Consider the following 57,671-nt stretch of genomic DNA (forward strand, 5'->3'; position numbering starts at 1 on the left):
CGCGACGAGATATTGGAAGTACCATTGGGTACTATAGCCCGCGATGCGGAAACAGGCGAAATACTATTTGAGATAACTACCGATGGCGAAACGCAGATATTAACCAGCGGTGGCCGTGGCGGTTTGGGTAATGCTAATTTTAAATCGGCCACACGCCAAACTCCCCGCTTTGCTCAACCCGGCGAAGAAGGACTTGAGGTATGGAATATATTGGAGCTTAAGTTGCTAGCTGATGTAGGTTTGGTAGGTTTCCCAAATGCGGGCAAATCAACCTTACTGTCCGTTGTATCTGCAGCTAAGCCCGAGATAGCTGATTATGCATTTACTACCCTGGTGCCTAACCTGGGTATTGTTGCCTATCGTGATAACAGGTCATTTGTAATGGCTGATATTCCCGGGATTATTGAAGGCGCATCAAAAGGTAAAGGCCTTGGTATACGCTTCCTTAAACACATTGAGCGTAATGCAGTACTTTTGTTTATGGTGCCTGCAGATACGGGTAGAACGATTCAACAAGAGTACGATATCCTTTTAAAAGAACTCAAAGAATACAACCCCGAGTTAATGCACAAGCCTCGCGTATTGGCCGTTACCAAAGCCGATATGCTGGATGATGAATTGATATCCGAGATGAAGCAGCAACTCCCTACAGATGTGCCGTCGGTATTCATTTCATCAGTAGCACAAAAAAATATAGTGGAGTTGAAAGACCTGCTTTGGAAGGAAATAGTTAACCAGCCGGCTAACTAATAACGCGGTCGCGGATCTTTATGGCAGGGTTGCCCTGGTAAATGCTGTAAGCTTCCAGGTTCTTTGTGGCTGTTGAGCCTGCGGTAAGTACAGCGTGAGAAGCTGCTGTTATGCCTTGGTTTACCGTTGCACGTGCACCTATCCACACACCTTCTTCTAATATGATGCTGCCTGTTATCAGGTTAAAGGTGGTCTTTTTGTAATCGTGACTGCCGGTTAATAACAATGCGCCTTGCGACAGGCATACATTAGAGCCCAAGGCTACAGGTACTAAATTATCTATCCAAACATTTTCGCCTATCCAGCAATGGTTGCCTATGGTTAACAGCCACGGGTATTTAATATTAACACCCGGTTTAATAGTAACCCCATCGCCAACCTTGGCGCCAAACCATTTCAACAACATCACTTTCAGGCCGCTGAAAGGAAACGCCATCCGCATAAAAAATATGGCGTTCACGCAATACCAAAGCCCGCGTTTTATAGCAGTGCCGCCCGGGTGGTAAGGGTGATTGTTGTATGTAGACAGATCAGTTTTTTGCATTTGATTTGCTATCGCCAGTCACCCAAAAATACAAGGTTAAGCTTATTAACACGTAAATAATTGCGTTAAAAATAGTATGGTGATCTATAATTTTAGAAGCACTCTTATTCCAATACAAGGCCAGTAATACAAAACGAGTGATGTTTAATGCCTGTATCACTATCAATCCTATAAAACCAAACCATAGTTTGGCTTTTAGCGGTTTGGGATAAGCTATTACAAAAGCCGCAAAAAAACTCATCACCCCCAAACCTAAGCATGAATAAACCATGCGTATAATACCGCGGCCGGCGGTAAGCATTTCGTATTCGTTGGTAATGGCAACAAAGCCAAGGCTGTTTAAAACAAAGGCGCTTGCTTTTAGTAAAAACAGGCGTAATGCTTGTATGTAGTTTAAATTTTCGGCTAGGAAGGGGATATAATGCGGGCCGGGATTGGTAACCGCGAAGAACGCTATATTGAAATAATAGAACACCGCAAACAGGCATACAAATATCAGCACAAAACGTAGCGCGCTATTTTTTTGCAGCATCGTTGTGTTGTTTAAGTAATTCGTCAATTTTAATATCGACTACCAGCCTGAACCAAAAGCCCTGCATAAAATGGAATATAATGCCTGTACGGCCGTCCAAAAAACCTAGCTGGAATATCAGCCTGTAAATAAAATATAGCAAAGGGCGCACATATCGCGGCAGCTTAAACCACAATTGCTTGTACCAGGCTTTCCGTTGGTTAGGCGAACCCCAAAAGTCGGGCTGTTCCGTTTGTGCTTTAAACGTTAGGAGTTGCTGCACTTCCTGTTGTGCTACCAAATCGCTGTAACGGTTGTGCTTGGCTATCCAAAAGCTGATATTGTTTTCCTTCAGGTTTTCTTCCAGTATAATGCCGTTATTCCATACTGTAGTATGGCCGGGCACTACAAAGCGATGATCCATCTGCTCGTTCAGATCAGAATACCCTACCTTATACCTGAACATTTTTAACAGGAAAAACGGGTAATAGCCCCCATGCTTTATCCAGCGGCCTTTAAAGAAGTTTTTTCGGTTAAAATAGATGCCGTCCAAATGTTTGTGATCTTCATCTCTAAAATCAATAAGCAGACGTTTCAGGTCTTCGGTTACTGTATGGTCAGCGTCCAGACCAATAACCCAGGGGGTTTGTATAGCGAAGTTTTTCAGCGCGAAATCCCATTGCATGGGATGATTCTCAAATGGATGTTGTAAAACAGTAGCACCGGATTCTTCGGCTATTTGTAACGTGCCGTCGGTACTGCCCGAATCTAAAATAAATACAGGCGCATTCAATTCGGCAATGGAGTTAAGGAGACGCGGTAAATGCATCTCTTCATTAAAAGTTAAAATAATAAATGAATAAGGCCTATCCATTTAACTTAGCTTTAATGATCATTGATTTCCAGAAATAAGGCACACGCCCGCAGCCTTTAAATGCCACAACCGTAAACCCGGCATCTGTAAGCGCTTTGCTCAATGTTTTACGCGACCACATTTTGATATGCCCGCCATGCCATAACGGGTTCATGTGGCTATCCCATTTGCCTAGAATACCCAACACCAGGTTTTTTAAATAACCATGATAGGGGGTTGTGATGATGATCTCGCCTTTGCTGTTTAAAGTCTGTTTACAGAAATTGATAAACCCGGCCGGATCATACAAATGCTCAATAACTTCGGTTGATATTACCGTATCAAAAGGTACCTGTTGTAGTTCGGTTGGGAGTTTACCGGTTGATAGATCCTGTAGAAAAAAGCGATCGGGATTGGTCTTTCGGGCTATCTCAATGCCTTGAGCAGACGCATCGGTACCATAAGCATTAAAGCCATGTTGTAGCAGTACGTTTGCCAGGTAACCGTTTCCGCAACCAAGGTCAATTATATATTGGTTTTTACTTTTATCAAGCAAGGATAAGATAGGTTGCTGCAAATACTGAAAAGTATGGGCGGGAGCGCTTTCAGTAAACCCATAGTCTTTATAATCAGCCATGCTTTAAAATATCGTTATACATCGCCATATATTGTTGGGTTAGCTTGTCTTCGTCAAAATCGGCACGCACCTGTAGCGGGGCTTTTTTGCGTATTGCCTTTAATTGCCCGGCCTGTATGGCTACGTTGTTGATGATATTGGTTAAAGATACTACATCCAACTCAAATACCCAGCCCAGGGTATGCTCATTTACGTAAGGCGCCAGCCCAACATTTTTGCTGATGGCTACTGCGGTACCAACACTCAGGCTTTCTATAACAACATTACCGAAATTCTCGTCGTGAGATGGTAGTACAAACAAATCATGTTGTTTAAACAATTCAAATTTTTTGGTATGTTGAAAGCCTAACCAAGTAATATGCTGGCTAATATTGTTTTGCTGCGCGATATATTTTAATTGGTTAATGTAAGCCTCATCGCCATCGCCGACGATACTTAAGTGGTAGGGGATGGTAACACCAGGCAAAGCATTCAATAAAGTATCAAGCCCTTTTTTTTCGTCAATTCGTGATAAAAAAAGCAGTTTTAAGGTAGTATGGTCATATTCGGTTTGTACTTCCTCAAAAGCCGGTAATTGCACAAAGTTTGGAATATCATAAAAGCCTTTCGGTTGGATCAGGGTATTCAGCGCCGCTAATTCGCCTGCTGAAGTAGCGTGAATAAAACTCCTGCTAAGCAAAGGCTTGCCAATAAACGTGTGCAGCAGTTGCTTTGATAGCGAATTTTTGTGGCCGAAAGAGTATATGCTTAACGTTCCCCTTGGTGATACGAGTACTTTAACACCACGCACTATTGCAATAAGGCACGATAGTACAGATACCAGGTTCCACCAGGCATGGATATGGATGGCGTCAAATTGTTTAACACGTTTCCACAAAGCGTGAAGTAGTGCTGGTGAAAAGTGAGAGTGGTCTTTGGTTAGCCTTTTAAAGTAGGTAACCGTAACGCTATCAACAGTTACCGGAGTGTTTATAGAGACCGGTAGTTCCATAGGGCCGTTGGCTGTCGTGGTAAAAACTTCCAGTTCATATCCTGCTTTCACCAATTGTTCGCTTAGTTTGGATACCGACATGGTTGGCCCGCCATAAACAAAGGCCGGTTTGTAGGAAGCGTTTATTTGCAGTAGCTTCAAATCCGTCGTAAAAAATTGGTTGCCAAAAACACTTTATGTAGGAGCAACATCGTGATGTAACTCCAGAACACCGAGTTGCCGATAAACTCAAAGCTCAGGCCCCGCCAAAATATTTGAAATAATCCGCTGAATATTAGGGCTGTGCCCAATAAATATCCGCCAAACATTTCTTCTGCTTTTTGCGATATCCATTGCACTACCGATCCATAAACAAACAAAGCTAAAAACACGCCAAAAGCACCGCCCGATAAATAGCCATCAACTATATACGCTGGTTTAGCCGATACTTTTGATCCCCGAAAAACCACGCCGGAATCATACACCCTTTCCATTACCAGTGTCTCTGTTATTGGTTTACTAGGCCAAAACACGCGTGGTACCAAGGCTATTACAGATTGCTCAAGTATTTTGAAACCATAAAAGTCAATTTTATCCGGTGTTGACTGCACAAATAGCGTAAACATGTCTATCTCGCTGATGCGATACACCAGGAAGTTTAGGTTATTGTTGTCGGTTTCATCTTCGTTTAACGTGGCGTCGAGCGCTGCTTTGTAAGCTTCATCGGCACTTGCATCGTCACCCCATGCATTTTCACGGTAAGTATTAGTATAAGTTGGTAGTACCGTAAATAATAATATCAGCGCAGGAATGAATATGGCAGTTACTGTTTTTTTATAGCTGGGATATAAAAAGATGCCTAACACCATTACGCTGATAATAATAGGTTCTTTAAAGCCCGAGGTTAAAGCCTGGTAAAAGTTTGATATATATAACAGCCCGCACACAACCGTATTACCCATTTTTTGCTGGGGAATAGCAAACGCGAGCGCAAGCGTTCCGGAAATAAAGCTTAACGAACTTAACTGGAAATAAAACTGCGAGAAGCCCGGTATTTTTAATGATAGCACCGAAACCGGCAAACAAATAATAGCTACTATAAAAAGTGTATTAGCCAACCTATCTTTATTATAAGTATATACCGATTTGATTGGATAATTCATTCGCGATAATAAACCGCTGACGAAGGCCGCATGGCCTAAAACATAATAGCGCTGACATTGCGATGCCAGCATGATCTTGTCCCCGCCAGCGTAGGTTGACGTAAAAGGTAATTCTATGTCAATATATCCCAGCAAACTCATGAAATAAAATATAGACGAACAGGCCATGTAACCTATAAAGATGACCTGTACTAAAAAAACCGGGCGCATAATTTGCTGCGCAAGGGTAAGGTCTGTAGGCATAGGTTTTATATGCCCGCTGTAGCACACAAAAAATATATAGAACGAACCCAGCCAGGCAATGAAGTATGATAATATCGGCTCTGAGCTCAACGCTGTAGCAAGCAACCAGGGCAAATAAAGTACTAAGTATGCACCTATTGATTTGTTGCCGTTCATTTTCCCGTAGTCTGGTTTAGTTTGCTATCAATAGCTGCCGCGATATTCATAAAATTCCAAGAACGGATTGTTTGTTCGGACGCTTTTCCGAAAGTTAGCAGTTTATTTTTGTCGGCCGTGAGCAATTTAAGGCAAGTTAATAATTCCGCTTTATCGCCGCTTTTAAAAATAAAGCCATTTTCATTATTCACTGTTAAATCTACAGCACAACCGCATTTATCGCTTACTAAAACTGCTTTTCCGCAGGCCATGGCTTCATTTATGGCAAGTCCCCAGGTTTCGCCCGGACCTTTTGATGGTAGGCAAAACAGATCAGCAGCCTGATAAATTGCAGGCATGAAGGTTTGATTTTGAAACGGCATGAAATGAATGTTGGTATAGCCGCCGGCTTGTTGTTTTAATTCAGCCTCTAAAACCCCGTTTCCAACAAAAAGTAAATGAACCATCGGGTCACCCATATCGATAAATGCCTGCAGCAGTATCAAAGGATCTTTCTTTTCTTCAAACTTCCCGGCAAAAACAACGAGCTTGTCATCGGCATTAAGCCCTAGTTGTTCTTTCAAAGTTTCAACTTCAATAGCCATGCTAACAGCAAATCTGTCATTATCAACAGCGTGAGGGGCAAAGCTTAACTGATTTTCTGTTAAGCCATACTTTTCAAAATACGCTTTGTTATTAGCACCATTATAAAAAGCATGATCAACATGGCTGTAAACCCATTTTAATAACAGGTACTTAAATACATTTTTCAAGCCGGACTTTTCGTCCAATAAAGTTGAATCGCCCCTAAAAAACACAGGTACTTTGTTTTTAAAGTGCCGCAGTACTTTTAAATGGCTTTGATAGGCCCAACCATAAACCAATATCGCATCCGGCTGCCAGCTAGCAAGCTCAGTTGTTAAATGCGGATTAATTATGCCATTATAGTGATGTGAACCCGGCTGATTGGCCGTATTGATCTGCCATTGATACTCATAACCCTCCAACAGGTCAATATCCCATTTTATGGTTTTATCAAATCCCGGATCGTGTTTTGAAACAGATGCTTCGCCCCAGGTATAAAAAACTTTTACCTGCAGCCTTTCCGCCAGCAACTTAAATACCGGGGCGTAGTATTGAATTGGATGGGTTACTACAATGGCCAGCTTTTTCATTCAGTTTTATTGACTACAAGGTTAAATAGCTGGCATTGTTTTTCGGTCATGCTTTGTGCAGTGTATTGTTCAAGGCAAGTTTCGTCATATTGCGGTGATGGTAAGGTTCCTGCTAACAGCTGATCAAGAAATGATATGACATCTATTTCTTCAATATGGTTATAGCTGTAAGAATGCAGTGCCCCACATGCTTTTAAAACCGGCAGGGCAGGGCTATGTTCATTGAAAATAGCCAGCATGGGTTTTTCTGTTAGCAGATAAGGGTATATTTTCGACGCCGTATATTTTGGATCATCAGAGCCCGGAATAAACAAAGCATCTGCCTGTAGCAAGGTTGATAAGGTATGATAATAACTTATACGGTCCGTTACTTCTATAACATGATTGGCTATACCAAATTGCTGAGCCAGGGGCAATACGGTTGCCGTACCTGTACCTTTTGCCGCATAACTGGTGCCAATGAAATGGAATTTTAGTTTATTGTAAACTTCGGGAGCATCAGCAAGACGGTGTTTAAATGCGCTAAAAAGTGGCTTAATAGCTTCGTGCAAATCAACACCCCCACGACCTATGTACACCACATTTTTATAGCTGTTATCTAATAATGACGCGAAATCATTTTCATGCTTCCGCGCAATAGCCATGTCTGGCTTAAAACTACCAAATGGGATAGTGGCCGAAGGTATATGTTTGACCTCTGGATACCGGTTTTTAAGATCAGTGATATAACTTTCAGACACGCTGATTAGGCCGTCAACCTGTTTCATAGCAATTGGTTCCAGGTTTTTATGCATGCGGTAGGATAGCCAGTATTTTGGCGGGCGCTGATGTTTGGGCTTATCGCGATAGTATTCCGAATGCCAGGGGTCTTGCATATCTATCACGTATGGCATGCCAAAACGTTTTTTCCAATAAGCCCCTAATATACACACCGGGAATTGCGTGGTCGAGAAATAGATTAAGTCAAACTTTTGAGTGGTCAACAAACTGTTGACGATTTGTTTGTATGACCGATATGACCGGAAAGCGATATTACCGAACCCTAATTTAGATGTTAATCGTTTGTTAAGAACTTTTACGGTATGGATATTTATTCCTGCCGGTAAACTCTCCAAAAGCAAATCGTCTTTCGCATGATCAGAGTCGGCCGGGTCTGCCATTACCACTTCAGCATTCCAACCAAATTGCGCAAAATATGGCAGGCTCATCCGTACCCGCTGCATATCGGCCGCGTTCACCGGTGGGAAATTGGGCGATATGATGAGCACTTTTTTATTCACTTATACCGAACGTTTTACCTACTAATGTCAACAGTTTTTTACTTTCTGTTTCCCAGTTATATTGTCGCCGCGCAAGTTTTATCGATGCCGATTTGCAGTTGTTAAGCAAAGTTTTATCTTGTTTAAATTTCGACAACAGGTCAGCCAATTGCTGTATGTTTTGCTTTTGATACAGATGCCCTATCTGTGGGTTTTGGGTTAGAAAATCTGCCTGTGCTGTGGTATCACTTGCAAGTATGGCCAGCCCTGCCTGTAGATAGGTGAAAATTTTATTGGTCAGGCAAATATCTCGGTTTAGCGGGGTTTTGTTCTCAAGGGCCAAGCCAACATCAAACTGCGCGGCAAACTCAATTACCTTATCAGGATGAATAGGATCATGAATAATTACAGGTGTGCCGGTAATCACCAATTCATCAATGTAGCTCCTGTATTGTGCTTGTATAATTCCCAGTAAATGGAGCTCAAAATGGTCTTTATTTAGCAAATTTATAGCTGCCACAACATCTTCAATCCCCCTGCCCGCACCAGTCGTCTGCGAAAACCAAAACAGTCTGAGCGGGCCTTTATGGGCAGATGCACCGGTATCAATTTTTGATTTAGGGAATACGTTAAGCAGCACCTCCGGTTTTAAGCCGGGATATAAGCTTTGATAAGCATCGGCAATTTGCGGGCTGCTTGCTGTAAAGTAATTAAGCTGGGGGATGTATTTATTTTCAATGTTAATCTTAAACCGCACTTCTGCGTCATTAATATCATTGTTGGTTTCAAAGCGATGAAAATCCTCGGCATCAAATCCGCAAAGCGTTTTATAATATTTGGCGGCTTTTACAGCGGCCGGTAACGCACCAAGGTTATGCGCTATATACAGATCAGCTTTATGCTTTTTTGCTTCGCGAATGAGCGCGTAGGAGGAGCGTGCCAGGGCCCAGTCATTAACTAAGCTGTTATTGATTTTCTTCGCCAGTTTATGTATCAGCCTACTAATATTAAAGCTGGTTGTTGCATACTGCGGATGTCCGCCAACCCGTATAAAATTCCACTTTTTGGTGGGCAATAATTCTTTATCATAAGCGGTGCCCCAGTCATTCCAATAGGCATATAAGACGGTAACCTGGTACCCCGCGACACTTAAGGCATCTGCCTCCTTTACCAAACGTGGATTAAGTGACGGCTGCCCGGAAGAGATCAATACAATACGTTTTCCCGCTTTTTTGATGATGCTTACTTTTTGACGTACAAGGGAAAAAGCTTGTAGATAAAATCTTTATGAAAATCGTACCCGGTATTATGGCAGTAATGCTCGCTTGTTATTTTATTGCCCAGGTTGCGTTCTTTCTTAGTGAGGTCATATTGCTTTGGTAACGCCAGAAAATTGCCTTTGTGGCTGGCATATAGGGCAAACAGCGTTTGTTCCAAGTGCCACGATGAGGTGCACTGTGGCTCGTTTTTGATAATATTTTCGGCAAATGCAAAAAGCTCTTCATCGAAATTATGGAGGAATACTCCTGCATTCACTCTGTCAAGCACCGGTACAGTCAGATACTTCGCAATAATATCAGGCGAAAAGGTATAGGTGTTGCCGTTATCTAAATTATAAGCGCCGTTATGCGTATCGTTAGCCACAATGTCCGATAATTCAACTGGGTCATCAAAAAACAAAACATCCGAATCAAGTTGTAATAAATAGGGCGTAGTCTTCTCTATCAGCATATCAAACAACCTGATGGAGAACAAAAAATGACCACGTAATTGAGCGCAATTATCGTAACCAGCCTTGGTAAGTAAATCAGTAACTTTAGGCGTTTCCGCCGATTTTTTGAATACGGTAATGCCCGGGAATAGTTTCTCTATCACCAAAATATCCTCATCATTTAGGCTTCCGTCCTCATGATAATGAACTTGGATATCACGTGTCCAAAAGCAAAAACTGTAAAGCGTGGCTAATGATTCAAATAGGTTTTTCTTGTTGGCTAGTATAGCCAACGTTAACTTACTGCCTTCGCCGTTAACGGGTATTGGCGACAGGGCCTCGATTTTTTTCTGTAGCAGGTGGCGATAGCGGGTTTTGGCCAGCTTCTCTTTTACACGCGTGTAGTAGTGCGTGTTGCCAAACTGTAATTCGTGTTTTATTTTATTCAGTATCTTTTGGATCATGCTTTACTAAACAAATTAAGGTATTGGGCGGCAATAACATCCACGTTGAATCTTGATTCGGCATGCTGCCTGCATTGTGCACGGTCGATGTTACTTATCTTTGAAACTCGCTCTGCCATTGCGTGCCTATCACTAACAATATAACCGGTAACATTCTCGTCAATTACTTCGGGTACCGATCCTCTTTTAAAGGCTATTACCGGCGTACCGCAGGCCATAGCTTCAATCATCACCATACCAAAAGGTTCGTCCCATTCAATAGGAAAAAGTAAAGCCTTGGCTTGTTGCAGATAGGTGTTCTTTTGGTCGTCATTTAACGGCCCTACATAAGTTATTTGGTCCCCATCCATTAAGGGTTCTATTTCGGTTTTGAAATACTGGAGGTTATCAGTAGTTGTTGGTATGTTGCCCGCAATAATGAGCTTATGCTTAGTTGCTTTTGCTACCGCGATAGCTGTATGTACACCTTTGATTTTATCCAAACGCCCTAAAAACATCAAAGGCGCATCAACATCAACAAATGTATTAACCCGGTACGACGAGAAATCAATCGTATTGTAAACCGTTTCCCATTTGCCTGCTACGTTTCCGGTACCAACACAATAATTGCTGCATGCGGTGAATATTAAGTTACGATTTGGTAGCGCGTTCATGATCCTGATACCTTTTTGAGATACAGGCCGGCCGTAGGTCATTATCTTTTTTACTTTAGCGTTCAGTATAGGTAAGAGATATATTAATCTGCCGAAGTTATGCACAAGGTCAAACCTATTCCGGTTACGGTAAAGGTATTTCCAAACAAATCGCATTTCCTTATTTTTTGCAGACCGTGGGCGATCCAGATCGTTTTCACCAAACGTAATAGTAGTACCGCTGCAATGCGAGTTTGGCCCTGCCAGCAGCGTAACCTCGTGGCCGAGCCTGGTATATTCTTCGGCAAAAAGGTAAACAAGCCTTTCATGTCCCCCGTAAAGTGTAGGTGGTACAGGTATGCCCGGATCCATGATCAGGAGTATTTTCATGGATAAACGCTTTTTATAATGTCAAGCATCCGTTGCGCGCTTTTTTTTAGCGTGAGGTTTTCCATGATATAAGCCCGGGGATGATATTTATTTGCGAGTACATCATGCCAAAAAGTATGTATCAGCGATTCAAAGCCCGTGATATCTTTAAATGACAAGCCACATCTGTCATCAAAAAACGGGATAGATGTAGCGGGTACGTTCTGCGGTTCGCCCCATTTGAAACGGTTGGGATCCAGCCAAAGGCCCTGATCCCATGCAAACACGGGGACGTCCATGGCTAAAGCTTCGCAACAGGCAAAACCCTGACTTTCGTGCTCGCACAAAAATATCATAGCGCGGCTTTGCTTTAATAGTTCTCGGTACTGGGGTTCATTATAGCTGCCATAGGCAATGGTTGCATAAGTTAAACCCATGTTGGTAAGCTTTTCCAGGATAGGAGTTAACAATACCTCGCGGGTCGCATCCCTATCCCACATGACCTTATCGTATAACAGGATATCGTATTTTTTATCAATGCCTGCATCGGGTTGCCATTGGGTTGTATCAATCCCCGCCGGCCATGTGTCGCAATTTTCGGCGCCATAATATGGAACGTATAAATTCTGGGTCCAGGTGGAATGTTGGAGGTATTTCGCTACGGGATATTGCGTGAATAGGTTTGGCCAGTCGGCAGGATGGGTCATCAGGCCTATACCTGCAATAATGGGATTAACCTGTTGATACCCCTCAAGTGAATAAGCGCCATTACCCAGTACCACAACCGGCTCGTTGGGTTTTATTTGATTAAAAGTGAGGTTGATATCGTAATCTACATGTAACCCATCAAAACCCTTGCACAGATTAACAAAAACCTTTTTTATGCCCGATGTACGCTTACCTTTTATCAAGTCGCGAAGCTTAGGAATAATATGCCTGTCGCCGGGTAAAAATCTGTCCTTTGCAGGTTGCTGGCGATAATAAAGGTGTATGCGTTTCACTATTTTAAGCCCAGGGTCGTAGCTATTTTATTTATACTAACCGGAATCGAATGATCGCTAAGAGATCGTTTTTGCCCATTCACTTTTAGTTGTGTGCGCAGATGCTCATCTTTTTGCAACCTGTCTACCTGCTGTAAAAGCTCGTCGGCGGTTTTGTAAGTTGCTATCTCTGTGTTTACGTCGTATAATTCCTCAATACCTTCGGTCCACTCTGTTAAATAACAAGCGCCCAGCATTGGGGCTTCAATATCACGGAGCCGCGAATAGGTATTGGGTTTTTCGGCAGGATAGAAGAAAGAGGGGTATCGGTTTACACCTATTGTTATCATGCTACCCGCTGTAAGTTGGTTATATAGATCGGCGTTTAGCGAAACGTTTACTTTTGATTTTAGTATGGCGCTTAACTCCCCGCTATAGCTTCGTGCTTTCAATTTTTCCCTATATCCAGAAATACCGTATTTGTTGAGCGATTTTAGTTGGAACAGTGCTTTTTGGGCCAGTCCGTAAGAGGGGGTATTTGTAAGTATGTTAACTTCATCAGCTACCCAGCCGTTGCCGTAAATGTCAAGAGGTATTGTTGGGTGCAGTTTTGTTATTTCTTCAAATAACAATTGGCGCTGTAAATCTTTTGAGCCGACGAATGTCACCCGGTCATTCGTTTGGGCTTGAAAAGAACGCAACTCAGGTTTTACCCACATAGGCATGGGCAGATTGATGTGAGAATAGCCCGCTTTTTTATATCGGCTGATGGCTTTATACTCCGGCACCCAATTCAAATCAAACACGCCAAATTGTGTGGGCATTGACGTAAACTCCCGCACGTTATCGCAAAAAAAGTTAACGCAGGGTATGCCTGCCTTTTGTAGTTGCTGTATAGACCGAATGTCGATCTGTTCAGGATATAGGTAACCTAAAAACAGGTCGGCAGGGTTTTTCTTTAGATAAGCGGTTGTTTTCTCCCAGGCCTCTTGCTTCCAGTTTTGATGAGCTTGTTTGCTTTGAGGTACCAGTCCTTTTGCCCAGTCTACATCAGGGCATTCTATCCATTCATGGCCAGCTTCTTCTATGCCGTTTTTTATATAATATTCCCAAAAGCCATAGGCCGGTATTGGATGTTGTGTTTGCGATTGCAGAAAAGATAGAAATATCCTCATTAAATTCTTTGGCTGCCGCGCACTTTTCGTGCACCGAACAGCATGTGAAACACGGGTCTGAATACTGATTTTAGTTTATTTTTAACTGCATTGGGTACTACATAAATAGCCCAAGCCTTTAAATTCACCGCCGGTTTATGGCTATTATTTAAGCGATAGACCTCAGCCCAATAGTGATAGGTATCCGTAAACGAACCATTAAAATGTAGTATAGCAGGTTTTGTTTCGGTAGGTATATTTTCGCCTCCCGTTATTGCTGTGATAGGCTTTGTTGCTTTTACATCGCCATTCAAAATATTGGCGTGTACAGTTCGGTAATACATCAGATCGGCTTTGACACGACCATCATTTTCAAGCAAAGTTTCCCCGTATAGCGCCATCGCGACAGCAAATAAGGGCTCTTCGTTCTCTTTACCCCTCAGGCGAATAAAGCCGTGCTCATCGTAGGTTTTTTTTAATTCGATGGCTTTTTCAAATATCTGCTTTGCTTTATCGTCGTTTTTAAAATAGTATACCGAACCTACAAATTTGGGTAACGCCATTATGCCGAAGCGATCAAGCGTTGCGGCTACATCGCAAAAGAAATTACCGGTGGTAATGTTATTGCCAATAGCTGAAAAACTATTGCTTTTAAACGATTCAAAAACGAAGTCGATGTTTTTATAAACCAGGCAGTCGCAATCAATAAATAGGTTTTCTGTACCTACGCAATGATCAAACAGCAAGAATTTTGAGGTGAATGATTTATCGTTGTCACTTAATTCAATTTGTTTGATGATTACTTTTTTATTGTCGCTATAGGGTGCGTAAAAGTTGGCATTGTCCGTAAGCAACAGGAAGACGATATCATTATCCTTATTCCAAACCAGGAAAGAATTGAGCAGGTTTTGCGCCAATTGCAGATAATATGGTTTGCCAACAGCAACTGTTACTACACTTTTATTGATCATTGTGTATACCGCGCATCATCTTAAGTAATGTTGGATCAGCTTCGCTAATCGCCAGCCGAATAATTTTTTTATTACCTCGATCTTCGGCCCGCCTAAAACAGGTATGTATGAAGTGCCGCCCAGTTGCTTTATCTCATACATTATCTGTTTGTACAGTTGTTTATCAACCAGGTAGCTATCTACTGCTAATTCTGTCGCGCTATGGGCAAGTGATTTCTTTGCTTTTGGGTTATCAGTGGCTGCGGTTAGATACTGTTTCTTTAATAAAAATGATTGAAACTTGCCACGTAGTGCTTTAGCCGTTTTGATACCGGCCAGGTTATTATTACTATTAAATTTACGGTAGTAGTTATAGTTGTTTTTGGTATGAATTATCCCTTCGCTGGCCAGTAACACGCGGCAAAAAAACTCTCCGTCATCATCAGGCGAATAAAACTCAGACCAATTACCTGCCTTTTTGATCACACTAACCGGGCATAACCAGGCATTGGTTTGTATCATTGACCCACGACCTTCTTCGCCACCGTATAGCTTGATTAAAAAGTTAGCAGGGTTATCCGTATCAAATAAAAAAGCTTCCTCGTAAGGTGTAGGCTTGCCTTCATATGGGTTTTCATCAGTATGGAAATGCACCGTGCTACAAACAGCTACTTTGCCTGGGTTGTCAATAAGCAGCTTAACCTGTTCCTCTATTTTATCAGGACTTAGCAGGTCGTCGGCATCTAAAAATTGGATGTATTCGCCTTTTGCCCGTTGTAACCCATAATTTCGGGTAGCGCCCGAGCCACTGTTGGTTTGCGATAAAACAGAAACCAAGCCACTTTCATATTGCCTGGCAACTGCTAATGAATTATCTGTCGATCCATCGTCGATAACAATGATCTCTTTATTCGGCCACGTTTGATCAGTGGCAGATTGAATAGTTTGCGCGACATATTTTTCGGCATTATAAAGGGGAATGATGATGGATACCAATGGCAAATTCACCATCAAATTTGACCTCCCGAAAATATCTCGATCCACCGATCGCGTAAGGATGTCCCGGCCGGCACTTGGTTGTTATTGAACCATGGTTGTTTTATCATGGCCATATATTTTTCATCGTTGCTATCCAGTTCAATTATCCTGTCAATAAGCCCGGTGAAATCAAGCTTATTAAACTGCATCTTCATTTTCAGGTTTTTGCCAAGCGCCTTCAACTTGCGTTGCACCCTGTCCATCGGCGATTTGAAATACATCGGCCTTATGTCGGTAAAGTTCAATTGTGCTTTGCGTTGCAAGAAATTTACGGCTGGTGAATTATTTAAGTTGACGAAATTGGCCGCGTTTACAAAGCTTTTGGTATTGAATATTTCACCAATGTTTGGGTCGCCACAGTAAATAGGGATACTTTGGCAAAGCATGGCATCATACAGCTTTTCGGTTTGATAGCCGGGATAAACATAATTTTCAAAAGCTATGGTAAATTTATATTGCGAAAGGAAGTTATGTTTGGCACCCCATTTACCGGCTTGCGTATTGTTAATGGGCGGCATGTTATTCATGCTTTTGCCAGGTGCATCAACTCTTTTATATTTTGATAATTGCCTGAAAAACTCTTCGCGGTAGGGTACAGGGTAAGAATACAAAAAATTGCAAAACCCGGATTTTGAAGCCAAAACCGCTTCTGCATCAACCCGTTTTTTTACCAGATTGTCGGGGCTTAAATTGTGCCATTGTATGCGTTTATACCTGGGGTTATTAACTTCACCCTCTGCAGGTATACCAAAGGCCCAATCACAAATATCCAGTTGCGGTGCAATGTTTTCGCAAAAATAACCTATCCGGGTATAAGTGCCGGGTGCGGGAATATCATTTCCATATGGGCCGAAAAAGATAAAATCAGGATCCTCGCTTTCTACAAAATCAAACTCGTCGGCTACAACGTTTAAAATTTCGTTTAGTGCTATCTGGTAATTGATGCCGTTTTGGAACTTAATTTTTATCGTTTTTTTCGACATTAAATAAAATTACCCTCTTTTGTTGTGTTATAGTTTTCCAGGTGCTGATATAGGCTTGTGTATAGATCCTGTAATTGCTCGAAGGAAATATTTTTCAATTGATCCGCGTCCGCCAATTCGGCGCTTTTATCCGTATATATTATTTTACCGATGGCAATTTTCAGTTCAGAATAGAGCGAGATATCGGTGCGGTCGCCGGCATAATTATATTTTAGTTTACCTATGGCACCTTCTGCTTTCAGGCGCTCCCCGGCAGTTCTTGAGGTCACGTTGCCCGGGGTGCCTACGGTAAGTGCGTTACAACCCAAATAGTATAAAATATTTGCCTTTAGGTACGAACAGCGTAAGGCATATTCCCAATCCATCATCGTAAACTGCGTATCATACAGGCCCAGGTAGCTTAATGAGCTTCGTCGGATAAGCATTGAAACGTCGCTAAAGCTAAACGAGGCTACCTTACCATGCTTCCATTGGTCGTATTGATTAGCCCGGCTAGCGATATTGATTTTATCAGGCGATAACAGGTGTGTAGAAAGGCAGTTAGATATACAGATATCGATCTGTCCATTATCTAACATTTGAACGGCGCATTTACGAATGGCTGCATAATCATAAACATCATCATCAATAATTTTTTTGATGATAGTGCCTTTTGCCATTAGTAAGGCCTTGTTCCAGCCATGTGCCTGGTTTTGGTCGGGCTCTGATATAAACTGGTGTATTTTACCTTCGGCGAAAAGTTGGTTTAGATATTCTTTAGCGCCATCTGTGCTGTTGCCATCAACAACCACTATCTCCTCATCGGGTAATAAACCGGCTATTAGTTTTTCCAGTGCTATGCGTAAAAATGGCAGGCGGTTGCGGGTGGCTATGATGTAGGATAAGTTATAGTGTTTCATTTATCATATCCCGGTTCGCAAATAGGGCGTCTCCCTGTAATAATTCGCCAGTTGACGATGCATACCCGGGTTGTATTTGCACCAGCATAAAATTATTTTGATAAAGAAAGTTGTAAAGGTCAATAAAAACTGATGACCCTTCGTAAAGCGGTTTAAATGAAAATTCTGTATATATCAACTTCGTCTTTTTCAGCGTATCTGTGGCTGATTTTAATACAAGGTGCTCAGCCCCCTGTACGTCTATTTTAATAAGGTCGATATGGGTTATTTGTTGATCGGCCGTTATACTGTCAAGCGTTAGGGTTTTAACAGTTTTAGCAACAGCCGTTTTTATTTTTAGCGAAGCCAGTTCATCACTCGATTCATGAATTTTTAATAAAGAACTGATCGAATCAAAGTCTTCATTGATATAAAATTGAGTTTCGCCAATGGAATCAGATACTGCCGCATTGATAATAGTGAATGTGTTTTTATCTGTAAAATTTCTCTCCAGTGTAGGAATGAGCGCAGGTATCGGTTCAATAAGCACGCCTTTTGCCACCTTATATTCGCCCAGAAGGTTTAATGAGAAATGCCCGGCATTAGCGCCAATATCAAAAAAAGTAATGGCTTTACTTTTAGGTAACCGGTTCAAAATTTCTAACGGGACGCCATGCTTCGAGTATGGAATTCTCAACAGATCCATCAAAAAAAACTTGCCTTCGCGTTTTAATTTGTCGGGCATTAGGCGCTTTATAAAATTCATCGTTGCTTAATAATTTGAGCTGGTACACCAACTACAGTTGTATTGGGCGGCACATCTTTAGTTACTACAGCGCCTGCACCCACAATAGCGTTGTCGCCAATTGTAATGCCCGGCAATATTACCGCGTGGCTGCCTATCCAAACATTATTGCCTATCACTACCGGTTTCTGTACAATGCTGTCTTTAAAACGTGAAGCGCTGCTATCATGCGTAACGCTGTTTATCGATACATGCGATGCGATAAGGCAGTTATCACCAACGGTAATACCCCCATGGCCCCACATATGCACAAATGCGTTAACAGATACGTTGGCCCCCAGGCCAATATGTTCAGGCCCCTCAAACCTCACCGGGAACTGTATAAAAGTGCCCCTGCCACATTGCTTCAATGTTGTTTTGAAACGGCCAAGTTTGTAGCTGTACCAAAGCTTGTTAAGCTTGATCAACTGGTTATTTATTTTCGAAGTAAGCCAATTAACCATCGTAAACTTTTTGCGGGCAGATGAATGAATGTATTTACCAATGCAGATCCCACATTAATACCTACACCGTTTTGATATAGTTTTAAAAGTAACGCTTGCGACCTGTAAATGTACGAGCTGCTGTTACTCCCTCCAAAATGCAACACAATGGGCGAGTAAACGGCTGGATACCACGGTCTATGCCTCGGCTTACCAGTAGCCGGGTTACGCAACAGGCGTGTGCCTTTAAGCACGTTTAGCTTAGCAGGATGCGAATCGGTTGAAAGATCGGTCATATAGCGGCCATCATCGGGTATTGGTGTTTGGTTATGTGCCATCATGCCTATAGCTATCAGGCCCTCTTCGTTTATCCATTTATTTTTTATGCGATGAAAGCCAAATGAATCATAGTCGGGTATGATGCTTTGCGCCAGTTCATACACCTGCTTGGTTTTTTCGCTGTTACGCAGATAGTATAATCCTCCGTTAAAACGTGGTAATTGTGTTATACCGAATTTTTCTTCAATTACTTTAGCCTGTTGTTCGCCACACCATTCGGCAGCGTTTACCAAGGTGCCTGCAACACTTACGTCCTTGCCTTCACAAGCGTCAAATATTGGCTTAAGGCTGCCGTAGCATAGGCAGTCTGAATCTATAAATAAGGTATGTTCTGTTTGAATGTATTGATTGATAAAGGTTTTTATCCCTATCCCTAATTTAGATTGATCATCATCCGCCTTAACTATGTGTACATGGCTTTGAAGTTTAACCGGAATATCAAAATTTAAGTTAGATATGATGTAAACCGTAATATCATTGTGTATCAGTACAGACTGCGCGCAGTTTAAAGCAAACTTAACATAGTTAAGGCTATTGGTTGCCACGGTTATGACCGAGTAATTTGGATCAAATACTTGTCTCGTCATGCTAAAATGGCCATAAACGTTTTAGGTGAAAAAGCGATGTTTCTATAATATACCTTAAGTAGGAGTGATGGTGCCATTTATAACTGTAATACATGCGTGGCAGTTGAGTAAGTTTATCAAACTCGGCTTTGTTTACAGTATTAAGCGATTCGCTACCTAAATGGGTAACTACAGATGTTGGTACCAGGCAGTTTTTAACATGAAATTTCTCTAATGTGTTTGAGTAATCTGAGTCGCAGTACCAAAACACAAAGTTTTCATCCAGCATGCCTATGGTATCAAATATCTCACGCTTTACAAAAATACACCAGCCTATTAGTACGCCAAAGTAACCTTCTAATGGTGGGCCGCTTTGTTCAAAACCTTCTTTACCATGAAAATTAGGGCAGTAAGGCACAGCGCTTAACATAGCAAGATCAGCGTCCATAGCGTTAACTATTTCAGTAGCCCAATTTTTATGGAAGATAAGGTCATTGTTGCACAAACAAACGTATGGACTGATAGTAGCTTTAATACCGATATTGAGGTATTTATGAAAACCAAATTTCTCCTCGGGGTATATAGTTTTTGAATTGGGGAACTGATACGGTTGCAAACTTTTCTCCGACTCGATCACCACAACGTTAAATTGTATTTTTTCGGGATCTTCGGATGCTAAAAGTGTTTCGATAGTTTGGTTAGTTAACCCCTTCAAATAATTGCTTTTAGCGTAGCTGAGGATTATAATATCGATATTGATCTTTTCGGGCATTAATAGCTAAAATTATAAAAGGGAGCACCTTTTTTAAACAAGTACTTGAACAGAAATTTTATAAAATAGCCCGGCGTTTTGTAAAACAAATAACCTTTGCGGAAACCGACCAGGTATTTAAGCGCCAGTTTGTAAATGGTTTTATTGTTATAGCCATTTGCCGCGCAGGTCTGTATAAAACTATTGAGTGTTTTATATTCTAATGTGCCGGTTTCTGTACTATTTAATTCCAGGCTGGTAAGTGGTAATTGCTTTTCCCATTTTTGGTGAAATTTTAGTGCGGCTTCTATCCAGTCACTATTTACGTTGCCCAGCGAATTATGTGCTATCAACACGTCGTTAACACAATAAATCTGGCTGCCGGCCCGGTGTACCTGCAAACTGATATCCATATCATAAAAATGGAAGCCGGGAAAGTTTTTCTCATCAAAGCTGATCGTAGTGAAAAGGCTTTTTCTCACACAAAACCAAACGCCGTCAAGTAAAATTGCCGGCCTGGCTTTAATACCATTACTGTTGTTTTTTAAACCAACTGCACCCGATTGATTGCCTTGTAGTAAATTTTCGTACAATATACCACTGCCCCACCAGGGACCTGGCATAAACGAACAGTAAGGGCTGCCCGCAACGCCTATGGCGCCCAACTGTTGAGCTGTAAAATGTGCTAATACATTTAGCCCCCAGTTTTGCGTATGATAGCTGATATCGTCATGCATAAAACAAAGTACATCGTATTTGCTTATTGCCACTCCTTTGTTGTAAGCCGCGCAAATGCCGTATTGATTATCAGCGTTATCAATCAAAATTAATTCGTACTCAACCCCAATACTATTTTTAATATTATCCGCCAGTATGGCGTTTAATTCTGCTGTCCGCGAACAGATAATGATAGAGATCATTTAAGTAACGGAGTTAGCAGGTTATAAATACCGGAGGACACTTTATCGCTGTTGTGATTATCGGCGACAAGTTGATGAGCTTTCATTGAAATGCGATTATAAAGCTCATTATTTGTTGATAGTTGATGAATATTATCGCTCAACATGTCAATATCAAGATATGGGGCAAGTAAACCAGCACCTTGTTGAAGAAGCTCCGGAATGCCGCCACTATCACTAAATGCTAAGACCGGTTTTTTTAAGAATGCAGCTTCCAGCGCGATAAGCGGGAATGGATCTTCGCGAGACAGGAGCACGAATACATCAAATGTGTTCATCACTTCCAACGGGTTATCTGTGACAGGCAAAAAATCGATCTTATTTTTAATACCACACTTCTGCGCATCGTAAATGATGCTTTTCACGTAGTCGTTGCTGTCATCAGCACCTAACCAGTTTATTTTGAAGTTAAAGTCGGGATGTTTTTCCAGCAGTTTTAAGGCAAGCAGTACCACTAAGTCGGTGCCTTTTCTCCATTCGGGTGTTCCTCCTGTGCCGATAATAAACGTGTTGTTAGCTTGTACTTTAGGTTGAGGTATCTCAACATTCGTATCTATAAATTCGTATTGTAACTCAATCTTAGAGTCGGCTATTTGGTAACTCTCTACCAGGTTTTGTTTTACCGCGTTTGATACAGCTATGATTTGGTCAACCTTTTCCAAGTTTTCTTTGATGTAACTATGCTCAAAACAATAGCTTAACGCAAACGACAGCTCATGAATGCAGCAAACCGTTTTTACATTGTATCGGGTTTTAAATGCACTTAACCAGGGAAGGCTAGCAATTGTATTGCCATATACCAGTTTGTAATTGTTGCCTGATAGCTTTTTAGTGATTGGGGTAATGCTACCTGCTTTGGTGTTGAAAAGCTTGTTTTTTATCTTGTTGCCCAAGCTATTGGCATTAAAAATATTTTCGGCTAGATAAGTATTCCCTATAGCTTCAAACTCGCTTTTCAGCGGGCCATCAGCCAATAGTAATATATCAAATTGCTGCCTGGTATTGGCTTTGATCCATTTTAATAAATGTAAAAGAACTATAGGCGCGCCGCTGCGGGATGCCTGGTGGCTTATGAATAATATTTTATCAGAAGCTGTACTGCTCAAGGGCGGACTTGTATAACCTGTTCACTATTTAACTTCACAATGGAGTTGGCGGGTACAGATTGGTATATTAAGTTGTTGGCGCCAATTATTACATTATCGCCAATGGTAACACCTTTTAAAATAGTTACGTTACTGCCTATCCAACAATTGCTGCCAATACTTACGGGCGCTGTAGTAAATTCAGCTTTTTGAACGGTCAATACGTCATTAATAAATTCGTGTTTATGATTATGGTCGTATATTTTTACGCCTTCGCCAAACTGGGTATTGGCACCTATACTTATTTTTTCGAGGCAGTTTATAGAGCAATAATTGTTGAAGAACACGTTGTTGCCTATTTGTAATTCTGCCTTAGGGAAAATCAAAATATGGCAATAGTTTTTAAAATGTACATAAGGGCCAAACTTAATGCTGAAATTGCCGTCGGGTAGATTAGCACTAAAGTAATCTTCAATCCGTAGTCCTTCGGCACCGCTAATGTTGGGACTATTAAAAATAATTTTAAGCCTGTGTTTTTCACGGATCAGCAGTAAGCGATTCATGATACGGGCCAGTAAATTATTGATAATTGGCATTGTATTTATCTTGAAAGTAAGCTATCGACTTTAAACAGTAGCCTCACCGGCAGGTAAGAATTACGTTTTAATAAAGCTATAAAAAAGCTGTTTAGTTTGCTGATGGTATTGCTAAGTATGTGGGCTGATTGGCGGTTTAAATATAGCGCATCATCAATGCGGCCTTTTCTTAGCAACTCATTTATAGTGATCTTTAAAAAGCCTTTAAGTTTAGCTGTGTCCGCTTGATCTAATAGTTCCTTGTTGAAGTTTTTTACGAATACACAGGCCTTCTCAAAATTAATCAAACCGGTATCGTTAGACATGTTGGTGTCATGCCTTCGGTAATAAAAAAGTTTATCGGCCAAGCCATAAAAAGCTACACCACTTGCCGCAATGCGCAACCAGTAGTCCCAATCCTGACAGGCAATGAAACGTTTATCCTGCGTGCCTATACTATCCAGAACGGCCTTGCGCACCAGTACCGAAAGCACTGGTATGTAGTTGCCCTCGTACTCCCGTTTATACATTTGTGTACCGGTAAAATAGCCGTTTAAAGTACCGTAAGGTTGGTTGTGATTAATATCATCACCATTGAATATGTAACCATCTGCAAATACAAGCCCAATATTAGTATGGGTATTGATAACCCGTAACTGCAAAGCCAGTTTTTCAGGCAACCATATATCATCCGCATCTAAAAATGCAACCCATTCGCCGGCCGCGGCTGCAATGCCAGTATTGCGGGCCGCGCTAAGTTTTTGGTTGGGTTGATTAATAATCTTAATACGGTCATCGGTTGATGCGTATTGGTCAACAATAGTTTCTGTACCATCTGTTGATCCATCATTTACAATAATGAGTTCCCAGTTGGCGTAAGTTTGAGCAATTACTGATGTTATAGATTCTGCTATATACCGTTCGGCATTATAGGTCGGCATAATTATGGATATCAGCGGCTCAGTCATTTGCAATTCTTATCCAACTTGCAGGGACAATGTCAGCTTCGTCAAAATAGTCATTCCCATTTTTGAACCATTTTTGTGGGGCAATAACAATTTTTTCATCGTTGTTATTTAACCACGCGCCCCACCAGCTAAAGCTGCTATTAGCTATTATATTATGCTGGCATTCTTTCATTAATATCATATCCTGCCAGCTATCATCGCCTTTATTATGGTTAACCAACGTTGCATTAGCTGTTAAGGGCAAAAGGTGTTGTTCAACCCAATCCGTATCGTCAGAAAAAAAGTAGAAGTGAGGGGCCTCAACTTTTTGCTTCATCGTGTTAATGGCATTTTGATAATAGGCTATGCTGCACGTACCGTGTATCTCATTGGTAGTTTTTGAGTTTACGTAGTCGCCTCGTCTTACATGTACACTGACGGATGTTTTTGAGGGGTTCGCGTATTCGATCTCGTGTGATTGTTTATTCAGCACTCCGTACTGTAAACAGTTTGTATACAGGTCATCCTCAATTTGTTTAAAATATTTTTCACTTTGCCAAAAGCCTTCAAAATAGGCCGGCGATTTAACTGAAAACACATTTTCGTCAAAGCGTAGCGACCGTTCTTTAAAGTAAGTAGGTTTGTACAGCAGTTTCCTTATAATACTGTGCCTGGTAGTTAGTTCTATTTGTTTTTTGGTGGCGATGTTTAAGGTGTTGCCAACTATTTTATCCAGTTCGAGTGTGCGAGGAGTTAGGCCCGAATGGCCATCAAAAAAAGATGTATCAAACAATAATTGCGTTTGAAGTCTGGTTGATATGGCCAAGCCGAATGCATATTGAAATAACTGATTACCTAAGCCGCCTTGAAGTTTAACTATGATCAAAATTCAGGATCTATAATTCAAGTTGTTTAAAAAACCTGGCGAGATATCGTCGCAAGCGCGAATTTTTCAGGTTGGCAATTTTTTGCCTTAGCGTCATCAGTTCGCGATAATCATTTATAAACAGCCCGAACTTGTTTTCCAGGTAGTTGTTCTTTTCGGCAACTATCTGATCATAATTTTCGGGAAGCGAACTCATACCATAAAAGTTATAAGATGATATTACTTCCCGTAAATATTTATGACTCACCTGATGAAGGCAAATTGCTTCTGTAAAAAATATCCAGTCGGAGACGAATTTCACGTCTGTGCGATAAAGCCCAAGCCTGTCAAAAACAGTTTTCTTTATAAAGGTAGATTGGTGAGATAGAGTATTACCGGCAAAAAAAGAGAAGTTTAACTGCGCCGGATTGTTTTGTATCCACCTTTTGCTTTTATATACACACTCCGTATCGCCGTATACAATTTCGGCATTTAAGCCACTTTTAATAAATAATCCAATACTGGTATCACTATAAAAATAATCGCCTGAATTTAAAAATATTACATACTCGCCGGTTGATCTTAAAATCGCTTTATTCATGGCGTCGTAAACGCCACTGTCTTTTTCAGATATCCAATAGGTAATGCCGGCGCTGTTTTCTTCGATAACGTCTACTGATCCGTCTGTACTGCCACCATCAATAACAATGTATTCAATGTGTTTATAGGTTTGATCTATAACCGACTTAATAGTTGTATTTAAACCCTGCTTATCATTGTAATTAACAGTTATAACGGTTATCAGCATGGTCTTATAATTTCAACTTTGATTTTAATCGTCTATACAAACGATTGGGGTTTATGTGACTGATAGACCAAGAGGTGAATAACCAATAACCATCCGCGCTTTTTAGTTTTTCCTTAAACCCACTGGTAAGTACGTTTTTATTCCGGAGGATGTTATTCTCGTTATTAACTAACCCTGCTGCAGCTTTCCGTAAACTTTTTAAGTAGGTATGGTAAATAAGTTTTATTGCCTTTTTATTAGGATTTACGCCATAATACTCCAAACCGTTAAAAGCAAAATTGTAGTTGAAAACCCGTAGGTGATGAAAGTGGAAATAAATAAGCGGATGTTTATCAACCAATACGTTTCCTGAATGAACCTCATAGGTGTATTTGTCAATATTCCATGGCGCTAAACCTGCGCCCGGAATAGTTATTTCCTCAACGTTGTTAAAATCTGTTTTCCAGGTATCTAAATACTTTTGGTCGGCAAATCGTTGGTTTACTTCGTCGTAATAATCGTAACACCATTCAAGGCATTTCTCCCGCCAGTCATTTAAACAAGCAATGGCATTGCTGTCATTTTTAAAGCTTTGAAAGCTTACATTGTTCTTACCGTATTTTTCTAACGCTATGATCAGATCGCTAAAATTATGTGGCGTAACTAATATAGATGCGCCTTTGTAATGGTTTAGTATTGTTATCGGATCGCTAAAGAAATACAGATCAGCATCCATTGTAGTGATACGATCTATACTGGGGAATTTGCTCAGTATGTATAATGGTAAATAGGGACTCAAGGTAAAGTAGTATTCTACTTTAGACCGATTGTTTTTGGCCTGTAATAGCTCAGGAAAATACTCTTCAATATCTTTTAATGTTATTACTTCTACATTTTGATGATCAAGCCTATTGAAGTAGGCACCGGCATCATCATCCAACACCAAAATAAACAGTTTAAAAGAGGAGGATGATACATTGACCAGCGACGATAATAATGCCAATCCTCTTGACAGATAGTTTATATCGAAGTAAGTTGCGAAGTATTGCAAACTAAGCGCGCTTTAAATAAAAACCTTTCCAGTACAGACGCTTGCCATCTTCGGTCCAGCTGTCTGTTTCGGCAAAGCTGCTAAACTCATAAAGCTTTTTATAGGGTTTTAAATTGGCTAATAAATTAGCTTCGTTGAAAAACCAGCAAGGGTAACTGGCCTCATATATTTCTGCCGGAACACGTTGAATAGTTAAAATGTCATGTTCGGCAGCAATAAATGATGTGCGATCTATCAAAATGTTAGAAATGTTAAAATCCACGATTTCGTTCAGAATAGTGTAGGGCTTTTCTAAATACTGTAAAACACCACTTAACAATATTACATTAGGCTTTTGCTCTTGTATGCACTCATTAATGGTATAATAAAATTTAAGCCTGTCATCTTCAAAGCTATTTTTGCCGCACTGTACAAAGTTGTCCTGTTCAATAATACACCAGATAAGGTTTTTTATTGGCTTTAAAAATTCTATATTTTGATAGTAGGTACTGCCAAGGCTCCCACCAAAGTCCAGTACGCATAAGTTTTCATTTTCGAGAGCTATATTTTGTAATGCGGTTAGTAATGGCCAGCTGTATTGTTTATTGTCGAAAATAACGCTATCGCGCTCATAAACAGCTTCTCCATTTTTTACTTTAGTTAAAGCAGCAGCACTTTTTTCTAAAATAACATTGTCATTATATCCCGTCCTTCCATTTAATACTTCTTGCCAGGAGTTATAATTGCCAGACCACATGCTGCGCGGCCTTTCTTTTTTCTGAAAGCGCCGTGCAATTGCCGGAAAAATAGGCGGAATAAGAAGGTTAATTATTCGCTTAAGCGACCGCATTTAAGTCAATTAAAGTCATTAATAGTATTAGCTACGTACTCAATCTGCTCCTTAGTATGAAAAAAGGAAATAGGAAGGCTCAACGTTGTTTGATGTATTTCTTCAGATATCGGAAAGTGTTGATTAGGAAATAAATAACGATAACCGATTTGTTGGTGGGGAGGGATTGGATAATGTATTTCTGTCATAATATGCTTCTCTGCAAGAAACTTTTTTAACTCATCGCGTCGGTCACATCTTATGTTATAAATATGGAAAACGTCCTGATTATTGCTTTGAATACTTGGTTTTAAAAATCTGTCGCTTAAAATGTTAAAATATATTTGGGCCAATTTATTTTTGTGCGTGTTTATATCGTCCAGCTTTGGTAATTTTTTTCGTAAAAATGCCGCCTGTAATTCATCAAGGCGAGAATTAAAGCCGATATAATCGTTATGATATTTTTGACTTGAACCATAGTTACGCAGGCTTATTAGCTTTTTAGCAAGGTCTTCGTTATCAGTAGTTATGGCGCCACCATCACCAATAGCCCCCAGGTTTTTTGTTGGGTAAAAGCTAAAAGCCCCCGTGTTTCCCCAACTACCGGCCTTTTTATTATCGTGTATAGCGCCGTGCGCTTGCGCGCAATCTTCAACCACTTTCAAGTTATATCGTTGAGCAAGACTGGTAATAGCAGTCATGTCGCACATTTTACCATACAAATGAACGGCTAAAATGGCTTTGGTTTTTGGTGTTATGGCCAATTCAATTTTAGCGGGATCAATATTGTATGTGTTTGTATCAGGCTCAACCATTACAGGATTAAGCCCCGCATTGATAACACCCAATATACATGCTATGTAAGCATTTGATGGCACTATTATTTCGCTACCCTTTGCAAAATCAAAAGCTTTAAGTGATAGCATAATTGCATCAAGGCCTGACGCTACACCTATACAATATTTGGTGCCGCAATAAGCAGCAAACTCTTGCTCAAAATTGGCCACCTGACTGCCCAAAACATACCAGCCTGATTGCATTACCTCATTATAGGCCTCCTCATAAGCGCTCTTAAAATAAGCGTTAACCTTAGCTAACGATTCATATTCAATCATACGGCTGGTATATGTAGTCCTTTGGATCAAACGTTGTCGAAGCCAGTACCATTAGTATGGCATCATGGCTAAAATTGTACATTCTATGCCAGTCCTCAGGGTTTAAAATGAGGCATTTTGAAGGTTTATCTAATACAAACTCTTCCTCAATCAGTTTATTGTTGTTGTAAATGGTACAGCTTCCCTGTATACAGATTGCTGCCTGGAATGTGTTTACGTGCCTATGGCCACCACGTACCGATTCGTCGACACCGTAAATGTAAAACACACGCTTTATATCAAACGGTATTACTTTTTCAATTACCGTTAAGTTGCCGCGTTTGTCTGTATGGGTTACAAGGTCTATTAGTTGGGCCATATTTAAGTTTACCTGGTTTATAGGCGTGTACGCCTATATCTTTTTACCAATATATAATATCCTGTTTTCTTCAATCGGCGTAACTGCAATTATCGAAAAGTAATTTTCGAAATGCCGGGTAAACCAAGCTTGTTTATAAAAACCAGGAATAGGAGGGGCCTCTGCGCCATTCCATAATCCTAAAGGCATAAACTCAACAAAAGCGTATTCATCAGTAAACTCGGATATTTTTTTGAAAATTACATCAACATCATACTTGTAGCTAAGTATCAGATGATGTGTCACAGCCAATGCTAATACGGCCTGACTGCGAAACCGCATAGCAGGTCGGCCGGCATTACTTAGTTCTATAGGTTTTATAAAATCCACCAACGCCGGCGAAAGCCTGTCCGCGTGCTTGGAGTTTGCAAAATGATTAAACATTTTATTCGCCGCGTTTTCATCGTAGTCAGTACAGATAATGTGTTTAACCTCGGTGTTATCTAAAATTAAATGGGATAACAAACCCCAGTTGCCGGCAAGTTCTGTAATTGTTTCTATGTTAAGTTCATTTAGCTTCTGCAGTATATGTTTAAACCTGTCAGATATCGTGAACTCGTCATTGGCGATATAATGGTTATGATAATCACCCCATTGCGTTTTTATGTTACTACGATGTAAGCCGTCTAGCTCGGTTTTGCATTGTTGCAGTTTATCAGCTAATGATGCATGTTTTATGGTAGGCCTGTAGATTTTGTTTTTTGCGCGTTTCAACAAATGCTGAGCTTTTGATTGCCTGGATTGCTGAGGTATCGCTACCAGATTGTTGTATTCGGTAGTACTGATACAAGCCAGATCGCTGTCATATAGCAACTTGGCCATTTTGTAGCCTGCACGGTTCCATATATCCAAAGGATATTTAAAATAACCATAAAATTCTTCCAGCGCGTCCCATTGATCAGGATGTTTGATCGGTTTTAAACTTCCCAGATCTATAAAAACGGGTTGACAGCCTTTAAATAAAATATTATAAGGGTGTGCGTCAACAGTTTGATAGTTGTATTTAGCCGCTATGATATTAATATCCAGAATACAAAAACCTGCGGCTTTTATCATGTCAAAAGGCCACTCATATACAAAACTGGTAGGGCTTATTTTATCATGCTGCAATACCGTTTTAAAATGCTTCGTGCTGTGGTCGGTAATTACAGTTGTGGGTATCAGTTGCTTTTCTTCCAGCTCAGTTAGTAAACCTGTTTTTGTCAGTGCTTCTAGTTCAGTAATTCCATCATCTGTTAACCCACGGTATACGCCACCCTCCCAAAAAAATACCCGACCAAATGAATCAAGTATGGAGTAGTCTGAATATTGTATTTCGTGCTCAGGTATGATCATATACTACTTTTAATAGCCCAGCTTTGTTGGGGGATAAACATGTATTGACCCACCGGAAGCTTTCCGCTACCCAAAAAGTCATCATCAATAATGTTAAAGGTGTATGCATTTTGCATGTAATCTGCCATTTCGGTATCAACAAACAAGGCTATGTTTACACTAAAAGTGCCTGATGTTAGCGCAAAGCCATTGGTCAAATTAATAGTTAAGGTACCGTTGCCAGGATATTTTGATGGCATATCAGTGATGGTATCGCTGTCAAAAAATATTACGGGCGCTCCCAATTCGTTGTAAATACCAATCAGTACTTTACCAAAAAACTCCTGTTTGTCCGATACATAGTTTAGCGTAAACTGCAAGGTTTCTTTATTGCCGATACTCCCATCAGAAGGCTGATCATTTATATCAAATGCCATGATCTTTGCTGCACCGTTGCCTGAGCGGTCTGTACGACTGGCAATACTTAACAGGCTGGTGCTTACAACACTTTTATGATACCTGCTGATAACCGTATTGGTATCGTTATATTCTAAAAGGCTCCCATTATTCAATAAAATGCTTTTTTGGCAGAGCGAACTAATAGTCGTCATGTTGTGGCTTACAAATAACACGGTGCGTCCTTCGCCTTTACTTACATCGCTCATTTTGCCAAGACATTTTTTCTGAAATTCAACATCGCCCACGGCTAGAACTTCATCTACTATTAATATTTCAGACTCCAAATGAGCTGCAACAGCAAACGCCAGGCGTACATACATGCCCGACGAGTATCTTTTTACAGGCGTATCAACATAGCGTTCAACCCCCGAAAATGCTACTATCTCGTCAAACTTGCGTTTAATTTCGGCCTTGCGCATGCCTAAAATGGCACCGTTAAGGTATATATTTTCGCGGCCTGTCAGATCAGGATGAAACCCGGTGCCGACTTCAAGCAAACTGGCTATGCGGCCCTTTACTTTGACATATCCGGTGGTAGGGGCGGTAACCCTGCTCAATATCTTTAGCAATGTACTTTTGCCTGCGCCGTTTCGACCAATTACGCCAACAGCATCGCCTTGTTCAATTTCAAAATCGAGGTCTTTTAAGCTCCAGACTACATCGCTGTCGCCTTTTACAGATCTGTCGTTGGCTTCGCCGATCTTTAAGTAGGGATCATCTTTGCCGCGCAATTTTGCCCAAAAACGTTCCAGATCTTTTGAAAGTGTGCCCGTGCCAATTTCGCCCAGTTGATAGGCTTTTGACAGGTCTTCTACTTTTATAGCAACAGGCATTAAACAGTATCTATAAATGTGCGTTCAACCCGGTTAAATACCAGTATACCCGCTAATAAAATAATAAAGGTGGTAACAGTAGTAACTGCCAATGATGTAAATGTAAACGTACCCTGACCTAGAAAACCATACCTGAATGCTTCAATTATAGGTGTCATGGGGTTAAACTCAACCAACCATTGATACTTGGGGTATTTTTGTTTTACCACCGATAGAGGATAAACTACAGTAGTTAAATACATCATTAACTGAATGCCGAAGGTTACCAGGAAGCTTAGGTCACGATATTTAGTGGTCATTGCCGAAATGATCATTCCCAATCCCAGGCCAAGCATTGCCATCAACGATAATAAGAACGGAAACAACAATAAATAACTATTGGGATTAACAGGAGTGCCCTTAACCAGGTAAACGCCCATAATTACCAAAAACAAAAGCATTTGTACGCCAAAGCGAATAAGGTTTGACACCACTATGCTTAACGGAACGATAAGCCTTGGGAAATAAACTTTGCCAAATAAGCCAGCGTTGGTTGTAAAAACAGATGACGTTTTGGTTAAACAATCGGCAAAATAGTTCCAGGCGGTAATGCCGGCCATATAGAAAAGCGGTTGTGGTAAACCATCAGTTGATATATTGGCCAGGTTGCCGAAAATAAAGGTATAAATTACCGTAGTAAACAAAGGCTGAATAAAGAACCACAGCGGGCCAAGTATAGTTTGCTTATAAAACGATACAAAATCGCGGCGCACCAGCAATACCAGCAGATCGCGGTAATGCCAAACATCGCGCAGTTTAAGGTTAAACAAACCTGCTTTAGCGCTAATCTCAATATCCCAATCTTCTTTAGTTGGTTGGTTCATTTCTTAGCATATTTTCTAGTTTGTTAATATAATCGACCTCATTAAAATAGTGCAGGCATCGTTCCTGCAAATGCTTACGCAAATCTGTTGATGGCGGATTTTGTAAAGCTGATGTTATTGCGTCTTCAAGTTCTACCAGGTTATCCGGGTCAACGGCCTTACCCAACTCTCCGTTCCTGATAGCATCTAAACTACCATCAACATTGCCGCAAATTACAGGCAAACCGCATGCTATGGCTTCTATAAACACTATCCCGAAGCCTTCTTTAATACTTGGTAACACAAAGGCATCAGCCATTAAAAAATGCTCGGTTAGCTCATCTTCTTCAATATAACCTGTTAACACAACCTGTTGTTCAACGCCGTGTTTGTTGATCATGTCTTTTATACGTGCTTCTTCTACACGATCGTGTTTACCCGATAGCACGTACTTGATATGCGGAAACTTAACTTTTAATTTATCCAGTATCTTGATCACCTGCTCATAACCTTTATATTGCTCGGTAGCCGCAAGGCGTGTTAAGGTAAAGAGCACCAGGTCGTCGGATTTTAATCCGTACCGCTCCAGTATATGCGCGGGTTTTTTAAAGTCGACAGGCAACTTCATAAACGGGTCTATGGCATTGTTCAATACTTCGCACCTATTAGTATCTATAGGGTGCCAGCGGGCAATCTCATGTTTGGTAAAAGTGCTTACGCAAGCAATTTTATCACAACTATTAAGCAGCTTTTTTTTGAAGTACGATAGCGGCCGCCACACCTCAATACCATGGGCTATAAGCCAAACCCGGCACTTTGGATTAATGGCTTTAGCCAACACACCAATTATAGCCATATTTACATGGGTTATAACTATAACATCCGTGTTGGGTACCTGCTTTAATGATTCAAGTATGAATTTGCCACGCTTAATAGTAAAGCCTTTAAATTTTTTGGCTGATAGATATTGAGGGATCAGATCATTACTATTATCGTACAGCGACCATAGTTTAAATCCCCAGTTATTGCGCGCCGCCACTTCATTAAGTGCATGTGCAAGCGTACGGGTCATTTTTTGTATGCCGCCTGTGGTGCTAAATGTTTGTAAACTTAAAAGCAGTATGTTTTTAGGCATGGCGATTTACCTGGTAAAGTGCAAAGGCTTTTGACCAATGCACTTCGTTGTTATTAAATTTTTTGATGATTTGCCTGCTATATCCACTGTATCGGTTTTCATCGGTCATATCTTCGTTAACACGCATCCAGTCCTGCAACGGGAAGCTGAAGCCCATTTTTTTTCTATTCCAAACATCGGCCGGTAAAATATCTTTAAAACTGTCAATAAGTAATTTTTTACTTACGCGTTTATCAAACCTTATTTGGGGCGATATACGGTTTACTATATTTTGAAAATCCTCATCCAAAAGTGGTACCCGTACCTCAAGGCCATGCGCCATGCTCATTACGTCAGTATCGCGCAAAAGCTGATTTTGCATATATAAATTGGTTTCAAACCAGGCAGCCTGCTCCGGGTTATAGGCTCTGAAATTTGACGTAATGTTTTCTGAAAACAAAACACTACATACTTCTTGCTCGCTGCAGCTAAGTATTGCTGCAATATCAATTGGAGTGAATAAACCGCGTAAAAAAAGGTAGTCGGCAACTGGATGTTTATAGGTTAGGTAGGCTATTTTTTTGTAACGATCTGAAGCAAAATTTACTACCGACTTTAAAAACGACGTTGGTATTTTACGCAGGTGGCTGATATATTTTATCCGGTTAAATGATGGATAACCACCAAAAAGCTCATCGCCGCCTATGCCAGATAGTACTGCCTTTAATCCATCCTGATGCGCATATTTGCTAATAAACCAACTATTAACGCCATCTGTAGTAGGCATATCCATTGCATTCAATATTTCCGGGAAAAATTGCTCAAAGTCGGCTTGCTTAACCAGGTGATTAAATTTTTCGCCATTAATTTTATCAGCCACTAACTCCTGGTAAGCATGCTCATCATATTGCTTTTCATTAAAAAACAACGACACCGTTTTTAACTGATCATGCTTTTCTTCGTTGGCCAACAGTGTAATAAGGCTTGAATCAATACCCCCGCTTAAAAATACACCGATTGGCGCATCGGCTATTAGCTGGCGTTTTATAGCGGCTTTTAAATTTGTAAATACTAACTGCCTTGCCTCTTCAATGTTGTTTATTTTATTGGCTGAAGCATTTATTTGATAAGAAGTTATATTATATGATTTGGTGTTGTGGTCCCAGCAAAGAAAATGTCCTTTAGGCAGGTTAAATGCATTTTTTAAGTTGGTTTCGGGTTCGGGCACATGGCCGTAGGCCAGGAATTTAATAAGCCAGTTTTTGTTAGCTTCGGTAGCTACCCCGGCTTGTTTTAAAGCCTTTACCTCTGATGCGAAGCTTAGTTCGCTGTCATTGATGAAATAATATAAGGGTTTAACTCCCGAAGAGTCTCGTACTAAATAGGTTATCGCTCTTTCAGTATCATAAAGCGCAAAAGCAAACATGCCGCGTAACCTGGCAAAGCCTTGTGTGCCCCAATGTAAGTATGCCTGTACAATTACCTCCGTATCGGTGTTTGATCTAAACTGTGCGCCTTTTGCAGTCAGTTCAACTTTTAACTCGAGGTAGTTATAGATCTCGCCATTAAAACTTATCCAGGCCCGGTTGTTTACATCGGCCATAGGCTGACGTCCGTTTTTACTCAAATCTATAATAGAGAGCCTTCGATGGCCTAAGACCATACTGACCTCTGTAAACGCCTGGATGCCTTCATCGTCGGGGCCGCCATGCTGCAATGCCTTACACATGGCGCTAACCTTGTTGTAGCGCTCGTTTTGGCTTAGTTTATCAGATATTATACCTGCTATCCGGCACATTTTGTGGTCTGTTCATAGCTTCGCCCCGTAAGTCACATTTTTAATTGTAACTTATTAATTATCAGTTGTTTTATTTACTGATGCTATGTGGTGTCGGCGCTAAAGCGCCATTGATAAATATATCGTTAAAATCTTTCTATTAATGCTGCTGCAACGTTTACAATAATAGAGCAGCCTAAATTATCAAGCCTTAAAACCAATTGTTTTTGCGACCTGTATGATATCATTTCGCCGATCATGCCTTTTAAGGTTCCTGCCTTAATGATAACCTTTTCGCCGGCTTGTAAGTTTTCTTCGGTTATTTGTAATTCATAAGGGCTGGCCATTAATAACTTCAAATCGGCTATTTGCCTGTCGGGCATTGACGTTATCTGGTTCGAGAAATAGAGAAAACGGGATATACCCCTGGTCATCAACACCTCGGTTTGCTGCTGCTCGTTAATATTTACAAATAAGTATGATTTGATAAATGGTTCTTCCACCCATTTTTTACGGTCGCTCCACTGTTTAAGTTGGCGGTTTAATGGCAGGTAAGCGTCAAGGCCCTTATTTATCAAAGCCTCGTATGCTTTTTTTTCGGCCCGGGGCTGTGTATAAACCGGATACCACTTCTTAGTGTCGGTATTCAATAATAATGACATTTCAGCTTATAATATTATTTGAACCAACGTGTTATATCCCACCATTTTTTTTCATCCTGATCTACATAATAACCCGAGCTTTCATAACCCGAGTAATCAGAATAATAGTAATATTTGGTATTGTAATTTCCACCGGTAAACTTGGTGGTGTAATAACGCGAGTGCAAGATATCTTCCTCAAATGCATTCAGTATAATCACACTGTTATCTAAATGATATTCCTGCGCTATACGTTGAGGTATTGTTGCCGAGTAATATTTTGACTTGCCTGATCGTATAACAAATACGTTAATATCGCTTATCCTGATCAGCGGTATAGCGTCTGAAACTAAGCCAACAGGCGCCGTATCGACCATGACAATATCATACCTGCCCTTTAATTCGTTAAGCAAATTTACCATACGTTCCGAGTGTAGTAATTCTGAAGGGTTAGGTGGTACGGGGCCTGATGGAATAAAATCAAGATTATCCTGATCGGTATGAATAATAATGTCGTCAATTGAGTTTTGATGAGCCAGGTAATTACTAAGGCCTATATCGTTAGGTAACTGAAAAGTTTTATGCAGTTTTGAACGACGAAGGTCGGCCGCTATAATAACCACCTTTTTATCAATTAGCGAGATGGTACTTGACAGGTTTACCGCCACAAATGATTTACCCTCGCCGGCAACTTCTGATGTGATGCAGATAACTTTGCTATGTTTTTCAGAAGCAAGGAAATTTAAGTTGGTACGTACAGATCGTACCGATTCGGCAAAGATGGACCGGGGTTTACTTAAAGCCAGTATCTGCGTGCTGTTTTCGTCAATTTTATAAGGGAATTTGCGTATTACGCCAATGATTGGTATGGTGGTAAGGCTCTCAATTGTTTCCTTATCATAGATAAACGGATTTAGTATCCTGATCAACACAATAGCCGCCAGGCCAAGCGCAATACCCAGCAATAGGGCTTTTCTTTTAATATCAGCCTCATTAGGCGATACCGGCCCAAAATTGGGGTGTGCGGGTTCGATTATACTAGCCCCCGTTAAAATTGCCGACCTGCTTATTTGTGCCTCTAGTTTTTTCTCGGACAGGAAAGAATATACTTTTTCGTTTACCTCGAAATCACGGTTCAAGCCAGCTAAACTGCGCTCGGCAACCGGCAGGCTTGCAATTTTTTGATCGGCCTGTACGAGTTGCTTACTTAAGTCATTGAGGCTTTTTTGTACACGATTCCGGGTAGCGCTTATATTATCATAAGCTTCATTTTTTACCTGTAATATCCGACGGTTAATTTCGGCAATCTGGGGCGAATTAGCATTATAAATGCCTAGTAATGCACTACGTTCGTTTATTAAGTTATTTAAACTTGTAACAAGGCTGGCAAGCATAGGATCAACGGCGCCTTCGTAATTAAAATTAACGTTAACGTTGTTTTTTTCGCGGTCTATCTGTTGTTTCAACAGATCTGTAGCCTCCAGCTGAATTTTAAGAAGGGAACGCGATGATTCGATCTCGGTGGCTTTAGTAAGAGCCGCTTGTGAAAGCGACCCCAGGTCTATCATTTTAGAGCTTTGTTTAAAACTGGCGATTGAATTTTCAGATCCGCGTACTTTGCCGGTTAAAGTATCCAGTTGCTTATCAATAAAATTAATCATTTGCGTAGCCGATTCGGTTCTGTGCTCACGATCATAAACCAGGTACTCCTTCATTATTGAGTTTAAAATATCAGCCGCGAATTCGGGATTCGAATCTGTTACCGATAAATTAATAATGTTTGAGTTTTTGGCCACCTCGCTGGTACGCAAACCGCCTAAGGCTCTGCCCAGGAAAGTTTCGGGCGTATTAAAGCGAAAAAGGAAAACCGCGTTTGCGCTGATCTCGCCCGGATAACTTATGGTGAACGCTGTGTTGCCAATATTAACGGCTGTATTGTACTGATAATCTTTTTTTAGCGTTTTATCGCCTGCCTTGTAGCTTAGGTTAAATGAGTTTTTATCTACAGGCTTAAATGTTATCAGGTCTGAATAGTAGCTAAGACTGTCAAACTTTATAATGTTTATGGTAAGCGGCTTGTGCGGATAGATCTCGCTTGTTCTAACACGCCCTTCCACATAAAAGCTAACGCGGTAATCCAGGTTTTTTATAGCGCGTAACACCAGGTTTTTACTCTGTATCACAAAAAGTTCGCCCTGTATACGTGATGGACCTTTCTCAGAACTGGTGATAACACTTGCCAGTTCAGATATTTCCGATCGCTTTTCATCAAACTTCATGGTAGCGCCGGTAGCATATATTTTAGGCGTGTACCATAAATACAAATGTGCGGCTATCATACAAACTAAAACTGAGCCCGCTATCCAATACCAGCGGCTTGTAAGTATTTTAAGTATCTTAAAATAGTCTATTTCCTGGTTAGGTAACTTCTGCTCTGTTCTATTTATTTCTTCCATTATCGGCGGGCAAGCGTAAATATAATAAGTGCAGTATTAAACACTATAAGTGCAGGCTGTATAATTGTCGAAAAGGTAGTAACCTTTTCAGATCGTATAGCTCTTTTATTTTGCGATACGTATACAATATCGTCACTCTGAATAATGGTTCTGGGGTCGGCCAGCGATCTGATATCACTCATATCTATCTCAATAACCGTAGGGTTAGTTTTGTCGCCACGTATAATTTTAACATTCTTCTCATTTGCCCTGTCTGTAAAGCCGCCCGCTTCACCAAGCAATTGCACCAGCGTGGTTTTGTCTTTAACCAATACGTAATTCCCCGGCGACCTTACCTCGCCTAAGAATGTAACCTTTAGGTTAACTATTTTAACTTCAAATATTGGGTTCTTTAAATAGTCTTTGCTGTATAGTTTTTCCAGGTATGTGGTAACTTCGCCCCGCGTTAAGCCCGCAACACGTAACCTGCCTATGCCTGTCAAAGCAATAGTGCCGTCATCTTCTACCGTGTAATTGGTAGGCTGTGTTGCAAATGATGCCGTCATGCTGCTGCCTGCCGCGGCTGTAAGATCAATCAGGGTCTTGTCGTTCTGTATGTTCCTGATTTGTAGTATATCCTGCGGCTGGATGCGATAATTAGCTATATTTGCGTAGTTTTTTTGCGGTAGCGTGTCGGCAGCAATCCTTTTTTGCTCAAAAAGTATCTGGTCTTGTTTATAGGAGCACGAGGCAAAAAGCAGCCCTAAAAGCAAATAAAAAAAAATAAGGTGGCGCATATTCACAGTATAGTTCTGCTTGTTTATTTTACAATATAATGTGCATTAACCCCAAAATTACGCAATTGTAGTTACACTACGCTTATTTTTTTCAGAGTGCAGGCTTTAAAAATATCATTAATTACAGTTACCTATAATGCCCAAAATACAATTAAACGTTGTATTGAGTCGGTTATAGCCCAAACTTATCAAAACGTTGAATATATTATTATAGACGGCAACTCTACAGATAATACTGTACCAATTATTCAAGGTTACCAACAGTATGTACATGTTTTCGCGTCCGAGCCCGACGATGGTATATATGACGCAATGAACAAAGGCATCAAATTTGCAACTGGTGATGTGGTAGGTATACTTAATGCCGATGATGTTTTTGCGGCCGATGATATACTTAGTAGTGTGGCACAGGCTTTTACCGACAGCAATGCCGACGTACTGTATGGAGATTTGGTATATATAAAACCAAATTTAGATACTGTACGTAAATGGAGGTCGGGAGCATACAGCCACGGCATGTTTAACTGGGGATGGATGCCCCCACACCCTACTTTTTACTGTAAAAGAGTGTTATTTGACAAACTGGGTTCATACAACTTAAAATACGGCACAGCTGCCGATTATGAGTTAATGCTAAGGTTTTTACATGCAAATAAATTAACTGCATGTTACTTAAATAAAACAATGGTTAAAATGAACACGGGAGGAGTGAGTAATAAGTCGTACCTTAACCGCCTAAATGCCTGGCGGTTTGACTATAAGGCAATGGGGAATAATGGGGTTTTTTTTCCCCTATTGTGTGTAATTTTTAAACCGGTTAGAAAGGTCGGTCAGTATATTAAATAGAAAATTAATAAAATGTTGAGATGTTGGTAACTATAGACCAGTTACTTTTAACCACTTGATAGATTTGCTTAATAATTATGTTAGTACCGCTTACTGTTAATTATATGATGGAGCTGCTGCACAGTAACAATATTGCCTACCACCTGGGCATTGTTGCATTTGCGGCGCTTTTATCGTGGGCGGCTATTCCATCAATCCTGCATGTTGCACGTGCCCGTCATTTATATGACGATATAGGCCATTTCCGCAAACAGCATGACCATGGCATACCCCGTTTAGGCGGCGTAGCTATTTTTGTAAGCTTTACCATAACGGCATTGATATTTAGCATGATAGACAGGGCATTCCCTGTTGGCTACTTGCTTACCGCCAGTATGATATTGTTTATAATGGGTTTAAAAGATGATCTTTCGGGCGTAAACTCAAGTACCAAATTCTTTATTCAATCCATAGTGGCCTTGATACTGGTACTACCGGGTAATATCAGGCTAACCAGTATGTACGGAATTTTTGGTTTATATGAACTGCCTTTTGTTATAAGCTGTATGCTATCGGTACTTGTAATTATTATGGTGATAAACGCCTTTAACTTAATTGACGGTATTGACGGCCTGGCAGCTACCACGGGTATGTTGGTAAATACGGTTTTTGCCATACTGTTTGCTTATATTAACCAGTACGAACTGGCCGCTATTTCATTGATAATGGTAGGTGCTATAGGGGGCTTTCTGAGGTACAACATTACCCCGGCAAAAATTTTTATGGGCGATACTGGTTCGTTGTTTATTGGTTTAATATCTGTTGTGATGGCCATTAAATTAATCGAACTGAATAAGTTTACTTCAGCCGGCGATCCGCAGATCTACTCGGCGCCAGCCATTACTGTAGCTATATTAATAGGGCCCATATTTGATACTGTACGCGTATTCTTTTTACGTATCATTAACGGCATATCGCCTTTTACGGCCGATAGAAACCACATTCACCACCGCATGCTAAGGTTGGGTTTTAATCATCTGCAAACTACTTTTATATTGTTGGGTATAAATATTATTTCAATAGGGTTAGCTTTGCTATTCAGAAACCTGGGTAACTTTGCCCTTATCTTTATCATATTTGCACTATCGATGTTGTGTAATTGGATGGTAACCTTTTTCATCCGTTCAAAAGAACGAGAGTGCTACGCGCTTCGTAATTTGATCGTTTAGCCCCCCGCCTTAGTACCTCACCATTTCTTAATCTTAATGTCTGTTTTTGACGTAATTTATTGGTGCTTTAGTATTTTGGTTAGCTTTGCATCCACATCAACCCGAAAACAATGAGAATAGCCATTAACGGTTTCGGACGCATAGGCCGCATATTTCTTCGTAACATTTTAGCAAAACCCGGCATTGAGGTAGTGGCTATAAATGACCTGACGGATACTCAAACCCTTGCCCATTTATTTAAGTATGATTCGGTGCACCGCGGTTTTAAAGGCGGTGTTACATTTGATGCAGATAACCTCTATATCAACAAAAAACAAATAAAAGTACTGGCCGAAAAAGACCCCGGATCACTTCCCTGGAAAGAGCTGAGCATCGACCTTATTATTGAGTCAACAGGTAAATTTACCTCGCGTACAGGAGCCGAAAAACATCTTACAGCGGGCGCAAAGCAAGTGATCATATCCGCGCCATCAACAGATAAAGACGTACCTACGGTGGTTTTGGGAGTTAATGACGATAGTGTTGACTTAAGTTCGCCCATCCTATCCAACGCATCATGTACCACCAACAACGTGGCCGCTATGGTAAAGATACTGGATGATAACTGGGGTATTATAGACGGCTACATTACCACCGTACACTCCATGACCGGCGACCAAAGCTTGCACGATACCCCGCATAAAGATCTTCGCCGTGCACGTGCCGCATCAGCATCCATCATCCCAACCACAACGGGTGCTGCCAAGGCCATCACCAGTATATTTCCACACCTGGAAGGTAAACTGGGTGGGGCAGGTATCCGCGTGCCGGTGTTAAATGGTTCGTTGACAGATTTTACCTGCATCCTCAAACAACAACCCACAGTTAGCGTTATTAATGCGGCTTTTAAAAAAGCTGCTGAAAACCAATTGAAAGGCATTTTAGAGTATACCGAAGATCCGATAGTATCTTCAGACATACTGGATAATCCGCACAGCTGCATCTTTGACGCCCAGCTAACCAGCATAGTAGGAGGGCTGGTAAAAGTTGTGGGTTGGTATGACAATGAAATGGGCTACTCAAGCCGTTTGGCCGATGTGGTTGATAAAATATACCTAAACAATAAATGATAAAATTCATCACTGTTGACGAACTGTTACCCTTGCGCAATACCGTATTGCGCGAAGGCAAATTAACTAACGACCAATGCCGTTTCCCCACAGATAATGTGGAAGGCAACTTTCATCTCGGATACTTTATAAAAGGTAAACTGGTTTGTGTAGCATCGTTTCACCCCGAAAAATATGGCGAATTTCAAGGCACCGGCTATCAGCTGCGCGGCATGGCTACTGCCGATGGCTATCGCGGACAAGGCATAGGCAACCAACTGGTAAACTTCGCTATCGTATACCTGCAAGGCCAAAAGGCCGCTTACCTGTGGTGCAACGCCCGCAAGGTGGCTGTTAAGTTTTACAAGGGCCTGGGTTTTGAAGTCATATCGCCCGAATTTGAGGTGCCCGGCATAGGCCCGCATTATGTTATGTATGTTAAGATACAGTAACGTTTTCGCTAAATTTTAAACCTTTTTAACATTTATCGGCCGTTTTTCGGAATAAAATACCCATTTTGGCGCCTCAATAATTCACACTACTAACAATGAGTATGAAAACAATCGATCAAATCAATTTTTTGGGTAAAAAGGCGCTAATTCGCGTTGATTTTAACGTTCCGCTGGACGAGAATAACAATATTACTGATGATAACCGCCTAACCGCGGCTGTTCCAACTATCAAGAAAATACTGAATGATGGTGGCATGGTAATACTGATGTCGCACCTGGGCCGCCCTAAAAATGGTCCGAATGAGAAAGATTCTTTAAAACACGTTATCCCGCATTTGTCTGATCTGTTAGGTCAGCAGGTAGAGTTTGCTAATGACTGTATTGGCGAAGAAGCTACCCAAAAAGCTAAAGAGCTTGAAAAAGGCGAAGTGTTATTGTTAGAGAACCTGCGTTTTTATAAAGAAGAGGAAAAAGGTGATAAAGAATTTGCAGGCAAACTGGCTGCCCTTGGCGATGTTTATGTAAACGACGCTTTCGGTACCGCGCACCGTGCACACGCTTCAACCGCTATAGTTGCCGAGTTTTTCCCTGATGCTAAATACTTTGGCTACGTAATGGCTGCCGAACTGGCTAACGCCGAGAAAATATTGAACGGTGCCGAAAAACCTTTCACCGCTATTATGGGTGGTTCAAAAGTGTCTGACAAGATCGAACTGATCGAGAAACTGCTGGATAAAGTTGATAACCTGATCATCGGTGGTGGTATGGCTTATACCTTCGCTAAAGCAAACGGCGGTAACATTGGTACATCACTGGTTGAACTGGACAAACTGCAATTGGCGCTTGATCTGGTTCAAAAAGCAAAAGACAAGGGCGTTAACCTGTTATTGCCTTTAGATAACATTACAGCCGACGATTTTAACCCTAATGCCAATACCGGCGTAGCTAAAACAGGCGAAATACCTGATAACTGGATGGGTCTGGACATCGGCCCTGAAACTGTTGCGTTGTTCAGCAAAACCGTAGCCGAATCAAAAACTATCCTTTGGAATGGCCCGATGGGTGTTTTCGAAATGGAGAAGTTCCTGCATGGCACTAAAGCTATTGCCGAAGCCGTAGTAGAAGCAACCCGTAACGGCGCGTTCTCACTAATTGGTGGTGGCGATTCTGCGGCAGCTGTATCAAAATTCGGTTTAACAAAAGATGTTAGCTACGTATCAACAGGTGGCGGCGCATTGCTGGAATACATGGAAGGTAAAGTATTACCGGGTGTGAAAGCGATAAACGAATAGACCTCTCCCCAACCCCTCTCCAAAGGAGAGGGGCTTTAAATTATTCAAGAGCCTCGTTTTATCGGGGCTTTTGTTTTGCACTTAAACGCGGTGTTAAAGCAACTCCGCGAGGCAACAAAGTTCCCCTCTTGAGAGGGGACGCGTAAGGCTGTGAAGTGGAAGGGGTGTGTTATTATAGCGATAAACTATTAACTGGATATATTCTTCACAATACTTTCCGTCAAAATTTGACGGCCTAAATCTTATTTTGCACTTTTATTAAAAAAAAATAAATACATGAACAAAAGAAAACTTCGTATGGGAATGATCGGTGGGGGTAAAGACGCTTTCATCGGCGCTATACACCGGCTTGCCATAAACATGGACGGACAAGTTGAATTGGTTTGCGGCGCTTTAAGCATAAACCCTGAAGTAGCCCAGGACAGCGGGAAATCATTATTCCTGCCAGACGACCGTATTTATACATCGTATATTGATATGCTTGACAGCGAGGCAAAGCGCCCGGCACACGAGCGTATTGATTTTGTAACCATCGTTACACCAAACTTTGCACACTTCGCGCCAGCTATGAAAGCCCTTGATTGCGGCTTTAACGTGGTTATAGAAAAACCCATCACCTTTACACTTGACGAGGCAAAACAATTAAAGCAAAAACTGGCCGAAACCGGCCTGATGCTATTGCTTACGCATACCTACGCAGGTTACCCGCTGGTTAAAGAGGCCCGCGAGATCATCAAAGCCGGCAGGCTTGGTAAAGTACGCAAGATATATGTAGAGTATTTACAGGGCTGGTTAAGCCGTCTGTCTGAGCGGGAAGGTAACGCGCAGGCATCATGGCGTACAGATCCATCAAAATCAGGCAAAGCCGGTTGCATGGGCGATATAGGCACCCACGCAGCGCATTTGGCCGAGTACGTATCGGGCTTAAAAATTACCGCGCTAAACGCCGCCCTTACCACGGTGGTTGATGGCCGTATGCTTGATGATGATGGTGCTGTTTTGCTTCAGTTTGAACAAAATGTTACCGGTAACCTGATAGCCAGCCAGGTAGCCGCCGGCGAAGAAAACTCGCTTAAAATACGGGTATACGGCGAAAACGGTGGTTTAGAATGGTCGCAAATGGAACCTAATACTTTAACGCTGCGTTGGTTGGATAAACCGGCCGAAACCCTGCGTGCAGGCGGTGGTTATACCGACAGGCTATCAAAAAGCGCCACGTCAAACTGCCGCACACCGGGTGGGCACCCCGAAGGATACCTGGAAGCATTTGCCAACCTGTATAAAAACTTTGTGCTGGCCCTTGGCGCAAAAATTGAAGGCAGACAGCCTGAACCGGAATGGTTGGATTACCCTTCGATAGAAGAAGGTATACGCGGCATGGCGTTTATTGATAACGTAGTAGCATCTAACGCCAGCAACGAAAAATGGACAACTTATACCATATAGGTATTATTGAACTATAAAATTTAAAAAGGCTTCCCGTGAGGGAGGCCTTTGTTTTTTTCGTCAAACCTTCCCGGAACGTCATAACGATGAACGAACGTCGTTATCCCCGATATGACGATCTGGCGTTTACCTTTCTCAAGGGGATAGCTACACTGCGTTCGCAATGACGTTGTGGCGGGCGTTTGAACGACTTGATACTTGATACTAGCTACTCAATACTTACCAAAAAAACCTATCTTTAAATACCAAATAACCCTTACCAAAATGACCAAACGAGAAATTACCTTTGTGGCCTTAACCGCTGCCATTATGTGCATCCCTATGGCGATGATAGCCGCATATTCGCAAAAACCTATCATGAGCTCAAGCGTATTTGACTGGAACGATATGAAGGTGAACAAAACCGCCGTGGGCGAAGTACGACCGGTATTTGACGCGGAAACCAAAACCCTGCCTAACCTGGAATGCCACATAACTACCCTAAAACCCGGCGAAATGGCCCATGCCGCACACCAGCATCAAGACGAGGAAATACTCATCATTAAAGAAGGTAATGTAGAATGCCTGGTAAACGGTCAGTTTAAACGCGCCGGCCAGGGTTCCATCATTTTCCAGGCCTCCAATATTCCCCACAGTATCCGTAATGTGGGCACTACACCATGTACTTATTTTGTGGTAAAGTTTGATACGCAGGGGAAGAAGTAGGTTAGTTGATTAGTGATTTGTTGATTAGAGATTAGTTTTTCTTTGACTTATTCTAAACGAAAAACCACCAGCGAGACGTATGCGGGAGCGATAAGAAATAGCATAAAGCCTATTTCTTCGTCTCAATATCTACAATAGCCTGTCCTTGCTTGCCCAGATATCCGGCAATAAGCCCCGGGTAAAGTTGCATGCCATTTTCAGAATTGGTAAAGATGATCAGCGCCCGTTTTGATCTGGGAAAAATAAAGCTCATCGTGTGCACGCCGGGGTCATGCCCGCCGTGCGATAGGGCGTACTCGTTACCGCCTATCGGGTCGTATATGGCCCAGCCCAGCCCCATGTATACGCCTGGCTTGGTTTGCACCTGGTGGCTCGCCATTTCGTTAAACAGCTTCGGTTTAATACCTCCGCCACGCAGCATCCATTCAATAAATCTGGTATAGTCGGGTATGGTAGTTTTTAGCAGGTCGGCAGCATTGGCTTCATCGTTTTTTATGGGTCGCAGTTGTTCGCCGTTTTTGCCGAAGGGGTAAGCAAAGTGATATTCATCGGCCACATTCCAGGTTAAATGGCTGTCGGTCATTCCCAACGGTTTAAATATGATCGAGTCGGCCAGTTGGGCGAGGGTGCGGTGGAACTTACGCTCCAAAGCATGGCGCAGGTATTCAAAGCCCTCGCCCGAGTATCCGTATTTGCTGCCCGGATCGGCCTGGAAAGCAAGCTTGCCGCCCGGCAATTGCGAACGCCAGTTAGGGAAGCCACTGCGATGCGTTAAAATATGGCGGGTAGTTAGGTTTTTGCTTCGCGGATCGTCTTTGAGGTCGGGGTCGGTCCAGTATTGGGCCAGGGGAGCATCTAACTTCCATTTACCGGCGTTCACCAGGTTAAGCGTAACCATAGTGGTAATAGTTTTGGTGATGGATGCCACATTGAACACGGCGTTCATTGGCGCGGCAACACCGGGTTTCAGATCGCCATAAACCTTCATGGTTTTTACCTTACCGTTTTCAATATACGACAGGCCCAGGGCGGGAATCTTGTTTTTTTGTAACCAGCCAATAACTGCCGACGAATCCTTCAAATCAACAGGGACATCCTGCGCTTTAACAGTTTGCGCAAGCAGTAACAATATAAATAAGCGGATGTATTTCATAACAAACTTTTGTTGTTAGACTACAAAGATTTTGATTGGGTTACACCAATTCTGGCGCAAGTCTTAGCGCGCCGGCAGTGTGTTGGGCTGACTTGTGCCCTGCATCAGCACAAGTCAGGCATCACGCTTAGCCTTTCGGGCTAAGATTTGCGCTAAATTGTGAATGTTTTTTTCAGTAAACTGATTGTCAATTATATACGGTATTTTCACAGCTAAACTTACTGACTTTTAAGCCTGAGCCAAAATAACTCAAAATTATTAAAATATTTATTTTTGATTATCAGGTACTTAATTGAATTTTAGCTATAAAAATCCTGACTTATATGTCTGCGCCACATTGCGCCGCTTTTTTGATCAAATATTTGATAATCAAAGTTTTATTAAAATTTAGTGCGCCACTTGCGCCACATTAAAAGTGGCGCACCCTTGGTTTGGGTGTTTCTCTTGTCGCCTTGATAACACAGCCCTGCCTTTGCTCGGGCCATCGCGCCCCCTCTCAAGAGGGGAATTGAATTTGCAGCATCCAAGTAACTAATCTCCAATCAACCAACCTCTAATCACTTCATTTCATCCAACACCCTAAACATCTTCTCCCTGATGTTCTTCCCACTGCCATTGTAGTTGTTCACCATAATGCTGAAAACCAATTGGCGGCCCTGGTGGGTTTGGTAGCCGGTGTAGGCTTGTACGTTGTGTATGCTGCCGCTTTTCATGTGCATATCGTTGTAAAGGGGCAGGCTTTCATAAAAATCGTTATACCATGCTTCTTTAGTAGCCGATTGCATGATGTTGGCTATGGTTTGGCTAGTAATACGGTTTTGTGGCGACAGGCCGCTGCCGTCGGCCATGTCCATAGCATTAGGGTCAAGGCCCCGGGTTTTCCAGAAATTTTGCAGGGCCTCTACACCGTTGGTGGTTGATGCTTCTTTGCCGCTTTTAAAGGCGATGGCTTTAAGGAGTTCTTCGGCGTAAAGGTTAAGGCTTTTACGGTTGGTCCAGTATACTATTTGGCTTAGGCTTGGCGAGGTGAGGGTTGCCAGCGTAGCGCCGATAGCCGGTGTTGTAAGGCCTTTGGCAGCTAGCGTAAGGCTTGACTCGGATGTGCCGGTTACCTGTATGCCCAGTCGGCGCAACGTATCTAAAATGCGGAAGGCGGCATCGTAAGCAGGGTCGGGATAGGCTGCGGTTATCAGTTTCTTGGTTTGATCAATAGCATAAGTGCCGCGCAGGTACATGAGGTTGGTTACGCCCGCCGGTAAATAGGGGTAGGCGTTGTCGCCGCTGCCTGCCGCGCCGGTAGTTAGTTCGCTTTTATAAGTTAGATACGGCGTAGCCGGATCGGTACCCGCCACCTTAATAGCCGAACCAACAGGCCCTGTTTTTAAGTTAATATCAAACTGGTTTTCGTGCCAGCAAAGGGCCGTCGCGCCAGCACCGTAATAGGTACCGAGGTCCTGCCAGATCCAGCCATCGGGTATGTTTTGGGTGCCGTAAGCGGTATCATCGCCAATGATACGTCCGTTTATCTTTTTGATGCCTGCCTTTTTGATGGCGGATACCAGTGTGCGTAATACGGCCGCATGGGTAGTGTTTTCCCAGCGCCAGCTGCCCAGGGTAGGGTCGCCTGTACCGCGGAGGATCAGGTCGCCGTTAAGGGTGCCGTTGGTGATGATTCCGGTGTAACCGAAAGGAGTTTGGTATTTAAAATCCTTCCCCAACACATTAAAAGCCGTAATGGTAGTAACGGTTTTTAGGGTTGAGCCGGGTGCCATACCCACATTGGGGTTAAGAGCATACACCTGTTCGCCCGTTTTAGCGTCGAGCACGGTTAGGCTTACGGTGCCGTATTTGCATTGGGCATCGGCCTGTAATTTATTAGCCGCCGCAGCCAGTTTGGTCTGCAGCGGTGTTTGTGCCCATAGCGGGCTTGATATCAGTAATAAAAAACTAAACAGGATTTTCGATCTGTTCCTCATTCTTCGAAAAATACTTCGTTATATAATAAATAGGTATCCCTATCAGCACCACTACTAAACCACCGGTTGAGTATTCTGGTTTGTAAACCAATAACAAAATACAAAACGCCAGGCCTAATAGTATGTAAATGGCAGGCAATACCGGGTATCCCCAGGCTTTGTATGGCCTGTCGGCATTAGGGTGCTTAGCGCGTAAAATGTATATGCCGATGATGGTAAGCATGTAAAATATAACTACTACCAGCGAAATCATGTCCAGCAAATTACCATACGTGCCGCTCAGGCATAGTACCGATGCTACCGCACATTGTATCCATAAGCCAAACTCGGGTACCGAATTTTTATTAAGGGTACCGGTACGTTTAAAGAATAGGCCATCCTTAGCCATGGTATAATAAACCCTTGCTCCGGCCAGTATTAAGCCGTTGTTGCAACCAAAGGTCGATATCATGATCATCACAGCAATAACATAAGTACCAATGTTACCAAATATAACATGCGAAGCTGACACAGCAACGCGGTCCTTCTCGGCAGTGGCAATATCGTGCAGGGGCAGTACGCCGGTGTAAACCAGGTTCATGCTTACATAAATTATAGTCACTATCAGTGTACCTAAAAATAAGCTCAGGCCAATATTGCGTTGTGGGTTACGCATCTCGCCGGCTATAAAGGTTACATTGTTCCAGGCGTCGCTGCTGAAGATAGAGCCCACCATTGAAGCCGCGATAGCACCCAAGGCAGCGCCCATTACGTAGTTTGATGTAGTGTTATCAGGATTCAATTTATGCAGATCCCAGGCGTTGGTCCAGTTGGCGGTCCAAACGTCGCCTTTCAGCATGATCAAACCAAATACGATCAGACCGAATAAGCTGGCCAGCTTGGTTATGGTAAAGGTGTTTTGTATCAGTTTACCGCTCTTAACGCCTTTGGTATTGATATAGGTAAGAAATATGATCAATATAATAGATACCAACTGCGCGGCGTTTAGCTTAAACTGGTAGCTGCCTATCATGGTAGTAAATAAAATATTATCCTCGCTTACAGCAGGTATTAAATAAGCTGTGAATTTGGAGAAGGCCACACCCACAGCAGCTATAGTACCCGTTTGTATAACGGCAAAAAAGCTCCAGCCATAAAGAAAAGCGATCAGTTTGTTATAAGATTCTTTAAGATATACATATTGGCCGCCTGCTTTAGGGAACATGGCACTTAGCTCGCCATAGCTTACGGCAGCGGTTAAAGTCATGAAACCGGTTATCAACCAAACGGCAATCAACCAACCTGATGAGCCAACATTACGTATAATGTCGGCACTAACAATAAAAATACCCGAGCCTATCATGGAGCCCGCTACCAGCATGGTACCGTCAAGCAAACCCAGTGAAGCTTTTAATTTTGTTGGTTGAGAATTTTCGCTCATAAATTGTGATTGTTTAAGCATCTAAGCTATTTAAAAAACTTTATAATTGACAGGCTATTGTAAAGAAATTAAGTTTTACTATTTTGCAAAACCAATTACGATAATAAACTTAACCTAACATAAACTTAAAAAATAATAACTAACTGATTTATATGGATTTTTTGAACACTTACTTAATTTATTTGATCCCTGTTTTGGGTTTGATAGGGATCCTCTCTATGATCGTGAAGTCGGCCTGGGTAACTAAACAGGAAACCGGCGACGCGTCGATGAACGAATTGGCGGGCTACGTGGCCGACGGTGCCATGGCATTTTTACGTGCCGAGTGGAAGGTACTGGCTTACTTTGTGGTGATAGCCGCTATTTTATTAGGCTGGAGCGGTACTACGGTTGCAACTTCGCACCCCATCATTGCCGTATCATTTTTGATTGGTGCTTTTCTTTCCGCTTTCGCGGGATACCTGGGTATGCGTATAGCTACTAAATCAAACGTACGTACTACGCAGGCTGCTAAAACCAGTTTGGCACAGGCGCTTAAAGTATCATTTACAGGTGGTACAGTTATGGGCCTTGGCGTTGCCGGTTTAGCTATTATAGGTTTAGGTTCGTTGTTCATTGTATTTTATACCATGTTTGTTACCAGCAAAGGCCAAAGCGTTAATGGCGAGGCTATGGCACAGGCGCTTGATGTGTTGGCCGGTTTCTCGTTAGGTGCCGAGTCAATCGCGCTGTTTGCCCGTGTAGGTGGTGGTATATACACCAAAGCTGCCGACGTAGGCGCCGACCTTGTAGGTAAAGTAGAAGCAGGTATCCCCGAGGATGATGTCCGTAACCCTGCAACCATTGCCGATAACGTAGGCGATAACGTAGGCGACGTAGCAGGCATGGGTGCCGATTTATTCGGATCGTACGTTGCTACCATGTTAGCTACCATGGTACTTGGTCGTGAGATCGTATCTAATGACGTGTTCGGCGGTATTGCGCCGGTTTTATTACCGATGGTAATTGCGGGTTTAGGCTTGATATTCTCTATCGTAGGTGCTGCTTTTGTCCGTATTAAAAATGAGACTGACAGCGTGCAAAACGCGCTTAATATAGGTAACTGGGCATCTATCGTTTTCACAGCTATTGCTACTTATTTTGTAGTACAGTGGATGCTGCCAAACGAAACCCTGCACTTAACCCGCGACCTTGATGCTAACGGTGCCCTTAAACCAGGTTCGTTAGAGTTTACTAAGAACGGTGTGTTTGGTTCTATCGTGGTAGGTTTAGTGGTTGGTACTTTAATGTCAATAATTACCGAGTATTATACCGCTATGGGTAAACGCCCGGTATTAAGCATTATAAAACAATCGTCAACAGGTCACGCTACCAATATTATTGGTGGTTTGGCTATTGGTATGGAATCAACCGTGTTGCCTATCCTTGTATTGGCAGCAGGTATTTATGGTTCATACTATTTCGCAGGGTTATATGGTGTGGCTATCGCGGCAGCAGGTATGATGGCTACTACAGCTATGCAACTGGCTATAGACGCTTTTGGGCCGATTGCCGATAATGCAGGTGGTATCGCCGAAATGAGCCAATTGCCACCGGAAGTACGTCACCGTACAGATAACCTGGATGCCGTAGGTAACACTACTGCGGCTACAGGTAAAGGTTTCGCTATCGCGTCAGCAGCGTTAACTTCACTGGCTTTATTCGCGGCCTTTGTGGGTGTTGCGGGCATTGAGCATATTGATATTTATAAAGCCAACGTATTGGCAGGTTTATTTGTGGGTGGTATGATTCCGTTCATCTTCTCGGCATTGTGTATCTCGGCTGTTGGTCGTGCTGCTATGGCGATGGTAGAAGAGGTTCGTCGCCAGTTCCGCGAGATCCCGGGCATTATGGAATACAAAGCAAAACCTGAGTACGAGAAATGCGTGGCTATCTCAACCCAGGCTTCTATCCGTGAGATGGTAGCGCCGGGTCTGATCGCTTTGATCACGCCAATCGTTGTAGGTTTCCTTTTCGGTCCGGAAGTGTTAGGTGGTTTATTAGCCGGTGTAACCGTATCAGGTGTATTGATGGGTATTTTCCAAAGTAACGCAGGTGGTGCATGGGATAACGCTAAAAAATCATTCGAAAAAGGTTGCGAGATCAACGGCGAGATGTACTACAAAAAATCAGAACCGCACAAAGCATCAGTTACTGGTGACACCGTAGGCGATCCGTTTAAAGATACATCAGGCCCATCAATGAACATCCTGATCAAGCTGATGTCAATCGTATCATTGGTTATTGCGCCGCACTTAAACACAACTACCAATCATACAGCGCAAACTCAAAAAGAAATTAAAGCAAAAACTATTACCATTACACACGTTATCAAAACTGATAAAAAAGCGTAATTATATCATTTAGATCATATAAAAGGGATGCCTTCAGGGCGTCCCTTTTTTGGTTTGGAAACACAATTTTTTTAAGATTGTTTACCACAATTTCGTCACATTATTTTTTGGAAAAAATTACCTATGTTTGGGATACATTAACTGAAATTTATTAACTAACAATTTTTATGAGATTCAAAAAACCTCTAGACGCTTTATTGAAAGAAGCCGCCGAAAGCGGTGAAGGGACATTAAAGCGCACCCTGGGCAGTTTTAACCTGGTTACGATGGGTATCGGCGCAATTATTGGTGCCGGTTTGTTTTCGTTAACCGGTTTAGCCGCAGCTAATAACGCGGGTCCGGCTGTTACTATTTCGTTTATTATTGGCGCTATAGGTTGTGCGTTTGCAGGCCTTTGCTACGCCGAGTTTGCCAGTATGATACCTATTGCAGGTTCGGCATATACTTATTCATACGCCACCATGGGCGAATTTGTAGCATGGATAATCGGCTGGGATTTGGTGTTAGAATACGCCTTAGGTGCCGCTACGGTTTCGATCAGTTGGTCGCAGTACCTCATTAAGTTTCTCCATTATTTTGATATAACGATACCGCCCCAGCTCACCATGTCGCCATGGGAAAGTGCCACTTTGGTTGATGGTACTGTAGTACACGGTATTATGAACCTACCTGCCGTATTTATCATTGTTTGTCTTTCATTATTGCTGATCAGAGGTTCAAAAGAATCTGCAGTGGTAAACAACACCTTGGTTATATTGAAGGTTGCTGTAGTATTAGTATTTATTATAGTAGGCTGGCAGTTTATCGACTCTAAAAACCACACCCCATACATCCCTGAAAATACAGGTGTTTTTGGTGAATTTGGCTGGTCGGGTGTGTTACGTGGCGCTGGCGTGGTGTTCTTTGCCTTTATTGGTTTTGATGCCGTATCAACCGCTGCACAAGAAGCGAAAGACCCAAAACGCGGCATGCCAATAGGTATCATCGGTTCGTTACTGGTTTGTACACTGTTATACGTGCTGTTCTCGCACGTAATGACCGGTATAGCTAACTATACCGAATTTAGAGACAGCGCGGCACCGGTTGCTATCGCGATAGCTAAAACGCCTTATGCCTGGTTACAGGAAGGTATCATCGTGGCTATCCTTGCCGGTTACACATCAGTTATTTTGGTGATGTTAATGGGCCAGTCGCGTATATTCTTTACCATGTCAAAAGACGGTTTGTTACCTAAAGTATTTTCTAAAGTTCACCCAAAATTCCATACGCCATATAAATCAAACTTGTTCTTCGCAGTGTTCGTGAGCTTGTTTGCAGCATTTGTGCCGGTTAAGGTAGTAGGCGAGATGGTGTCAATTGGTACTTTGTTCGCTTTCGTACTGGTATGTATAGGTGTAATGGTAATGCGTAAAAGCGACCCTAACACTCCACGTCCGTTCAAAGCACCTTGGGTACCTTTCGTGCCAATTGCAGGTATTTTGATCTGTTTATCAATGATGGTCGCTTTACCGTTAGATACCTGGATACGTTTAGCTGTATGGATGGGCCTTGGTTTAGCCATATACTTTGCCTACAGCAAGCACCACTCTGTTATACGTAACGGAGGCTTGGTTGTACCAAAAGATCCTGAGCCGCCAATGGCTTAGTAAAATATCATTTTAAACAAAAAAGGTTCTGATTGTCAGAACCTTTTTTGTTTTTATAGCTTTTATGGTGGTATGGCAAAGAGTAGCGGCAAACAGTTATGGATACTGGTATTAATATGTGTTATCAATTCTATTGGTTTTGGTATCATCGTGCCATTGCTTTACGAGTTCGGTAAAAAGTTCGGAGCCACACCGCAAACCATTGGCTGGCTTACCGCGGCTTTTTCCATAGCTCAGTTTTTTTCAACGCCCGTTCTGGGTTCTTTGTCCGACAGGTTCGGCCGCAAACCCTTACTGGCCTTTAGTCTGGTAGGCACTTGTATCTCGTTCCTCATGTTTGCCTGGGCAGGTGGCTTGTTTATGCTTTTCGCGGCGCGGATATTGGATGGTATAACAGGCGGCAACATATCTGTAGCCCAAGCCATGATATCAGACACTTCAACACCGGCAGACCGCGCTAAGAAGTTCGGCATCCTGGGCTCGGCATTTGGTTTTGGGTTTGTGATTGGTCCGGCATTAGGCGGCTTATTAAGTCAATACGGTATGCAAGTCCCCTTTTACTTTGCGGCCGGTATAGCGTTGGTAGGGGCGCTATGCGCATTCTTTTTGTTGGACGAGACCAACATCGAAGCCAAACGTGATAGTAGCAACAGCAAGTCTAAATTCACCTTTAAATCATTGGCAACAGTGTTGAAGATGCCCGTTATAGGGATAGCTGTGATCACCAGTTTCTTCCTCACCATGGCGCAGTTTACCATGATCATAGGTTTTCAAACGTATAGTGTTGATACCCTAAAGCTGGATGCTACCAAAATCGGACTATTCTACGCAGGCTTCGGGGTAACCGGTATCATTATGCAGTTGCTGGTGCCGTTGATCACTAAAGCAATTTCCCCACGTTCGCTAATACTAATCTTAAGTACAGTAATTTGTGCAGCTGCTATGGCGATCACCGGTTTTGCAACCAGCTTGATTATGTTTGCGGTGTGTATTTTTATTTATGGCCTGTTTAATGGCCTGCGCAACCCCATGCTCAACGCTATTATAGCTGACCATAACAAACCGTCCCGGCAGGGCGAAGTAATGGGGATCAACCAGGCGTATATGTCCATAGGTCAAACTTTGGGACCTATAACAGCAGGACTGGTTACCGCTATTTCGGTGCACTCGGTATTTTGGTTATCGGCTTTATATATTTTAATCGCACTTTTGTTTAGCTTTATATTAAAAGCAAGAGAATAGCGTATGCAACCTTTTATTTTCAAAGAGATCCTTTCGGTAACCATGATCCTCTTCGCGATCATTGACATATTGGGCAGTATACCTATCATCATACAATTGCGTCAGCGTGCAGGGCATATCGAATCGGAGAAAGCAAGTATAGCGGTGTTGATCCTGATGGTGGTTTTCTTATTTGTGGGTAATAACCTGTTAGATATTATTGGCCTGGATATCGAGTCGTTTGCAATTGCAGGTTCGCTGGTGATCTTCTTCATAGCCATGGAGATGATCCTCGGCATTAACCTTTTTAAGGCTGAGGATGAGGTGCCCAGCACTGTCTCAATAGTCCCGTTGGCCTTCCCTTTAATAGCAGGCGCAGGCACGATGACAACTTTACTATCCCTGAAATCCGAATATCAAACCCAAAACATATTGGTAGGCATTGTGCTTAACACCCTTTTTGTTTACCTGGTACTTAAAAACGTACAATGGCTGGAGAAACTATTTGGCAAAAACGGCATCAATATATTGCGTAAAGCCTTTGGTGTTATTTTATTAGCTATCGCGATAAAGTTGTTTAGGAGTAACACGCACTTGTAAATAGCATAACGAGGCAAGAACCAGGATATAAGCCAGGCGTTCCATTTTTAATTGAAGCACCAAGCACCCTCGCGCACCATAAGAATTTCGCTCTCCATTAATAGTTTGCGTAAAAAATTACTAAATTTAAAGTAATCTGCTTAAACCTTTTACGCGGTGCACCAATTTTATAATTTAGCGATATTATTACGCTTTTCACCAATTAGCAAATACCTGGCTGTTATTTTAGCAGTGTTTTTTAGTTCGGATGTTTTAGCACAAAACATGTATGTGGTAGAGGGCAATGGGATTTTAAGTAAAATTACGCTCAAAGGTTCAAGTTACACGAAACAGACCATTGAAAACGAATGCGCAGCCCGTTTAAGTAGCATCGCGGTATACAAAAACGACATTTACTCTTTCAGCGCCGGCCTTACAAAAGCCACCATATCCGGGAATAAGTTGACAAACTGTGAGAATTTAGGCATGTATAATATAAATATAAATGCGCTCACTGTTGATAAAAACGGCATTTTATATCTCGCCGGCGGAAATGCATTACTTTATAAACTAGATCCCGTGACCCGTAACCTGGTCACAGTAGGCAATATGGGTTACTCATCGGCCGGCGATCTGATATTTTATAAAGATGAACTTTATTTGTCCTCGACCTCAGGTATTGTTAAGGTAAATATGAATAATCCGGCGCAAAGTACCCTGCTTGACATACCTGAAGCGGCCGGCGCTTATGGCTTGGCATCGGTGCCTTATAGTAGTACGCAAAATAAGATCTACGCTTTTGCCGGTAAGAATATTTATGAGGTTGACCTGGAAAATAGTAAAGTGATAGGCTCTCCGATTACTACCGATCTGGGTGTTCATGACGCGGCCAGTATTGTGGAGGACGGTTCGGTAGCTAAGATACAAATCAATAACGTACGCGAATACGCCGACTGCCCGCATAACGGGAAAGGAACTGTTGAAGTGATTTGCGAAAACATGCTTGCCGACTACACCTTCCAACTTAATGGTGGTATCATCAATAACACCGGCGTATTTACGGGGCTTGAGCCGGGGACTTTCCACATCAAAGTGAGATCTGACTTAGAGGAGAAAGAAACTGAGATAACCGTGCCAGAATTTACGATAGAGAAACCTGTAAT

At 41.9% G+C, this 57,671-nt stretch carries 54 protein-coding genes and 1 pseudogene (2 of these 55 only partly in view); 13 read left to right on the forward strand and 42 right to left on the reverse strand.

The window, feature by feature from the left end:
• Nucleotides 1-750 carry the 3' portion of a GTPase ObgE gene (obgE, locus tag AC59JT_RS03215; protein WP_497396069.1) on the forward strand. The gene continues 261 nt to the left of window position 1, outside the view, so only the last 750 of its 1,011 coding nucleotides appear in the window; its start codon lies off the left edge, out of view; the stop codon is at nucleotides 748-750.
• Here obgE and AC59JT_RS03220 read toward each other — a convergent pair.
• The 39 genes and pseudogenes from AC59JT_RS03220 to AC59JT_RS03410 form a co-directional block, all read right to left on the reverse strand.
• Entirely contained in the window at nucleotides 743-1,294 is a 552-nt protein-coding gene (locus tag AC59JT_RS03220) for a WcaF family extracellular polysaccharide biosynthesis acetyltransferase (RefSeq protein ID WP_497396071.1), read from the reverse strand. The two genes, obgE and AC59JT_RS03220, sit on opposite strands and share 8 nt — an antisense overlap.
• Nucleotides 1,281-1,826, reverse strand: coding sequence for an exosortase Y (xrtY, locus tag AC59JT_RS03225; RefSeq protein ID WP_497396073.1), 546 nt, complete (start codon nucleotides 1,824-1,826; stop codon nucleotides 1,281-1,283). Before xrtY ends, AC59JT_RS03220 begins: the two co-directional genes overlap by 14 nt.
• Entirely contained in the window at nucleotides 1,810-2,679 is an 870-nt protein-coding gene (locus AC59JT_RS03230; RefSeq protein ID WP_497396075.1) for a glycosyltransferase family 2 protein, read from the reverse strand. Before AC59JT_RS03230 ends, xrtY begins: the two co-directional genes overlap by 17 nt.
• Complete coding sequence (locus AC59JT_RS03235) at nucleotides 2,672-3,295, reverse strand: class I SAM-dependent methyltransferase (protein WP_497396077.1); 624 nt, start codon at nucleotides 3,293-3,295, stop codon at nucleotides 2,672-2,674. Before AC59JT_RS03235 ends, AC59JT_RS03230 begins: the two co-directional genes overlap by 8 nt.
• Nucleotides 3,288-4,427, reverse strand: coding sequence for an XrtY-associated glycosyltransferase XYAG1 (locus AC59JT_RS03240; RefSeq protein WP_497396079.1), 1,140 nt, complete (start codon nucleotides 4,425-4,427; stop codon nucleotides 3,288-3,290). Before AC59JT_RS03240 ends, AC59JT_RS03235 begins: the two co-directional genes overlap by 8 nt.
• A complete protein-coding gene (locus AC59JT_RS03245; protein WP_497396081.1) occupies nucleotides 4,424-5,827 on the reverse strand; it encodes an exosortase Y-associated Wzy-like protein in 1,404 nt (467 codons plus the stop codon). The genes AC59JT_RS03240 and AC59JT_RS03245 overlap by 4 nt, the downstream gene beginning before the upstream one ends.
• Nucleotides 5,824-6,981 (reverse strand): glycosyltransferase family 4 protein, encoded by a 1,158-nt coding sequence (locus AC59JT_RS03250; protein WP_497396083.1) that lies wholly within the window; start codon nucleotides 6,979-6,981, stop codon nucleotides 5,824-5,826. The genes AC59JT_RS03245 and AC59JT_RS03250 overlap by 4 nt, the downstream gene beginning before the upstream one ends.
• On the reverse strand, nucleotides 6,978-8,261 hold the full coding sequence (locus AC59JT_RS03255) for a glycosyltransferase family protein (protein WP_497396085.1): 1,284 nt from the start codon (nucleotides 8,259-8,261) through the stop codon (nucleotides 6,978-6,980). The genes AC59JT_RS03250 and AC59JT_RS03255 overlap by 4 nt, the downstream gene beginning before the upstream one ends.
• A complete protein-coding gene (locus tag AC59JT_RS03260; protein WP_497396087.1) occupies nucleotides 8,254-9,450 on the reverse strand; it encodes a glycosyltransferase family protein in 1,197 nt (398 codons plus the stop codon). Before AC59JT_RS03260 ends, AC59JT_RS03255 begins: the two co-directional genes overlap by 8 nt.
• Nucleotides 9,451-9,482: 32 nt before the next feature.
• Entirely contained in the window at nucleotides 9,483-10,415 is a 933-nt protein-coding gene (locus tag AC59JT_RS03265; RefSeq protein ID WP_497396089.1) for a hypothetical protein, read from the reverse strand.
• On the reverse strand, nucleotides 10,412-11,437 hold the full coding sequence (locus AC59JT_RS03270; protein WP_497396091.1) for a glycosyltransferase family 4 protein: 1,026 nt from the start codon (nucleotides 11,435-11,437) through the stop codon (nucleotides 10,412-10,414). Before AC59JT_RS03270 ends, AC59JT_RS03265 begins: the two co-directional genes overlap by 4 nt.
• Nucleotides 11,434-12,417: a glycosyltransferase gene (locus AC59JT_RS03275; protein ID WP_497396093.1), complete on the reverse strand. Its 984-nt coding sequence runs from the start codon at nucleotides 12,415-12,417 to the stop codon at nucleotides 11,434-11,436. Before AC59JT_RS03275 ends, AC59JT_RS03270 begins: the two co-directional genes overlap by 4 nt.
• Entirely contained in the window at nucleotides 12,417-13,571 is a 1,155-nt protein-coding gene (locus tag AC59JT_RS03280) for a glycosyltransferase family protein (RefSeq protein ID WP_497396095.1), read from the reverse strand. The genes AC59JT_RS03275 and AC59JT_RS03280 overlap by 1 nt, the downstream gene beginning before the upstream one ends.
• On the reverse strand, nucleotides 13,571-14,521 hold the full coding sequence (locus AC59JT_RS03285) for a hypothetical protein (RefSeq protein ID WP_497396097.1): 951 nt from the start codon (nucleotides 14,519-14,521) through the stop codon (nucleotides 13,571-13,573). Before AC59JT_RS03285 ends, AC59JT_RS03280 begins: the two co-directional genes overlap by 1 nt.
• A gap of 15 nt (nucleotides 14,522-14,536) precedes the next feature.
• The gene (locus AC59JT_RS03290) at nucleotides 14,537-15,511 is read right to left on the reverse strand and encodes a glycosyltransferase family 2 protein (protein WP_497396099.1); all 975 of its coding nucleotides are present in this window, start codon (nucleotides 15,509-15,511) and stop codon (nucleotides 14,537-14,539) included.
• Nucleotides 15,511-16,521, reverse strand: a complete 1,011-nt coding sequence (locus tag AC59JT_RS03295) for a glycosyltransferase family 10 domain-containing protein (RefSeq protein ID WP_497396101.1) — start codon at nucleotides 16,519-16,521, stop codon at nucleotides 15,511-15,513. Before AC59JT_RS03295 ends, AC59JT_RS03290 begins: the two co-directional genes overlap by 1 nt.
• Nucleotides 16,521-17,420, reverse strand: a complete 900-nt coding sequence (locus tag AC59JT_RS03300; RefSeq protein ID WP_497396103.1) for a glycosyltransferase — start codon at nucleotides 17,418-17,420, stop codon at nucleotides 16,521-16,523. Before AC59JT_RS03300 ends, AC59JT_RS03295 begins: the two co-directional genes overlap by 1 nt.
• Complete coding sequence (locus AC59JT_RS03305; protein WP_497399329.1) at nucleotides 17,407-18,105, reverse strand: FkbM family methyltransferase; 699 nt, start codon at nucleotides 18,103-18,105, stop codon at nucleotides 17,407-17,409. Before AC59JT_RS03305 ends, AC59JT_RS03300 begins: the two co-directional genes overlap by 14 nt.
• Nucleotides 18,106-18,161: 56 nt before the next feature.
• A pseudogene (locus tag AC59JT_RS03310) lies at nucleotides 18,162-18,323 on the reverse strand (DapH/DapD/GlmU-related protein); the annotation flags it as partial.
• Between the two features lie 296 nt (nucleotides 18,324-18,619).
• Nucleotides 18,620-19,552, reverse strand: a complete 933-nt coding sequence (locus AC59JT_RS03315; RefSeq protein ID WP_497396105.1) for a hypothetical protein — start codon at nucleotides 19,550-19,552, stop codon at nucleotides 18,620-18,622.
• 1 nt (nucleotide 19,553) lies between these two features.
• Nucleotides 19,554-20,303, reverse strand: coding sequence for a glycosyltransferase family 2 protein (locus tag AC59JT_RS03320; RefSeq protein WP_497396107.1), 750 nt, complete (start codon nucleotides 20,301-20,303; stop codon nucleotides 19,554-19,556).
• Entirely contained in the window at nucleotides 20,303-21,202 is a 900-nt protein-coding gene (locus tag AC59JT_RS03325; protein ID WP_497396109.1) for a glycosyltransferase, read from the reverse strand. The genes AC59JT_RS03320 and AC59JT_RS03325 overlap by 1 nt, the downstream gene beginning before the upstream one ends.
• Nucleotides 21,199-22,347, reverse strand: a complete 1,149-nt coding sequence (locus AC59JT_RS03330) for a glycosyltransferase family 4 protein (protein ID WP_497396111.1) — start codon at nucleotides 22,345-22,347, stop codon at nucleotides 21,199-21,201. The genes AC59JT_RS03325 and AC59JT_RS03330 overlap by 4 nt, the downstream gene beginning before the upstream one ends.
• Nucleotides 22,344-22,922: an acyltransferase gene (locus AC59JT_RS03335; RefSeq protein ID WP_497396113.1), complete on the reverse strand. Its 579-nt coding sequence runs from the start codon at nucleotides 22,920-22,922 to the stop codon at nucleotides 22,344-22,346. Before AC59JT_RS03335 ends, AC59JT_RS03330 begins: the two co-directional genes overlap by 4 nt.
• Nucleotides 22,923-22,927: 5 nt before the next feature.
• The gene (locus tag AC59JT_RS03340) at nucleotides 22,928-23,869 is read right to left on the reverse strand and encodes a glycosyltransferase family 2 protein (protein ID WP_497396115.1); all 942 of its coding nucleotides are present in this window, start codon (nucleotides 23,867-23,869) and stop codon (nucleotides 22,928-22,930) included.
• Nucleotides 23,862-24,734 carry an alpha-1,2-fucosyltransferase gene (locus AC59JT_RS03345; RefSeq protein WP_497396117.1) on the reverse strand — a complete coding sequence of 291 codons (873 nt, stop codon included), beginning with the start codon at nucleotides 24,732-24,734 and terminating at the stop codon, nucleotides 23,862-23,864. The genes AC59JT_RS03340 and AC59JT_RS03345 overlap by 8 nt, the downstream gene beginning before the upstream one ends.
• A 10-nt stretch (nucleotides 24,735-24,744) precedes the next feature.
• On the reverse strand, nucleotides 24,745-25,521 hold the full coding sequence (locus AC59JT_RS03350) for a glycosyltransferase family 2 protein (protein ID WP_497396119.1): 777 nt from the start codon (nucleotides 25,519-25,521) through the stop codon (nucleotides 24,745-24,747).
• 4 nt (nucleotides 25,522-25,525) lie between these two features.
• Nucleotides 25,526-26,551: a hypothetical protein gene (locus AC59JT_RS03355; protein WP_497396121.1), complete on the reverse strand. Its 1,026-nt coding sequence runs from the start codon at nucleotides 26,549-26,551 to the stop codon at nucleotides 25,526-25,528.
• Nucleotide 26,552: 1 nt separating this feature from the next.
• Nucleotides 26,553-27,380, reverse strand: coding sequence for a methyltransferase, TIGR04325 family (locus tag AC59JT_RS03360; RefSeq protein ID WP_497396123.1), 828 nt, complete (start codon nucleotides 27,378-27,380; stop codon nucleotides 26,553-26,555).
• 5 nt (nucleotides 27,381-27,385) lie between these two features.
• Nucleotides 27,386-28,474 (reverse strand): DegT/DnrJ/EryC1/StrS family aminotransferase, encoded by a 1,089-nt coding sequence (locus AC59JT_RS03365; RefSeq protein WP_497396125.1) that lies wholly within the window; start codon nucleotides 28,472-28,474, stop codon nucleotides 27,386-27,388.
• Nucleotides 28,467-28,832: a sugar 3,4-ketoisomerase gene (locus AC59JT_RS03370; protein WP_497396127.1), complete on the reverse strand. Its 366-nt coding sequence runs from the start codon at nucleotides 28,830-28,832 to the stop codon at nucleotides 28,467-28,469. Before AC59JT_RS03370 ends, AC59JT_RS03365 begins: the two co-directional genes overlap by 8 nt.
• A 33-nt stretch (nucleotides 28,833-28,865) precedes the next feature.
• Nucleotides 28,866-30,206 (reverse strand): hypothetical protein, encoded by a 1,341-nt coding sequence (locus tag AC59JT_RS03375; RefSeq protein WP_497396129.1) that lies wholly within the window; start codon nucleotides 30,204-30,206, stop codon nucleotides 28,866-28,868.
• Nucleotides 30,203-31,477: an ABC transporter ATP-binding protein gene (locus AC59JT_RS03380; RefSeq protein WP_497396131.1), complete on the reverse strand. Its 1,275-nt coding sequence runs from the start codon at nucleotides 31,475-31,477 to the stop codon at nucleotides 30,203-30,205. Before AC59JT_RS03380 ends, AC59JT_RS03375 begins: the two co-directional genes overlap by 4 nt.
• Nucleotides 31,477-32,340, reverse strand: coding sequence for an ABC transporter permease (locus tag AC59JT_RS03385; RefSeq protein WP_497396133.1), 864 nt, complete (start codon nucleotides 32,338-32,340; stop codon nucleotides 31,477-31,479). Before AC59JT_RS03385 ends, AC59JT_RS03380 begins: the two co-directional genes overlap by 1 nt.
• Nucleotides 32,324-33,454, reverse strand: a complete 1,131-nt coding sequence (locus AC59JT_RS03390) for a glycosyltransferase family 4 protein (protein WP_497396135.1) — start codon at nucleotides 33,452-33,454, stop codon at nucleotides 32,324-32,326. The genes AC59JT_RS03385 and AC59JT_RS03390 overlap by 17 nt, the downstream gene beginning before the upstream one ends.
• Nucleotides 33,447-35,231, reverse strand: coding sequence for an asparagine synthase (glutamine-hydrolyzing) (asnB, locus tag AC59JT_RS03395; RefSeq protein WP_497396137.1), 1,785 nt, complete (start codon nucleotides 35,229-35,231; stop codon nucleotides 33,447-33,449). The genes AC59JT_RS03390 and asnB overlap by 8 nt, the downstream gene beginning before the upstream one ends.
• 125 nt (nucleotides 35,232-35,356) lie before the next feature.
• Complete coding sequence (locus AC59JT_RS03400; RefSeq protein ID WP_497396139.1) at nucleotides 35,357-35,872, reverse strand: UpxY family transcription antiterminator; 516 nt, start codon at nucleotides 35,870-35,872, stop codon at nucleotides 35,357-35,359.
• 14 nt (nucleotides 35,873-35,886) lie between these two features.
• Entirely contained in the window at nucleotides 35,887-38,307 is a 2,421-nt protein-coding gene (locus AC59JT_RS03405) for a GumC family protein (protein WP_497396140.1), read from the reverse strand.
• A complete protein-coding gene (locus tag AC59JT_RS03410) occupies nucleotides 38,307-39,083 on the reverse strand; it encodes a polysaccharide biosynthesis/export family protein (RefSeq protein WP_497396142.1) in 777 nt (258 codons plus the stop codon). The genes AC59JT_RS03405 and AC59JT_RS03410 overlap by 1 nt, the downstream gene beginning before the upstream one ends.
• Before the next feature lie 96 nt (nucleotides 39,084-39,179).
• On the opposite strand from AC59JT_RS03410, the gene AC59JT_RS03415 reads away from it, so the two are divergent.
• The 7 genes from AC59JT_RS03415 to AC59JT_RS03445 all read left to right on the forward strand — a co-directional run bounded on the left by AC59JT_RS03415 (nucleotide 39,180) and on the right by AC59JT_RS03445 (nucleotide 46,120).
• On the forward strand, nucleotides 39,180-39,929 hold the full coding sequence (locus tag AC59JT_RS03415) for a glycosyltransferase family 2 protein (RefSeq protein ID WP_497396144.1): 750 nt from the start codon (nucleotides 39,180-39,182) through the stop codon (nucleotides 39,927-39,929).
• A 77-nt stretch (nucleotides 39,930-40,006) separates the two neighbouring features.
• Nucleotides 40,007-41,137 (forward strand): MraY family glycosyltransferase, encoded by a 1,131-nt coding sequence (locus AC59JT_RS03420; protein ID WP_497396146.1) that lies wholly within the window; start codon nucleotides 40,007-40,009, stop codon nucleotides 41,135-41,137.
• 110 nt (nucleotides 41,138-41,247) lie between these two features.
• Nucleotides 41,248-42,246: a type I glyceraldehyde-3-phosphate dehydrogenase gene (gene gap, locus AC59JT_RS03425; protein ID WP_497396148.1), complete on the forward strand. Its 999-nt coding sequence runs from the start codon at nucleotides 41,248-41,250 to the stop codon at nucleotides 42,244-42,246.
• Nucleotides 42,243-42,677, forward strand: coding sequence for a GNAT family N-acetyltransferase (locus AC59JT_RS03430; RefSeq protein ID WP_497396150.1), 435 nt, complete (start codon nucleotides 42,243-42,245; stop codon nucleotides 42,675-42,677). Before gap ends, AC59JT_RS03430 begins: the two co-directional genes overlap by 4 nt.
• A 101-nt stretch (nucleotides 42,678-42,778) precedes the next feature.
• Nucleotides 42,779-43,969, forward strand: coding sequence for a phosphoglycerate kinase (locus AC59JT_RS03435; protein ID WP_497396152.1), 1,191 nt, complete (start codon nucleotides 42,779-42,781; stop codon nucleotides 43,967-43,969).
• Between the two features lie 276 nt (nucleotides 43,970-44,245).
• Nucleotides 44,246-45,415: a Gfo/Idh/MocA family protein gene (locus AC59JT_RS03440; protein WP_497396154.1), complete on the forward strand. Its 1,170-nt coding sequence runs from the start codon at nucleotides 44,246-44,248 to the stop codon at nucleotides 45,413-45,415.
• Nucleotides 45,416-45,679: 264 nt separating this feature from the next.
• Nucleotides 45,680-46,120, forward strand: a complete 441-nt coding sequence (locus AC59JT_RS03445) for a cupin domain-containing protein (RefSeq protein WP_497396156.1) — start codon at nucleotides 45,680-45,682, stop codon at nucleotides 46,118-46,120.
• 109 nt (nucleotides 46,121-46,229) lie between these two features.
• Here the strand turns inward: AC59JT_RS03445 and AC59JT_RS03450 are convergent, their stop codons facing one another.
• The 3 genes from AC59JT_RS03450 to AC59JT_RS03460 all read right to left on the reverse strand — a co-directional run bounded on the left by AC59JT_RS03450 (nucleotide 46,230) and on the right by AC59JT_RS03460 (nucleotide 50,669).
• Nucleotides 46,230-47,273, reverse strand: coding sequence for a serine hydrolase domain-containing protein (locus AC59JT_RS03450; protein ID WP_497396158.1), 1,044 nt, complete (start codon nucleotides 47,271-47,273; stop codon nucleotides 46,230-46,232).
• A gap of 557 nt (nucleotides 47,274-47,830) precedes the next feature.
• Nucleotides 47,831-49,249, reverse strand: a complete 1,419-nt coding sequence (gene dacB, locus AC59JT_RS03455) for a D-alanyl-D-alanine carboxypeptidase/D-alanyl-D-alanine endopeptidase (protein WP_497396160.1) — start codon at nucleotides 49,247-49,249, stop codon at nucleotides 47,831-47,833.
• Entirely contained in the window at nucleotides 49,221-50,669 is a 1,449-nt protein-coding gene (locus AC59JT_RS03460) for an APC family permease (protein WP_497396162.1), read from the reverse strand. Before AC59JT_RS03460 ends, dacB begins: the two co-directional genes overlap by 29 nt.
• A gap of 152 nt (nucleotides 50,670-50,821) precedes the next feature.
• On the opposite strand from AC59JT_RS03460, the gene AC59JT_RS03465 reads away from it, so the two are divergent.
• From AC59JT_RS03465 to AC59JT_RS03485, 5 genes are all read left to right on the forward strand, one after another.
• Nucleotides 50,822-53,062, forward strand: a complete 2,241-nt coding sequence (locus AC59JT_RS03465; RefSeq protein ID WP_497396164.1) for a sodium-translocating pyrophosphatase — start codon at nucleotides 50,822-50,824, stop codon at nucleotides 53,060-53,062.
• Between the two features lie 167 nt (nucleotides 53,063-53,229).
• Nucleotides 53,230-54,708 (forward strand): amino acid permease, encoded by a 1,479-nt coding sequence (locus AC59JT_RS03470; RefSeq protein WP_497396166.1) that lies wholly within the window; start codon nucleotides 53,230-53,232, stop codon nucleotides 54,706-54,708.
• A 72-nt stretch (nucleotides 54,709-54,780) separates the two neighbouring features.
• A complete protein-coding gene (locus AC59JT_RS03475; protein ID WP_497396168.1) occupies nucleotides 54,781-55,950 on the forward strand; it encodes an MFS transporter in 1,170 nt (389 codons plus the stop codon).
• Nucleotides 55,951-55,953: 3 nt separating this feature from the next.
• Nucleotides 55,954-56,529 (forward strand): MarC family protein, encoded by a 576-nt coding sequence (locus AC59JT_RS03480; protein WP_497396170.1) that lies wholly within the window; start codon nucleotides 55,954-55,956, stop codon nucleotides 56,527-56,529.
• Between the two features lie 558 nt (nucleotides 56,530-57,087).
• A protein-coding gene (locus AC59JT_RS03485) for a T9SS type B sorting domain-containing protein (protein WP_497396172.1) crosses the window boundary here: on the forward strand, nucleotides 57,088-57,671 show its 5' end (the start). 952 nt of this gene lie beyond the right edge of the window; only the first 584 of its 1,536 coding nucleotides appear in the window; it begins with the start codon at nucleotides 57,088-57,090; the stop codon falls past the right edge of the window.

The organism is Mucilaginibacter sp. A3364 (assembly GCF_059690715.1).

Coding starts and splice junctions, on each gene's coding strand:
- AC59JT_RS03420 (WP_497396146.1), top strand. CDS start 40,007: ATGTTAGTACCGCTTACTGTTAATTATATGATGGAGCTGCTGCACAGT.
- AC59JT_RS03350 (WP_497396119.1), bottom strand. CDS start 25,521: ATGCTGATAACCGTTATAACTGTTAATTACAATGATAAGCAGGGTTTA.
- AC59JT_RS03410 (WP_497396142.1), bottom strand. CDS start 39,083: ATGCGCCACCTTATTTTTTTTTATTTGCTTTTAGGGCTGCTTTTTGCC.
- AC59JT_RS03470 (WP_497396166.1), top strand. CDS start 53,230: ATGAGATTCAAAAAACCTCTAGACGCTTTATTGAAAGAAGCCGCCGAA.
- AC59JT_RS03315 (WP_497396105.1), bottom strand. CDS start 19,552: ATGACGAGACAAGTATTTGATCCAAATTACTCGGTCATAACCGTGGCA.
- AC59JT_RS03235 (WP_497396077.1), bottom strand. CDS start 3,295: ATGGCTGATTATAAAGACTATGGGTTTACTGAAAGCGCTCCCGCCCAT.
- AC59JT_RS03265 (WP_497396089.1), bottom strand. CDS start 10,415: ATGATCCAAAAGATACTGAATAAAATAAAACACGAATTACAGTTTGGC.
- AC59JT_RS03445 (WP_497396156.1), top strand. CDS start 45,680: ATGACCAAACGAGAAATTACCTTTGTGGCCTTAACCGCTGCCATTATG.
- AC59JT_RS03245 (WP_497396081.1), bottom strand. CDS start 5,827: ATGAACGGCAACAAATCAATAGGTGCATACTTAGTACTTTATTTGCCC.
- AC59JT_RS03335 (WP_497396113.1), bottom strand. CDS start 22,922: ATGCCAATTATCAATAATTTACTGGCCCGTATCATGAATCGCTTACTG.
- AC59JT_RS03270 (WP_497396091.1), bottom strand. CDS start 11,437: ATGAAAATACTCCTGATCATGGATCCGGGCATACCTGTACCACCTACA.
- AC59JT_RS03320 (WP_497396107.1), bottom strand. CDS start 20,303: ATGCCCGAAAAGATCAATATCGATATTATAATCCTCAGCTACGCTAAA.
- AC59JT_RS03370 (WP_497396127.1), bottom strand. CDS start 28,832: ATGGCCCAACTAATAGACCTTGTAACCCATACAGACAAACGCGGCAAC.
- AC59JT_RS03400 (WP_497396139.1), bottom strand. CDS start 35,872: ATGTCATTATTATTGAATACCGACACTAAGAAGTGGTATCCGGTTTAT.
- AC59JT_RS03390 (WP_497396135.1), bottom strand. CDS start 33,454: ATGCCTAAAAACATACTGCTTTTAAGTTTACAAACATTTAGCACCACA.
- AC59JT_RS03360 (WP_497396123.1), bottom strand. CDS start 27,380: ATGCGGTCGCTTAAGCGAATAATTAACCTTCTTATTCCGCCTATTTTT.
- gap (WP_497396148.1), top strand. CDS start 41,248: ATGAGAATAGCCATTAACGGTTTCGGACGCATAGGCCGCATATTTCTT.
- AC59JT_RS03385 (WP_497396133.1), bottom strand. CDS start 32,340: ATGAACCAACCAACTAAAGAAGATTGGGATATTGAGATTAGCGCTAAA.
- AC59JT_RS03220 (WP_497396071.1), bottom strand. CDS start 1,294: ATGCAAAAAACTGATCTGTCTACATACAACAATCACCCTTACCACCCG.
- AC59JT_RS03290 (WP_497396099.1), bottom strand. CDS start 15,511: ATGGTGAATTTGCCATTGGTATCCATCATCATTCCCCTTTATAATGCC.
- AC59JT_RS03405 (WP_497396140.1), bottom strand. CDS start 38,307: ATGGAAGAAATAAATAGAACAGAGCAGAAGTTACCTAACCAGGAAATA.
- AC59JT_RS03250 (WP_497396083.1), bottom strand. CDS start 6,981: ATGAAAAAGCTGGCCATTGTAGTAACCCATCCAATTCAATACTACGCC.
- AC59JT_RS03450 (WP_497396158.1), bottom strand. CDS start 47,273: ATGAAATACATCCGCTTATTTATATTGTTACTGCTTGCGCAAACTGTT.
- asnB (WP_497396137.1), bottom strand. CDS start 35,231: ATGTGCCGGATAGCAGGTATAATATCTGATAAACTAAGCCAAAACGAG.
- AC59JT_RS03440 (WP_497396154.1), top strand. CDS start 44,246: ATGAACAAAAGAAAACTTCGTATGGGAATGATCGGTGGGGGTAAAGAC.
- AC59JT_RS03365 (WP_497396125.1), bottom strand. CDS start 28,474: ATGATTGAATATGAATCGTTAGCTAAGGTTAACGCTTATTTTAAGAGC.
- AC59JT_RS03325 (WP_497396109.1), bottom strand. CDS start 21,202: ATGATCTCTATCATTATCTGTTCGCGGACAGCAGAATTAAACGCCATA.
- AC59JT_RS03465 (WP_497396164.1), top strand. CDS start 50,822: ATGGATTTTTTGAACACTTACTTAATTTATTTGATCCCTGTTTTGGGT.
- AC59JT_RS03280 (WP_497396095.1), bottom strand. CDS start 13,571: ATGAGGATATTTCTATCTTTTCTGCAATCGCAAACACAACATCCAATA.
- dacB (WP_497396160.1), bottom strand. CDS start 49,249: ATGAGGAACAGATCGAAAATCCTGTTTAGTTTTTTATTACTGATATCA.
- AC59JT_RS03300 (WP_497396103.1), bottom strand. CDS start 17,420: ATGAAACACTATAACTTATCCTACATCATAGCCACCCGCAACCGCCTG.
- AC59JT_RS03460 (WP_497396162.1), bottom strand. CDS start 50,669: ATGAGCGAAAATTCTCAACCAACAAAATTAAAAGCTTCACTGGGTTTG.
- AC59JT_RS03305 (WP_497399329.1), bottom strand. CDS start 18,105: ATGGATCTGTTGAGAATTCCATACTCGAAGCATGGCGTCCCGTTAGAA.
- AC59JT_RS03480 (WP_497396170.1), top strand. CDS start 55,954: ATGCAACCTTTTATTTTCAAAGAGATCCTTTCGGTAACCATGATCCTC.
- AC59JT_RS03435 (WP_497396152.1), top strand. CDS start 42,779: ATGAAAACAATCGATCAAATCAATTTTTTGGGTAAAAAGGCGCTAATT.
- AC59JT_RS03285 (WP_497396097.1), bottom strand. CDS start 14,521: ATGATCAATAAAAGTGTAGTAACAGTTGCTGTTGGCAAACCATATTAT.
- AC59JT_RS03295 (WP_497396101.1), bottom strand. CDS start 16,521: ATGTCGAAAAAAACGATAAAAATTAAGTTCCAAAACGGCATCAATTAC.
- AC59JT_RS03430 (WP_497396150.1), top strand. CDS start 42,243: ATGATAAAATTCATCACTGTTGACGAACTGTTACCCTTGCGCAATACC.
- xrtY (WP_497396073.1), bottom strand. CDS start 1,826: ATGCTGCAAAAAAATAGCGCGCTACGTTTTGTGCTGATATTTGTATGC.
- AC59JT_RS03475 (WP_497396168.1), top strand. CDS start 54,781: ATGGCAAAGAGTAGCGGCAAACAGTTATGGATACTGGTATTAATATGT.
- AC59JT_RS03230 (WP_497396075.1), bottom strand. CDS start 2,679: ATGGATAGGCCTTATTCATTTATTATTTTAACTTTTAATGAAGAGATG.
- AC59JT_RS03340 (WP_497396115.1), bottom strand. CDS start 23,869: ATGACTGAGCCGCTGATATCCATAATTATGCCGACCTATAATGCCGAA.
- AC59JT_RS03380 (WP_497396131.1), bottom strand. CDS start 31,477: ATGCCTGTTGCTATAAAAGTAGAAGACCTGTCAAAAGCCTATCAACTG.
- AC59JT_RS03375 (WP_497396129.1), bottom strand. CDS start 30,206: ATGATCATACCTGAGCACGAAATACAATATTCAGACTACTCCATACTT.